At 36.5% G+C, this 57,671-nt stretch carries 53 protein-coding genes and 2 pseudogenes (2 of these 55 only partly in view); 23 read left to right on the top strand and 32 right to left on the bottom strand.

Annotation, left to right across the window (positions count from 1 at the left end; translation table 11 throughout):
- The 6 genes from M2408_RS03785 to M2408_RS03760 all read right to left on the bottom strand — a co-directional run.
- A protein-coding gene (locus tag M2408_RS03785) for a hypothetical protein (protein WP_259179400.1) crosses the window boundary here: on the bottom strand, positions 1-2,014 show its 5' portion. It extends 344 nt beyond the left edge of the window; the window shows 2,014 of its 2,358 coding nt (coding positions 1-2,014); it begins with the start codon at positions 2,012-2,014; the stop codon falls past the left edge of the window.
- 3 nt (positions 2,015-2,017) lie between these two features.
- A complete protein-coding gene (locus M2408_RS03780; RefSeq protein ID WP_259179397.1) occupies positions 2,018-4,780 on the bottom strand; it encodes a hypothetical protein in 2,763 nt (920 codons plus the stop codon).
- Between the two features lie 12 nt (positions 4,781-4,792).
- Positions 4,793-5,449, bottom strand: coding sequence for a hypothetical protein (locus M2408_RS03775; RefSeq protein WP_259179396.1), 657 nt, complete (start codon positions 5,447-5,449; stop codon positions 4,793-4,795).
- Positions 5,450-5,523: 74 nt separating this feature from the next.
- Complete coding sequence (locus M2408_RS03770) at positions 5,524-5,712, bottom strand: YbjQ family protein (RefSeq protein WP_259179394.1); 189 nt, start codon at positions 5,710-5,712, stop codon at positions 5,524-5,526.
- 416 nt (positions 5,713-6,128) lie between these two features.
- The gene (locus M2408_RS03765) at positions 6,129-6,440 is read right to left on the bottom strand and encodes an HD domain-containing protein (protein ID WP_259179392.1); all 312 of its coding nucleotides are present in this window, start codon (positions 6,438-6,440) and stop codon (positions 6,129-6,131) included.
- 40 nt (positions 6,441-6,480) lie between these two features.
- Positions 6,481-6,672 carry an HD domain-containing protein gene (locus tag M2408_RS03760; protein WP_259179389.1) on the bottom strand — a complete coding sequence of 64 codons (192 nt, stop codon included), beginning with the start codon at positions 6,670-6,672 and terminating at the stop codon, positions 6,481-6,483.
- Positions 6,673-7,169: 497 nt separating this feature from the next.
- Here M2408_RS03760 and M2408_RS03755 point away from each other — a divergent pair, with 497 nt between their 5' ends.
- Both M2408_RS03755 and M2408_RS03750 read left to right on the top strand, forming a co-directional pair.
- Complete coding sequence (locus tag M2408_RS03755; protein WP_259179387.1) at positions 7,170-7,538, top strand: response regulator; 369 nt, start codon at positions 7,170-7,172, stop codon at positions 7,536-7,538.
- A 9-nt stretch (positions 7,539-7,547) separates the two neighbouring features.
- A complete protein-coding gene (locus M2408_RS03750) occupies positions 7,548-10,631 on the top strand; it encodes a lantibiotic dehydratase (RefSeq protein ID WP_259179386.1) in 3,084 nt (1,027 codons plus the stop codon).
- On the opposite strand, the gene M2408_RS03745 is transcribed toward M2408_RS03750, so the two are convergent.
- Both M2408_RS03745 and M2408_RS03740 read right to left on the bottom strand, forming a co-directional pair.
- Positions 10,628-11,329: a LytTR family DNA-binding domain-containing protein gene (locus M2408_RS03745; RefSeq protein WP_259179385.1), complete on the bottom strand. Its 702-nt coding sequence runs from the start codon at positions 11,327-11,329 to the stop codon at positions 10,628-10,630. The two genes, M2408_RS03750 and M2408_RS03745, sit on opposite strands and share 4 nt — an antisense overlap.
- 19 nt (positions 11,330-11,348) lie before the next feature.
- Positions 11,349-12,473: a sensor histidine kinase gene (locus M2408_RS03740; protein WP_259179383.1), complete on the bottom strand. Its 1,125-nt coding sequence runs from the start codon at positions 12,471-12,473 to the stop codon at positions 11,349-11,351.
- A 408-nt stretch (positions 12,474-12,881) separates the two neighbouring features.
- Here M2408_RS03740 and M2408_RS03735 point away from each other — a divergent pair, with 408 nt between their 5' ends.
- The 4 genes from M2408_RS03735 to M2408_RS03720 all read left to right on the top strand — a co-directional run bounded on the left by M2408_RS03735 (position 12,882) and on the right by M2408_RS03720 (position 15,283).
- Positions 12,882-13,418, top strand: coding sequence for a hypothetical protein (locus tag M2408_RS03735; protein ID WP_259179382.1), 537 nt, complete (start codon positions 12,882-12,884; stop codon positions 13,416-13,418).
- 5 nt (positions 13,419-13,423) lie between these two features.
- Positions 13,424-13,975, top strand: a complete 552-nt coding sequence (locus M2408_RS03730; protein WP_259179381.1) for a hypothetical protein — start codon at positions 13,424-13,426, stop codon at positions 13,973-13,975.
- A 39-nt stretch (positions 13,976-14,014) separates the two neighbouring features.
- Positions 14,015-14,665, top strand: coding sequence for a DUF3885 domain-containing protein (locus M2408_RS03725; protein WP_259179380.1), 651 nt, complete (start codon positions 14,015-14,017; stop codon positions 14,663-14,665).
- Between the two features lie 225 nt (positions 14,666-14,890).
- The gene (locus M2408_RS03720) at positions 14,891-15,283 is read left to right on the top strand and encodes a hypothetical protein (RefSeq protein WP_259179379.1); all 393 of its coding nucleotides are present in this window, start codon (positions 14,891-14,893) and stop codon (positions 15,281-15,283) included.
- Between the two features lie 399 nt (positions 15,284-15,682).
- Here M2408_RS03720 and M2408_RS03715 read toward each other — a convergent pair whose 3' ends face one another.
- The gene (locus M2408_RS03715) at positions 15,683-17,950 is read right to left on the bottom strand and encodes a S41 family peptidase (RefSeq protein WP_259179377.1); all 2,268 of its coding nucleotides are present in this window, start codon (positions 17,948-17,950) and stop codon (positions 15,683-15,685) included.
- Between the two features lie 506 nt (positions 17,951-18,456).
- Between M2408_RS03715 and M2408_RS03710 the strand changes: the two genes are divergently transcribed.
- The 5 genes from M2408_RS03710 (at position 18,457) to M2408_RS03690 (ending at position 22,845) form a co-directional block, all read left to right on the top strand.
- Positions 18,457-19,422 (top strand): alpha/beta fold hydrolase, encoded by a 966-nt coding sequence (locus M2408_RS03710; RefSeq protein WP_259179375.1) that lies wholly within the window; start codon positions 18,457-18,459, stop codon positions 19,420-19,422.
- Positions 19,415-19,996, top strand: a complete 582-nt coding sequence (locus M2408_RS03705; RefSeq protein WP_259179373.1) for a YdeI family protein — start codon at positions 19,415-19,417, stop codon at positions 19,994-19,996. Before M2408_RS03710 ends, M2408_RS03705 begins: the two co-directional genes overlap by 8 nt.
- A gap of 219 nt (positions 19,997-20,215) precedes the next feature.
- Complete coding sequence (locus M2408_RS03700) at positions 20,216-20,755, top strand: ankyrin repeat domain-containing protein (protein ID WP_259179371.1); 540 nt, start codon at positions 20,216-20,218, stop codon at positions 20,753-20,755.
- Between the two features lie 378 nt (positions 20,756-21,133).
- On the top strand, positions 21,134-22,183 hold the full coding sequence (locus tag M2408_RS03695) for a fatty acid desaturase (protein WP_259179369.1): 1,050 nt from the start codon (positions 21,134-21,136) through the stop codon (positions 22,181-22,183).
- Positions 22,184-22,653: 470 nt separating this feature from the next.
- Entirely contained in the window at positions 22,654-22,845 is a 192-nt protein-coding gene (locus M2408_RS03690; protein WP_121123165.1) for a cold-shock protein, read from the top strand.
- A 186-nt stretch (positions 22,846-23,031) separates the two neighbouring features.
- On the opposite strand, the gene M2408_RS03685 is transcribed toward M2408_RS03690, so the two are convergent.
- Positions 23,032-23,607 (bottom strand): hypothetical protein, encoded by a 576-nt coding sequence (locus M2408_RS03685; RefSeq protein ID WP_259179362.1) that lies wholly within the window; start codon positions 23,605-23,607, stop codon positions 23,032-23,034.
- 673 nt (positions 23,608-24,280) lie between these two features.
- Here M2408_RS03685 and M2408_RS03680 point away from each other — a divergent pair.
- Positions 24,281-24,718, top strand: a complete 438-nt coding sequence (locus M2408_RS03680) for a RidA family protein (protein WP_259179360.1) — start codon at positions 24,281-24,283, stop codon at positions 24,716-24,718.
- 195 nt (positions 24,719-24,913) lie between these two features.
- Here the strand turns inward: M2408_RS03680 and M2408_RS03675 are convergent, their stop codons facing one another.
- Positions 24,914-25,510, bottom strand: coding sequence for an SHOCT domain-containing protein (locus M2408_RS03675; RefSeq protein WP_259179357.1), 597 nt, complete (start codon positions 25,508-25,510; stop codon positions 24,914-24,916).
- 141 nt (positions 25,511-25,651) lie between these two features.
- Between M2408_RS03675 and M2408_RS03670 the strand changes: the two genes are divergently transcribed.
- Together M2408_RS03670 and M2408_RS03665 are read left to right on the top strand one after the other, a co-directional pair.
- Positions 25,652-25,876 carry a hypothetical protein gene (locus M2408_RS03670; RefSeq protein WP_259179356.1) on the top strand — a complete coding sequence of 75 codons (225 nt, stop codon included), beginning with the start codon at positions 25,652-25,654 and terminating at the stop codon, positions 25,874-25,876.
- Positions 25,877-25,979: 103 nt separating this feature from the next.
- Positions 25,980-26,699, top strand: a complete 720-nt coding sequence (locus M2408_RS03665; RefSeq protein ID WP_259179354.1) for a hypothetical protein — start codon at positions 25,980-25,982, stop codon at positions 26,697-26,699.
- Positions 26,700-26,794: 95 nt separating this feature from the next.
- Here M2408_RS03665 and M2408_RS03660 read toward each other — a convergent pair whose 3' ends face one another.
- Positions 26,795-27,640, bottom strand: a complete 846-nt coding sequence (locus M2408_RS03660; RefSeq protein ID WP_259179353.1) for a DUF3037 domain-containing protein — start codon at positions 27,638-27,640, stop codon at positions 26,795-26,797.
- A complete protein-coding gene (locus tag M2408_RS03655) occupies positions 27,637-28,431 on the bottom strand; it encodes a HipA family kinase (RefSeq protein ID WP_259179349.1) in 795 nt (264 codons plus the stop codon). Before M2408_RS03655 ends, M2408_RS03660 begins: the two co-directional genes overlap by 4 nt.
- Positions 28,432-28,702: 271 nt before the next feature.
- Between M2408_RS03655 and M2408_RS03650 the strand changes: the two genes are divergently transcribed.
- Complete coding sequence (locus M2408_RS03650; protein WP_259179348.1) at positions 28,703-31,258, top strand: AAA domain-containing protein; 2,556 nt, start codon at positions 28,703-28,705, stop codon at positions 31,256-31,258.
- 626 nt (positions 31,259-31,884) lie between these two features.
- On the opposite strand, the gene M2408_RS03645 is transcribed toward M2408_RS03650, so the two are convergent.
- Positions 31,885-33,012: a hypothetical protein gene (locus tag M2408_RS03645; RefSeq protein WP_259179346.1), complete on the bottom strand. Its 1,128-nt coding sequence runs from the start codon at positions 33,010-33,012 to the stop codon at positions 31,885-31,887.
- 50 nt (positions 33,013-33,062) lie between these two features.
- Between M2408_RS03645 and M2408_RS03640 the strand changes: the two genes are divergently transcribed.
- Entirely contained in the window at positions 33,063-33,704 is a 642-nt protein-coding gene (locus tag M2408_RS03640) for a hypothetical protein (RefSeq protein ID WP_259179344.1), read from the top strand.
- A gap of 92 nt (positions 33,705-33,796) precedes the next feature.
- Here the strand turns inward: M2408_RS03640 and M2408_RS03635 are convergent, their stop codons facing one another.
- Together M2408_RS03635 and M2408_RS03630 are read right to left on the bottom strand one after the other, a co-directional pair.
- Complete coding sequence (locus M2408_RS03635; protein ID WP_259179343.1) at positions 33,797-34,141, bottom strand: hypothetical protein; 345 nt, start codon at positions 34,139-34,141, stop codon at positions 33,797-33,799.
- A 49-nt stretch (positions 34,142-34,190) separates the two neighbouring features.
- A complete protein-coding gene (locus M2408_RS03630) occupies positions 34,191-34,697 on the bottom strand; it encodes a hypothetical protein (RefSeq protein WP_259179342.1) in 507 nt (168 codons plus the stop codon).
- A 142-nt stretch (positions 34,698-34,839) separates the two neighbouring features.
- Here M2408_RS03630 and M2408_RS03625 point away from each other — a divergent pair, with 142 nt between their 5' ends.
- Genes M2408_RS03625 through M2408_RS03615 form a run of 3 tightly spaced genes read left to right on the top strand, consistent with a single transcriptional unit; the run spans position 34,840 to position 36,960 of the window.
- Positions 34,840-35,628, top strand: coding sequence for a DUF2711 domain-containing protein (locus tag M2408_RS03625; RefSeq protein WP_259179341.1), 789 nt, complete (start codon positions 34,840-34,842; stop codon positions 35,626-35,628).
- A 59-nt stretch (positions 35,629-35,687) separates the two neighbouring features.
- The gene (locus M2408_RS03620; protein WP_259179340.1) at positions 35,688-36,302 is read left to right on the top strand and encodes a DUF4304 domain-containing protein; all 615 of its coding nucleotides are present in this window, start codon (positions 35,688-35,690) and stop codon (positions 36,300-36,302) included.
- A gap of 46 nt (positions 36,303-36,348) precedes the next feature.
- Complete coding sequence (locus M2408_RS03615; RefSeq protein WP_259179339.1) at positions 36,349-36,960, top strand: hypothetical protein; 612 nt, start codon at positions 36,349-36,351, stop codon at positions 36,958-36,960.
- A gap of 10 nt (positions 36,961-36,970) precedes the next feature.
- On the opposite strand, the gene M2408_RS03610 is transcribed toward M2408_RS03615, so the two are convergent.
- The 7 genes from M2408_RS03610 to M2408_RS03580 form a co-directional block, all read right to left on the bottom strand.
- Positions 36,971-37,246, bottom strand: coding sequence for a hypothetical protein (locus tag M2408_RS03610; RefSeq protein WP_259179337.1), 276 nt, complete (start codon positions 37,244-37,246; stop codon positions 36,971-36,973).
- A gap of 210 nt (positions 37,247-37,456) precedes the next feature.
- Positions 37,457-37,975, bottom strand: a complete 519-nt coding sequence (locus M2408_RS03605; RefSeq protein WP_259179335.1) for a hypothetical protein — start codon at positions 37,973-37,975, stop codon at positions 37,457-37,459.
- 126 nt (positions 37,976-38,101) lie between these two features.
- The gene (locus M2408_RS03600; RefSeq protein ID WP_259179333.1) at positions 38,102-38,449 is read right to left on the bottom strand and encodes a hypothetical protein; all 348 of its coding nucleotides are present in this window, start codon (positions 38,447-38,449) and stop codon (positions 38,102-38,104) included.
- Between the two features lie 515 nt (positions 38,450-38,964).
- Positions 38,965-39,432: a GNAT family N-acetyltransferase gene (locus tag M2408_RS03595; protein WP_259179332.1), complete on the bottom strand. Its 468-nt coding sequence runs from the start codon at positions 39,430-39,432 to the stop codon at positions 38,965-38,967.
- Between the two features lie 206 nt (positions 39,433-39,638).
- Entirely contained in the window at positions 39,639-40,673 is a 1,035-nt protein-coding gene (locus tag M2408_RS03590) for a hypothetical protein (protein ID WP_259179330.1), read from the bottom strand.
- A 370-nt stretch (positions 40,674-41,043) separates the two neighbouring features.
- Positions 41,044-41,940, bottom strand: a complete 897-nt coding sequence (locus M2408_RS03585; protein WP_259179328.1) for a GNAT family N-acetyltransferase — start codon at positions 41,938-41,940, stop codon at positions 41,044-41,046.
- Positions 41,941-42,118: 178 nt separating this feature from the next.
- Positions 42,119-42,679 carry a GNAT family N-acetyltransferase gene (locus M2408_RS03580; protein ID WP_259179326.1) on the bottom strand — a complete coding sequence of 187 codons (561 nt, stop codon included), beginning with the start codon at positions 42,677-42,679 and terminating at the stop codon, positions 42,119-42,121.
- A gap of 128 nt (positions 42,680-42,807) precedes the next feature.
- Here M2408_RS03580 and M2408_RS03575 point away from each other — a divergent pair, with 128 nt between their 5' ends.
- Positions 42,808-43,659: a helix-turn-helix domain-containing protein gene (locus M2408_RS03575; protein WP_259179324.1), complete on the top strand. Its 852-nt coding sequence runs from the start codon at positions 42,808-42,810 to the stop codon at positions 43,657-43,659.
- Between the two features lie 18 nt (positions 43,660-43,677).
- Here M2408_RS03575 and M2408_RS03570 read toward each other — a convergent pair whose 3' ends face one another.
- Positions 43,678-44,889 (bottom strand): MFS transporter, encoded by a 1,212-nt coding sequence (locus M2408_RS03570; RefSeq protein ID WP_259179323.1) that lies wholly within the window; start codon positions 44,887-44,889, stop codon positions 43,678-43,680.
- Positions 44,890-45,015: 126 nt separating this feature from the next.
- On the opposite strand from M2408_RS03570, the gene M2408_RS03565 reads away from it, so the two are divergent.
- Positions 45,016-45,885 (top strand): AraC family transcriptional regulator, encoded by an 870-nt coding sequence (locus tag M2408_RS03565; protein WP_259179319.1) that lies wholly within the window; start codon positions 45,016-45,018, stop codon positions 45,883-45,885.
- A gap of 20 nt (positions 45,886-45,905) precedes the next feature.
- Here M2408_RS03565 and M2408_RS03560 read toward each other — a convergent pair whose 3' ends face one another.
- The 3 genes and pseudogenes from M2408_RS03560 to M2408_RS03555 form a co-directional block, all read right to left on the bottom strand.
- The gene (locus tag M2408_RS03560; protein ID WP_259179318.1) at positions 45,906-46,154 is read right to left on the bottom strand and encodes a hypothetical protein; all 249 of its coding nucleotides are present in this window, start codon (positions 46,152-46,154) and stop codon (positions 45,906-45,908) included.
- A 9-nt stretch (positions 46,155-46,163) separates the two neighbouring features.
- Positions 46,164-46,265: pseudogene (locus M2408_RS26330) on the bottom strand (hypothetical protein); the annotation flags it as partial.
- Positions 46,241-46,564, bottom strand: a pseudogene (locus tag M2408_RS03555) (hypothetical protein); the annotation flags it as partial. The pseudogenes M2408_RS03555 and M2408_RS26330, both read right to left, overlap by 25 nt.
- 488 nt (positions 46,565-47,052) lie before the next feature.
- Between M2408_RS03555 and M2408_RS03545 the strand changes: the two are divergent.
- Entirely contained in the window at positions 47,053-49,314 is a 2,262-nt protein-coding gene (locus tag M2408_RS03545) for a WG repeat-containing protein (RefSeq protein ID WP_259179314.1), read from the top strand.
- A 120-nt stretch (positions 49,315-49,434) separates the two neighbouring features.
- Positions 49,435-49,944, top strand: a complete 510-nt coding sequence (locus M2408_RS03540; RefSeq protein WP_259179313.1) for a fatty acid desaturase — start codon at positions 49,435-49,437, stop codon at positions 49,942-49,944.
- A 583-nt stretch (positions 49,945-50,527) separates the two neighbouring features.
- Here M2408_RS03540 and M2408_RS03535 read toward each other — a convergent pair.
- The 5 genes in view from M2408_RS03535 to M2408_RS03515 are tightly spaced (at most 50 nt apart) and all read right to left on the bottom strand, a layout consistent with a single transcriptional unit that may run on beyond the window.
- Positions 50,528-52,000: a TlpA disulfide reductase family protein gene (locus M2408_RS03535; RefSeq protein WP_259179311.1), complete on the bottom strand. Its 1,473-nt coding sequence runs from the start codon at positions 51,998-52,000 to the stop codon at positions 50,528-50,530.
- 50 nt (positions 52,001-52,050) lie between these two features.
- Positions 52,051-53,544 (bottom strand): PKD-like family lipoprotein, encoded by a 1,494-nt coding sequence (locus M2408_RS03530; RefSeq protein ID WP_259179309.1) that lies wholly within the window; start codon positions 53,542-53,544, stop codon positions 52,051-52,053.
- Between the two features lie 7 nt (positions 53,545-53,551).
- Positions 53,552-54,322, bottom strand: a complete 771-nt coding sequence (locus M2408_RS03525; protein ID WP_259179307.1) for a DUF4843 domain-containing protein — start codon at positions 54,320-54,322, stop codon at positions 53,552-53,554.
- A gap of 4 nt (positions 54,323-54,326) precedes the next feature.
- The gene (locus M2408_RS03520) at positions 54,327-55,745 is read right to left on the bottom strand and encodes a RagB/SusD family nutrient uptake outer membrane protein (RefSeq protein WP_259179306.1); all 1,419 of its coding nucleotides are present in this window, start codon (positions 55,743-55,745) and stop codon (positions 54,327-54,329) included.
- A gap of 11 nt (positions 55,746-55,756) precedes the next feature.
- A protein-coding gene (locus M2408_RS03515; RefSeq protein ID WP_259179305.1) for a SusC/RagA family TonB-linked outer membrane protein crosses the window boundary here: on the bottom strand, positions 55,757-57,671 show its 3' portion. The gene runs 1,400 nt beyond the window's last position; 1,915 of the gene's 3,315 nt are visible here — the last part of the coding sequence; its start codon lies beyond the right edge, outside the window; it ends in the stop codon at positions 55,757-55,759.

Raw genomic sequence — 57,671 nt, 5'->3', positions numbered from 1 at the left:
AAAACTCAATTGGATTTACACTTAGTACGACATCACGATTCTTCTTGATATCGTTTGTATGGTACATACTATGTATTTCCTCGGCTTGGATATACTTTCGTTTAAGACTTCCTGAGTAAGAATATTCATCTGAACTAAAATTTCCATGTAGACAATATGTACCTTCTTCCATATGTAAGGGACATGCGGCTCTTAATAACCAAGCTTGCTCTATAATTCCAATAGCATAGAATTTTTTGTATATATCGAGCACCAAACCTTGGATTTTAGTCACTAAATGCGGTAGTTGAGATTTCAGTTCTTCAATGTCTAATAAAACGATAAAATGATAAGCGAAAACTAAATCGTCTAAATAATCTCCTTTCCTTATATAAATTTGGTTACCAACTTCCTTACACCAAAGTTTTGTTGACAGACCAGAAGCTGTCGCATGCCCTATCCGATCTCCATTCTTTAATCCGCAAAATTCTATTGCTTCGTAAATTGCCCGTATACCGCTTAAAATATGATGAAAATCTTCGCCAGCATGAAATGTAAAGTGCTTTACTCCCGCTCTCCTAAGTATTCTGAATATGGGAGCAAATACCTCCGGAGGGGTATCAAACTCACTGGATGCTGCATCAATCCCAACAATAGAAACCCCTTCAGAGTTATTGTTTTTATCCAAATATAATTTCAAAACATGAGCTTGAGCAAGCAAACTTTTTCGGAGTTTCTCAAACCTGAATGTCCATGGAGTTGATGTATCTTCTTTGGTTTTTATAAAATGAACTATTAACTTTAAGATAGAATCTTTTGACAAGCCCTGTTTAAATTTAATAAACTTATCCCATCCTTCAGTAATGCTTTTCAATAGTAAGCGTAATTCTTTCTCATTGTTTTTAGGAGCAATCCTCCCTTCGATAAACTTTATATCATTTTCGTTATTGCCACTTAATTGGTGAAAACGTCTAAAGTATGTAGATTCACTAAATCTACGGATATCATTTAATGTTATCTTTTGAAATTGCTCAAACCCTTTTTGATGCCTTTGCTGCACTAATAATCTATTTGTTAATCCCAGAATTAAATTATAAAAGTGAAACATGGAAGATAATACATCATCCTTGCTTTTCTTTATTTCTTTTAATAAAAGAACGTACATCAAGCATTCTATTGAATGGGGATACCTATACTTTTTATCATGGCTATCGATATAATAAAGAAAAGGGTGAGAAACTTGATAATCATCAAAATAGTTAGTGCTCTCATCCAATATCTGATTTAGCAAATCTTCTTTACTTTCAAAAGTCAAAAGCAATTCAGAACGGTTACAATACATAAAAAAGTATTGTCGTAACCGACCAGCAATCTTTAATAAATGCGTGTATTTTCCTGGAGTCAATAGAAACGATTCTTGCTTCAGTTGCTCTAAAACCTTATCCTTGTTAATAAAAGATCTTTTTAATTCTCTATGAATTTTATTTGGCTGTGATAATAAATCTTGCCAAACTATATCTGTTTCAAGTGTGCCGTTTAAATGAATATGCAAATCATGAAGGCCTCCCCAATTTTTCGATTTGGCGTTTAATTGAATAATATTGGGTCTGAGCAAGCAAGTATTCTGGGTGTTAGATAAAATATATTTTTCAAAGAAAGATCTAACCAATGTCCAGTCATTATATTGGTTTTCCAAATAAGGCTCTAATTTATGAGCAATAAACACTAATGGAGAAATATGGCAAATACACTCTTGCCAATTGAAAAACTCCTCACTTCTAACAACAAGATTATGTCTTTCAATAGAAAGAAATCTATCCGCCATGTTAGGAATAGATACCAAAAAAAAATCTCCAATATGATTTACGCCTTTAAAAAGTTCCTCTTTTTCAAGTCTATAGTAATGGTCAGGCAGGTTACGATTTTCGTCTCTTTTCTTTAAAAAAGAATTCAATCCAATATGCTTTAAATCTGTAAATTCATTCGAGTAATATTTTTCTAAAGACTCGATATCATCAAAAAGATATTTTAACATAAATTATTTCGTAAAGTAACCTTCCTCTTTAAGATATTTCCTAAAATTTCTAATCTGTGTAGATGTTTTAAAGAGAGGTAGTCTCTCTCTAATAAATACATTATTAGAAGTGTTTTGAGACAAGTCAATATTTTTAAACAGTGTCATATCAAATTCATCGTCTTCTAACAGTTTAATAAGTTCCGCATACCTCAACTTACTAGCAAATGATCCATCAGTTTTCCAGTGATCAATATTGTTATCAGCTTTTTTTACTTTGGACTCATTAATTGATAATGAAACTTTAGTTAATAAATCATAAATATTGAATTCACTCATGATTAAGCCACTGCTTTCATAAAATTCGCTCAAACTGTTTATCAATCTCTCGTTAGAGTAATCCAAGTAAGCAAGAAGAATTGGACATTTCAAAATCCAACAAGAAAAAGGCAAACCATCTGTATAAACAAATCCTGCTTTCGCCCTACTCTCAATCACTTTCTTTAGATTTTCAATAAAAGTTCGTTCCGATCCAACTATATTACTATGATTTAAGTCAGAAATACCATAACTATTGGATGATAAATTTTCTCTTACCTCTTCTATTAAAACAGAATTCATGAAACTCAATACACACAAATGGAATAGTCTTCCTAAGTCTTCCTCTTTATGTGAATTCATCAAATTTGAAATACCAACATAAAAACGGGTAAAACTTTTTCCCAGTAAATGGATAGATAGTCGGTTATCTTTAAATTCCTCCATCCACTTAATAGTACTATCAGTTAATGCATCAATAGAAGTATCTTGATTCTCGGATGTGTCTGCAACTTCATCAATATCATCTAACTCATTTTCATTTTTAGGTATATTCCTCTCATTGGGGGCTTTCCCTTGTATAGAATAATACCTTATTTGTGACAATTCGGTGAAGGCAAGCTTTAAATTAATATTTCCATCTTTGGAAAGATCATACCTTTTTAGCAATTCTCCAATCGATGAGAGCAAAGTATATATAGAATAAAACAATTTGCTCTCTTTTGAATAAAGATAATCTCCAGCCAAACAAGGCATATATCCCAAAACTCTTTGAGCATCTGATACTGATATGTCGTTGAAAACTGAATCTAAACGCTGTTCTGTGTTTCGTTGCTTAGCTTTTGCTTTAAGACCTGGCAGATTGATTAAAGAGAAGAGATCACTTTGCTTACTATTCTTAGCGAAATGATAAATTTGAAGAGAGTTCATTATATCCCTTAATACCAAATCATTTAGCACCCCACTTTCTTTTATTAAACCTCTGTCAAGACTAATGTTATCCGAATAGTAATCAATTATATTCCTTAAGTAAGAAATGCGTACAAAATAGTCAAATATTAAAAACCTATATTTAATAATTGCATTCGAAAACAAAATATTAAGAGAAAATACCCCAGCATTTAAGCTGTTATCCGAAGACGTGGGACTTACCTGGTATAATTCTTTAATTTGTTTCTCTCGAACTAAGAGCTTAAGGATTTCTATATTTATAAACTTCGGAGAATTAGCAAGTAATTCAATATTAATATTTTTCTCATACAGATCTGCCAAGAGGACCGATGCTATATTTGCATTGTGATTCAACACAACATCGTCCGTATTAATAGCCTTAATAATTCTTTGTAGGAAATGTACTATAGTACGTAATGGTTGATTTAGTAAAAAATGTTTTTGACTTTCTAATTGGTAATCATTATTTATTCCTATCTGAGCAAATATCTTTTGAAGCGCTTTTTCCAAAGGAAGAAATTCACCCTCTTTATCAACTCCTAAATTAATATTCGGCTTTTTCGCGGAATTAATAGCACTATATACTGTTTCAAGTTGAAATCGATATTGAGGTTGCATTATTTTTAACAGATATTGGGACGTCAAATCTGTTACCATGTCATCATAATAGTAAATCCTACGACTATTTGAATTGGCTTCGTATTCTTTAGAAGCCTCGTAGCGAAGAATCTCCCCTCCAAAATTTTTCCACTTACTTTGTCTTATTAACGAATTGTACAATTTAAAATCACCACTTAAAACTGTAACGATCTTGCCCGTCGTAAAATATTTTCTTATCGTTTCAAGTACTGCATAACCTTTTGACGAATCAACATCGATATCATCGAAAAGAATTAAAAAAGCCTTTTTGTCTAAAATTTTAAGTGATTTAGCTAGAAACTTATTAAAATTCTTTCTTAAGTTTTGAGCTGCTCCTACCGCTCTCAGCTCATTTTCCATTACATACTCAGGATCTTGCCAAGAGAACTCGGAGTCCCGAGCAAGATGATCTATTGAAGGAAGACCAGCTGCTAAAGTGGTAACACTATTTTTCCAATCTTTTTCGGTTTCCCTAACATATTTATCAGGATTGCATCTTGAAGAAGTAAAGTGATTTTCGACTAAATCGCAAACTGCTGCTATTAGATTTAGAAAAACATGCCCTTTTTCCTCGATCAATGTGGGGTCAATTATATCTAAAACCTGTAATGCCTTATGTGTCTCTACTCCATCTTTTTTTTTATTTTCACATCCGAAATAATCTCTCAAACTCAATAGAAAGGAGGTCTTTCCACTTCCTCTGGTACCTAATAAAGTTATTGTGTTATGAGCATATTCAGATTCTAAATCATTAGAGACAAAATTCCCAATAGCTGATATTACGCCATCAAACTGATCCTGATGAATTATATTATTCCTTAGAAATTCCTTCGCATTAGTGCTTTCATTTAATATTATTGTAGATATTAATGCTGTCATTATTTATTGTTTTTAATTTTTAGATAAACATTGTTGAAATATCTCAGTATATAAACTCACTTTATAATCATATACAGGCGTTGTTGAGAGACTATTGAAATATAAACTTTTTTTATAGCCGATACTTTTGGACAGTGCAATATTAGCGGCACCTGAAGGAGACGGTAATATTGACATAGTGACTTCTCTACCAAAGATTTCTTTGGGGAGAATAACGGACTTGTTTTGCCTTATTTCCTTGGTCAGATTAAGTCCTAAAATATCTACATAAAATAAACGGAATGCATTATTTTTTCCAAAACCGCTAGTGCAGTAAATTTGTATTATCTTAGATTCTTTAATTTCGTTGACCAAACCATCATTAAGTTGAATGAATCGAAAGTCTCTATCTAAAGCGCTATTGGTTATCCTTTCACATTGAAGAACAGTATCACTGATGCCAATTTTTCTTTTTGATAGAAGTCTTTTGATATCATCTACCGAATAATCTTGAGGCAGGTCTTTCGGAAATATATCTCTAAAGATTTTCCAAAGGCTATTTCGATTTCCATAAAAAAACGGAAGCTTAAAAGAACTGACATCGTGAGGATGAATTGTTCCTAATATCAACTTTTCATCGGTCTCTATTATCGGATTTGATTTTATAAATTGATGGCTTGTAATTTTCATATCCTCTATCGCTTTAATTATTTATTACAAGTAGATAATTCTCGCAAAAACAATTGTGAACATCGACAAAACCTCTAGAAAATATTTTTAGATATTTCCTGCATCTTCTTTTCATAGCTGCTGGAACGGCCTCCAAAGAAGTCCACATAGCTCGCCCCTATATCCCTAAAGATAGTAGTACCGATAACTACATTGGCAGCTATTGGATCATAATATCGTGAAATCTCCCTCCCTTCAATGGAATTGGTTGTTGTTACTATCATGGCATTATACTTTTCAATCGGGCAAGGTTAATACCCAAGCCGAACACAGTTATTTATTTTGAACTAATATGTTTATCAATATTATCTACCTAGATGATTACATCGTATTTAAGGCTAAGATAGCTAGTCAAAAAAACTATAGCTTACGGGAAACCGTACAAGTATAAATAGCTTACGCTCTCTTCTTTATCTCTTACTTTAACAAATAGGTATTAGCTCAGGACGAAGATAGGTAACATAAAATGCGCTTACAATCCCAAGAGGCTCATTTCATCGGGTCAAATTGCGATTCTGTCGAATTTAAAAGTTATTTCTTTATAGGACTAGGCACTAGTGCTGTAGTACCTGTGGTCTATGGTACACTGGTGAAAATAGGCAGGGATAAGTTAAGATCTGACTCACCCGGAATATCTCCCTTAGCTGAAAGTCGAAATCGCACGGTTGCGAATCTCCGTAACATTCAATCCGGCCGCTTCCAATTTTTGTGATGCTTGCTGCTCTATTAAATCCTTTAATAGGATAAAAGTTTGGTCAAATTGGACATGTTTGCCGATCACAAAAGATAGATCATATTCGACTTCCTCCCAGGTAGCGATATCAGCATGGTTATGTTGTAACTGAACCTCTAATTTATCAATAGCGTTGGCCACCTTTGCTTCAAAAGTTTTCTTCTCTTCAAATTCATAAAAAAGATCATACAGCTCTTGCCCAGTACTTGTCGCAAGCATTTCCCTAATCCTAAGGATGGCCTTTTCTTCATTTTGCTGTTTAATCTTTTTGATCTCCGGATTGCGGCTCTATCAAAATAGCCATCAATGACATCCGCCAGGTATGCTCGGCAACACTTTCCTGACGTCCATTGGACAACCAGCTATGTCTTAGTTCGAACTTTAATTTCTCCGCCAACTTCAGCACGTCCATTATTGCTGATAATTGCTCCAACTTTATTTGATTGCTCATATGATATATAATTCAATTCTATTTCCATAACGATTTGTAAATCGTAGCGCTAACTTAATATTTTCTATGCGTGGATGACCTGGTTTTTCGATGAAAATACAATTCGTTACGATAAAAAAATGGACCTATATACCGATGTGGATTGTACTCGCGTATTTTTTTGTCGGACCGAGATTTATGTTCGTCCAGTCCATTTCCAATTCTATCGATATCTTTTTCTCTTTCTCTACGTAAAAAACACATTTGTATCAGATTCAAAACAAAATTATGGACTATATTGAAAATTTCACAGCTGAAGATTTTGCACTGGATGTACAGACAATAGCTGTTCTAGAACCAGTTTCGTTTACAAGCGCTGATGGAGATCAGGTAAGAGGGACGATCAGAACTGTAACATCATCAAGAATAATTTTATAGTAGGGTGCGTTGTGGAAGTGAACTGGTAGGCACTTTCACAACATTTTTTAATCCAGAATTTCATATTAGCCCCTGTTTATATGCCACACAACCTCAAATGTCTTATTATCGAAGACGAACCATTGGCAATAAAGAAAATAAGCGAATATATTCGGATGTTCCCTAGTTTTTCCATTACCGGTACGATTAGGGATATTGAGGATCCAGCCCGTTTTGCCATCGATCTGCGCGCTACGGATATTCTTTTCTTAGACTTGGTCGTCAGTGGAGGAATCATAGAGACTTTGGAGGAATATATTGCCGGAATACCATTTTTGATCGTTACCTCGGCGATCTCCAAAAGGGATTATCCTTCATTTGTAAAAGAGCGTAGCCACTATGCCCTCCAAAAACCGATATCGCCAGAGATGTTTCGAGAATGCATCGCTGAGCTGTTTAACATGTGTTGATCGTTGCCCATGACTGCGTTCACTAACGACGATTATTTCCTACTCCGCTCTCCCCTGTTGAATCTGGAACAAATTACTAAACTGATGGAGCTGTCGGATAGCGATGCGATCCTATCGCAACTACGTGATATCTATCAAGACCGCCGTCTGCGGGATGCCGTCTATCTGGCTAGTCCGGCTTTTCTGAACGAGGTAGATAAATGGTTGGTTGAGGATAATGAACCACAGCGTAAAGCCCTTAGTACGCTTTTTAAATATACGATCCGAATGGCCACCCGCAGCACGCCATTCGGGCTATTTGCAGGCGTTTCATTAGGAAGTATCGGCAAGGATAATGAGGCGAGGCTTGCGCTGACCAGAGACCTAACGGATCGGGCTATGCTGCGGCTAGATACCAAAAGTTTGATGGAGATAATTGAACTGATCTCACATGATCCCGAAATTATAAAAGCACTAAGTTATCATAGCAATGCGACAATTTATCGGCAGGGCAATTGGTATAAATACTATCAACAGACGGATGGTAAAAATACATTAAAACAGGTACGTACTACTCCGGTACTAGATCGGATATTGACATTAGTTAATCAAAGTCAGGGTAAGGTGAGCTATAACACGTTACTCACTTCGCTACAAGACTGTGGTGCCACAATGGAACAGGCTACTCAATATATTCATAAGCTGTTGCAGCTCGGGCTGATATCCTCTGAACTGCAGCTCGATGTAATTGGCGGGGTTTACCTTGAGCAGCTCATCCGGGTACTAAGCAAGGTGGAAACAAAGAATACGTATTTGCCAACAATGCTGTTGGTCGCAAAGGCTTTGCAGGGGAATACCCAATTACAACAGGCTAATGATCAGTTGGCGGAACAGCTTAAAACGCATTTTTCGACCTTGGATTTTCACAAGTTGATTCAGGGGGACTTGTTGCTCGGAATGGCGGAAAACCAGATACCGCGAGCGGTGGTTAACAGGTTGGAGAAGCAGTTCCAAAACTTATTGGTACTGAATGACCCTCGCCCAATGGCAGATTTTGAACGATTCAGCAGGGCTTTTGAGGAACGATATGGGGACCGTATGATTTCACTTTTGCATGCGCTCGATGTGGATGCCGGCATAGGTTATGGCAACAATGAAAGTACCTATCGCATGATGGATGAGATATTGGCTGATTTAAACGCTATCCATCCAATAGCTGGACCGGACAAACCGCATCGTTATCAGCAATTCGTCATGGAGAAATTCCTGGAGAGCGCAACGAACAATTTCTCGGAGATAAGTATTAATGATAATGACCTACAGGGTATTGGGACAGTGCCGGATCAGCTTATTCCGAAGTCTTTTTATGCTTTTGGGAATCTACTACAGAAGGAAACGGAGGCAGAAATGTTCTTTCATCTGGGAAATCTGGGTGGTTCATCATCTGGCAATCTGCTAGCCCGATTTGCTTATATGGATGCGAACCTATCCGCGGCATTGCATCAATCTGCCGCTAAGGAACAGGAATGCTATGGGACGACACAATTGGCGGAAATCGCTTATTTACCGGACGCTCGCCTTGGCAATATCCTACAGCGACCTGATATCCGTAGACTAACAATCCGCTTGACTGCAGGATCGAGCCCGGTCGAAAAGCAGGTTGCCCTCAATGATCTGTACATATTTGCAAAAGCTGGAAAATTGTACCTGTGGTCTAAAACTTTGAAACAGATTATTGAGCCGCGGTTGACCTCGGCCCATGATTTTTCCGATGGCATGAATTTGTACAAGTTTTTGTCGGATTTTCAATTTCAGCAGCATCGTCTGGATATTGCCTGGAACTGGGGTATATTGAAAGATCAGCCTCGACTACCGCGGGTGAGCTATAAAAATATTATACTCAGTCGTGAGCAATGGCGGCTTCCCAAGATCTTGACGCAGCACAAAACAGCCTCGGAAAAGAGATTGCTCCTAGCTGAAATCAGACAAAAGCATAGCTTGCCTGTCCATGTTGTCCTGACCAACGGCGACAATGAATTACTGCTTAATCTGGAAAATAGTCTCTGCATCGAGATACTATTCGAAGAGCTGGCCAAGAACAGCATTATCTTGACCGAAAACTTGCTTGACCATTATCAGTCGCCAGTCAAAGATCTCGCTGGGCAGTCTTATGCAAATGAACTGATCATCCCCTTCCATTCCACTGCAATAATACAACATGATCCTACCCCTCCGGCAGCGAGTGGGCTCAGACGAAATTTTCCTTTGGGGAGTAGCTGGCTGTACGCAAAAATCTTTTGCGGTCACAGCATGGCCGACAGCCTTTTAAGGGATTATATACCTGCAATAATCGCAACGCTCAAACAGGAAAAGATTGTGAAAAAGTGGTTTTTTATACGTTACGATGATCCCAGCCCACACATCAGATTCCGTGTGGAGCTGTTTGACCATCAGGCTTATCAACAAGTGATATCTTGTTTGAACGCTAATCTGAGCGATCTCTTAGAAAACGAACAGATAGCGACACTCTCCTATGATACCTATATACGTGAAATCGAACGGTATACTCCACTTTGCATGGAAAAAAGCGAAGAGTTATTCTATCTAGAAAGTGAACTAATCATACAAAAAATACAGTTATCCACAGAGATCAATGAACGATGGAAACTGGCCTTTGAATATATCGATTGTATCCTTGAAAATGCGGGATTTACATGGGCAGAAAAGCGGGATTTCTGCGAAAATATGTACGGCTTATACTTCAATGAATTTGGTAACGAGAAACAGATCTGGATACAGCTGAATGAAAAATTTAAGGTGCGAAAACATTGGTTTGACATGCTGGCTTTAAACGGTAAGCCGCTTACTTATCAGACAGATCTGAATCGGGTCCAAAGTGAAATATTCACTTTGATCAAGTCGAATGAACCCAAGTTGGGGCATGTACAAGCTGTTCAACCTCTGTTATCGAGTTATATTCACATGTTTGTGAACAGATTGTTTTTAAGCGATCAGCGTATGTATGAGCTTGCGATTTACCACTTTATGACGAACTTCTATCGGATGCAGATCGGTAGATATGGAGCGCATCAGTCTAAAGGCATTTATGCTTAACTAAGGCCCATTCTGGTAAATAACTGGCTACGATATTGCAATCCAATAGCTATTTCGGTACCGTCTTTGAGTATAACCTTACTCGCCTCTACTCCTTTGATATGGTTCAGATTAACAATATAAGAACGGTGCATACGGGCAAACATATCCCAGGGTAATGTCGTCTCCATCTCTTTCATGGTACAAAGCAGCGTTTGCATTCCTTCGGCTGAATAGATCTGAATGTAGTCGCCCCAGGCCTTTAGGTAATAGATATCATTGGCATCAATAAATATGGTCTTGTTTCGATCTTTCACCTTGATCGCTTTGCGCTCCCCTTGACCTCCCCGTGAAAACATAAGGGCTTTCTGAACTTTTTCGATGGCCTTCATTAAACGCTCCTCAGTAAGTAAGGGCTTTAAGATATAATCAATGACATCGAGTTCAAAACCATCAACAGCATACTCATAATGGGCGGTTATAAAGATCACAAAAGGTGGATGAGAGAGTCCTTTAAGGAATGCTACTCCGTCCATCTCAGGCATATCGATATCAGATAGGATAAGATCGATCTTATGCTGCTTCAATATTTCAATTGCTTGTGTTGGATTTTCATAAACGCCCACAACTTTAATGATACCAATCTTTTTGACTAGTTTTTCGAGGCGCATTCGAGCAATTGGTTCATCCTCTATAAGAATAGTATTTATGCTATACATAACAATTAAATTCTTTGTGTCACTGATCTTTGTTTTCCTTTTCTAACAACTCCACCCGAAGTTCGGTACTGTATATTCCGGCCTCCGAAGAGGTTTCAAGGGTATAGCGATTCGGGTAATAAAGCTCGAGTCGCTTCCGGACATTTTGTATACCAAGTCCACCAACATAGTTTTGAGGCTTAGGTAACTCCCGATATGCATTGGATACATGCATATACAAAATATGATTTTTAACGGATATGTTTATTTTCACCCAGGCATTGGAGACACTAGTCCGTGGGCCGTGTTTGAAGGCATTCTCCACGAATGGAAAAAAAATCAGCGGTACAATTGTACAATGCGCATCATCTGTTTCAAGGTTAACATTGATCTGGAGTGATTCATTATACCGGATTCTTTCCAGCTCGACATAATCTCGGATCAACTGAAATTCTCGGTTTAATTCGATCTCTGGTTGGTTGCTTTCGTGGAGTAGATAGACCATCATACCACTGAGGCGCATCATACTCTGCTCTCCCCGATCATCCTTGTCTGATACCAGGACATAGATACTATAGAGAGTATTTAGCAGAAAATGGGGATTGATCTGATGTTTGAGGAAGGCCAGTTCGAGCTGTACATTATTGAGTTCAAGTTCAGCATTCTTAAGTTCTAGGTTGACTTTTATATTTCTGATGCTCATAAAGGACTGCACAATCTTAACAGTCAAAGGAAAAGCAACCAGAAAGATAAAATCTAACAGATAATCGGTGATGGAAGAAATACGGAATGCCCCAAGGATTCCTTTATCAATCATAAATTGCAAATAATCCGTCAACCGCTCAGCTGGGGACAGAAAGTGTAGCGTTAATACTGCACTGTAATAGGTAAGTACGGACCACCAGGCATAAATAATGACCAGCCATAACAGGCATAGCAAAAACTTTCCTCGGATAAACCAACGGGGTATGATAATATAAGCGGTGACATAGAATATCGATAAAAGCGAAAAGACATCTTTTAAAAAAAGCAGCCAGGAATTATCAGGGTCAATCCGTTGGTAACTAATAAACTGCATACCTAAAACAATAAACCAGAAGCACAAGTGAAAAAAAAAGCGCTTCACTGGATTATAATTCTGAAAGAATTCAGTTACCGATATCATATCCCCCCTTGTTATATCAGGCCTAAATATAAAAATATACTTTAAGTTCCGCTATGAATAAATACATCAATTCGATAAAAAAATGCTTCCTAACGGAGTAATTAAATCAAAATATACTTAATATTTTGATTATAAGAATCTTTCGGAAAAGGCATTGGACTGTTTTTAAAATTATTGTGTTTTAAATTACTGTAAAATTGAAGTTACAATAAATTTCATTTTTTATTCATTTATTTCTCTGGTGCATTTAAGGTGTCATCCGCCTGCTTCTTTACTCTATTCCGATAAGTATTATGCGATCAATTCATAGGTCCCGAATGTTCTGTTGGCAAACTGATCCAGCTATTTGGAGAAGAATTTGTATGAAACCATTAGCACATTGTTCCAATTATTCTTTATTTTTAATTTATGAGTAGCTATACTATTTCACTTGTGCCTAAAGTGTCCAGGTACGCTTTTGATGAAGTTGTTGTAAATGATATATTAAAGTCGTTAGTTTCAAAAGATATCGTCAAAGCTGAATTATCGGATTGCACACTGGGCGACCTTGGATATGCAATTTCTGACGGTGCTCAATACATTGTATCGGAGCCTCAGTTCCTTCCATACCAACTTGATATAAATGGTCTGGAAATAACAAGTGAGCGTACTGTATTTGATACCGGCCAAAATGGCATCGATCGTATGGTATGCCCCAGTTGTACAGAAAATATTGTAGACAATGAATGGGATTTGGATCCTTGGTACCAAGGGTCTACCGATAACTTGTTGTGTCCGATATGTGGCATCGAAAGTGAAATCCAGCAATATGTTTTTGAACCACAGTGGGGATTCAGTAATCTCGGATTTACATTTTGGAACTGGCCTGAATTGAAACCTGAATTTATTGGTGAATTGCAGGAGAAATTAAACTGTGACCTGGCGGTTGTAAGATCCCATATTTAGTCATCATGAAAAAAGATAACAATGAAGGAAGGAGTATCATCAAAGGAAGTGGTTTTCTTCGGGTAGACTGGGGTGATGAAAAAAATGGATCAGTGCTATTTTTTCAAGGGGATACGGTTTTATTAGGAATTAGTAATGTTCCCTTTGCCTTATATACAACAACTAGGTTTGACATAAATACCCTGCCAAATGAACATGTAAAGAACCTTTACCAACTTGAAAAACTATTTTTAACAGGTGATTACAGTAGTATAAGGGTAAAAGAAAATAGGCCCTATGAGATCCCGTTATGGATAAATGACCTTGAAAATTTAAGTTTGTTGTATTTGAATCATTTTGATTTAATTGGTTTGACCAACCTAAGAATACAAAACCTAAAAACACTGGTTCTTAAAAATGCTCATGTTATTGATATTCCCAATCTTTTAATTGAAATATTAACTTTCAAAAACCTAACACATATCGCTTATGATGAATCTTGTATCCCATTAATCGACCAATTCAGAAAGCATCATACTGGAGAGATTACTTGTGAGCTCTTAGGTGGTTCGAGATAAATTTATCCTCCAATCCAAAAAACTAATTAAATCTTTACTGTGCAAACAACCAAACAGGAATATAGACAGTTTTTAAAAGATCACTTCAAGAGGCTAAAGCTTAGAGCTCCTTTATTTTACAGCTGTGATTTTGGGCTTCGATTTGACTTACAAATTGGTGAAACCAATACAGAAAAATACTTTCACAACGTTAACAGACGTGCAACGACAATTTTTCAAAGTGCCTTTGACAGTTCAGACAATGTGTTTCTAATTTTAATGGACTATAAATACAAACGCAGAAAAATTCGATGCTGGAACTTTATCTTTAAACAAATTCAGGATCTCCATGCAGCTGAAATAAGTTTTTCGAAAGAAATAAGGCTTTACGATCCCCGCGATAAATTTGATATTCGAAATCTCGCCATTATTAAACTGAAGTCAGGCAGAGTAAATCATAAAACCTTATTAATGGCAATCGCAAATCAAGACTTTCCTTCAAGATTCCCGAGGTTAACGTATAATCATATAATTTCGAACAAAGAGATTTACTTTATAAACATCAATAAAAAACTTATTTTTAATATGTACGATGACAGAGGTCTTGATCTTGTCGCTAGTGATATTGAAACACTAAGACCAATTTACGAAAACCACAAAGACTGGATTCTTGACCATGACAGGGCGCAAATAGAAAAGCTCTTCACATAAAATCAGATCACAGTTTTGTTCGTGTAAATTGGTGCGAAAGAAAAATGGATCGGTATTCAGGAACTTAAATCTAAAAGTAGAAGTATGCAAATTATCAGAATAGCTATGACATCGCTTTGCTGCATTTTGGCTAGCATCATTTTTTTTGTTTGCATTAAATGGGACTGGTCATTTTTCCTTATCCCCATATTAATCTCATTGGCCGTGTCATTAAGCAATTTTGACATGATCAGTTTTCCAAAAAAACTGACCGGTATATTGCTACATTGTTTTTTGAGTATTGTCATCTTTATCATCACAATTGGCACCACTGTATCTATTCTTTCCCCAATGGGATTGTATGCAATGTATATTGGTTCGGCGCTAGCTGCAATACTATTTACACTAAGTACAAATATCATCCTGACTTTTCCGAAGTTCTGGTTTTCAATAGCGATAATAATTGGGTTATCTTTATTGGTATGGCCAATAGCAGATTATATGCACGCGCATCCCCTATCCAAATTCACATTCCTAAACGGCCGTGAAAATATTGTCATCATATGGTCCGCACTTGTTGGGTTTGGAGTTGCATTGGGTATACATGCACAGAAGGATAAATGTGATGGAATTTCATAAAAAGGACTAAAAAATTCAAAATCAGATGGACTTGCTGTAAAGTGCGGATACACCTTCCCGCTGTTATTTAACGCTGGGAAGCTAAAATCAGAAAAACTAAATAATTAGCGTGTGGAAAAAAACAAATTATTATGGTTAGGAAAAACGTATAAATTTCCGCATAGGGTATATACCGCTATCACGAAAACCAAGATCGAAACACTGGTTAGTTTTGAGGACCTTAGTCTGATGACCCGCCACCACGACGGGTACATTCGTGAGGTAGCTATAGTGAAATTAATGAAGCTATTTCCCTCGGAAAGCATTCCATATCTAGTGCAGCTATTAGGTGAATATGTTATGGAAATTCATTTAGCCATTATCGCACAGATCACTATTAGCAAGTAGTTTTATGATGCTTTAATTTTCATGTTTACGGTAATTCTTAATTATTTGAATTGATTCTTCCAATAACTCATCGCGCCCGCTCATAATCCCTTTTATCGTAGGATAAATCTCAACATCAGGATGAATTCCCACCCTTTGGGTTTCCTTTCCATTAGGATAGTAAACTCCTATGCCGCTAATTGCCGTTGAAATATTACCAGGTAATAGTATAGTTGAAATATTACCATCCGCCCCCGCAGTAATACCCCCCAAAACTGTTGTATTGTTACCAGCCTGGATAGCCATTGTGGTAAACTCGGATGAACTTTGTGTATTATAGTTTACAATGACTATTACTTTACCTTTATAATGTTTACCATCATTTTTTAAATATATAGGTCCTTGAAAATTAAATGTTCCCGGATTAGAAAGATTAGGGATTCTACATTTTACAAATGGTTTCGATCCCTCAACAAAATATGAGCCTAAAGAATTAAAGATGTTAACATAAGGGGGAAATCTCAGATCTATAATTACGCCGTCTGCATTATAGAATGCAGCTTTTATTTTGGAGATTTCTTCGTTCTTCAATGAAGAACAATTTATATATCCAATATTAGGCGCTATAAATTTATAAGAAGGCTCCCTTAACTTCTTTCGATATACGGCATCTCTATTCAACATTGTTTGAGGATAAAGTTTAATTTCCTTTTCTCTGATAATGCCGTCTGAAATATAGGTAATTTTAAGAGTTGTATCTCTGGATCTCAATAAATCTGCTGCCATATTCTGCTTGCGAACGAAATCATTGGACGCAGGGTAATACATTTTTAGTCGACTAATTAGTGTATCAATCGGCTTTCCAGAAATATGGGTAATCTCATCCCCTAATTTTAGGTCAGAATAAAGTTTCAAATTTTCATATAAATTAGTGGTGGCTACCAGCTTATTCTCTATAAATTCCAAACCAATCGGAGCATAATTATCTCCTTTAAAAAAATCAATCTGATCCCCTCCGCCCCATAAATTTGCATGTGAATCACAAACTTCACCTATGAGCAACAATACGGAAGATTCATAATCCCATTCGCTAGAAGCGTTTACAAAATAAGGAATATATTCAGTCAGTACATCATCCCATTTTTTGTCTGTTAAATCTTTATATGGGTAGAAATAATTCACTATATTCCAGTATCTTATTAAAGATAGTAAGCGATAGCCACAATCAGGAAAAGGAAAATTGGAGTATGGATTTTCATTTTTGAAAACTGGATTATTAACTCCCGGACTTAACGAAATATAAAAATGATCTTTTCCCTGGTATCTATTTTCATAAATCATCAGGAATTGATTTATCAACTCCTTAGAAAGGGAATATCTATCAAGCCAGTCGAGCCCTATTCGTTTTAATTCGCCACTTTCAATGTGTTTAACCGGTCTTACACTTACACTATCCCCTCCTATTGTTTTTAACCAATTTAATATAACCAGGTCTCTGTCATCGTTATTTTTTATAGCTAAAAATTTTGGTAGTATTCTAAATAATTCAAAATCCCAGTTATATCTGCCTTCTGCTACATCTGGGTGATGGTACTTCAAAAAGCCCCATATACGGGCCAAAAGTAAAATGTTTTCAATTTTATCCTTATCAAGTTTTTCAACAACAATATTTGATCCTCCTGAAAACTGTGTGTCTTGAATTGCAGGATAAATGCTATCATTAAATGTACTTAAATCCTTTCCATCGATAGAGACTCTCAGGTCATCAATCCAAACTTTACCTTTTCCCAGCAATAGCCCTCCTACTGCGATATTTTTAGTAATTGAAGGCTGTAACGGAAGAGAAATCTCATATCTTTTCCAATCATTTGTTCCAACCGCACCACTATCCTTCATTATTTCTATTGCAACTTTAGGATCCATTCGAATCATTAAACCAGCATAACCATCGCTAACGTTTTCAGTACGTAAATAGCCTGAAAGAGTCAATGTTTTTCCTTTAGCAATTCGAGGAAGAAAGAAAGTCCATGCTTTAAGTCCCGATTTAGTACTCTCTTTAGATTCTAATACGGCCGAATATTTACCTGAATGTACAATACTTGAGTCTATATAATTTATATAATCACTATTTCCTAAGACGATCCAGTTTTTGGGCACACCATGAAATACATTTTCAAATCCCAAATCTAAATTTATCGATGAATTAAATGTCTGGGAAAAGCTGTTTTTGGCTACACCTGTACAGCACAATACAAGAAAAAAAATAATATATACCTTTCGTGTACAGGAAGCCGTATTCATAGTGTCGAAATAATTTAAGTTTATTTAAGTGAAAAATAATAGATATATCTAATGTAAACAATAAGTTTCTAAAATATCATAAACTGTACAGCAAAAATAGCACAGGTCGATTTAGAATCGCATACAAGGACAATACAAAGGTCTTCCTGGATACATGTCGTTTTTACAGTCGGTAGGCAGTTACATCACGAATTGATCAATATTTTATGCTAAGATCTACAATAGCATTTGTGCGAAGTAATTGTGCAGGTTGCTCAGGTGTTTCGGTGGCTAGATTATACATTTCCTTGTTTTATTGGAGGGTTGTCACTGGAAACCGTATTATAAGCTAAGATTAGCTGGAAATCTGTTGAATGAGAATAACCTATACACCCAGGAGTATCCACCGGATGCGCTGCTTTTAAATACTCCAGTTTGTTGGGGATTGCACTTTTGACTACTGACATCCTCTTGTCACAGACCAGATTTAAATTTGCTTCATGACAATTTTATTAAACAATAAAAACATGAGCGACATATCATCCGGTGCAACATCCGGTCAGATCGAATTTCCAGAGCCTACGCTGATTTCAGTTAATAATGTAGTATTAGAGGTATTTGAAACAGGAAGGCAAAATTCGGGGAAACCGATTATTCTCTGTCACGGTTTTCCGGAACACGCATTTTCCTGGCGTTATCAGATTCCGGTTCTGGTCGCTGCAGGTTATCACGTCATTGTCCCGAATCAACGTGGCTATGGTAACTCATCTTGCCCCACCGACATAACGGAGTATGATATAAAGCATTTGACGGCTGACCTTGTCGCGCTACTTGATCATTACGGATACAAGGATGCCACCTTTGTGGGGCATGACTGGGGTGCTAATGTGGTGTGGAATCTGGCACTACTGTATCCTGAACGGGTAAATAAAATAATAAACTTAGCGTTGCCTTATCAGGATCGCGGAGAACAACCATGGATTGAATTGATGGAAACCTTATTTGGAGAAGACTTCTATTTTGTTCATTTCAATAAGCACATCGGAATTGCAGATGCTATCATGAATGAAAACATACACCGGTTCTTACGCAACATATTCCGCAAAGATATCCCTCCCGCCCCACCTGCTCCCGGCATGCTAATGATTAATCTCGCAAGAGCAGTAGAACCAATTGGGAAGCCTCTCATGGAAGACAGCGAACTGTCTGTATTTGTTTCGGCCTTTGAATTATCTGGGTTTACGGGAGCCATAAATTGGTACAGAAACCTTGATCGAAACTGGCACCTTATGGCAAACATAAAGCCGATCATTCATCAGCCGACACTGATGATTTATGGAGAACAGGATACGATTCCAAAGTCTGAAAATCTTAAAAATATCGTTCCCAATCTGGATATTGTCAGTCTGGATTGTGGTCACTGGATTCAACAGGAAAAACCGGAGGAAACAAACCGTTCAATTTTAAAATGGTTAGCCCAACAAAATGCATAATAAGGATATAGATACATATTATCCGCAAAGTCAAACAGATTGGAGACAATGGTTGGATGAAAACCATCTGTCCAGACAATCTGTTTGGCTTGTCTTTTATACAAAAAAGTCGAATGTCCCTTCATTAAGTTGGAGTGAGGCCGTTGACGAAGCGCTTTGCTTCGGTTGGATTGACAGCACAAGAAAGACGATTGACGACATCTCATTTATCCAGTTTTTTACCAAACGTAAACCGAAAAGCAACTGGTCAAAAATCAACAAAGAAAAAGTTCAGCAGCTCAGTGAAAGTGGGCGAATGACAAAGGTGGGTTTAGAATGCGTGGAAGTTGCAAAACAAAATGCATCATGGATACTCTTGGATGAAATTGAAGAACTGATCATTCCGAATGACTTAGAAATTGCTTTCGAAAAACATAATGGCTCGAAAGATTATTTTCTAAGCCTGAGCAAATCAACAAGAAAAATAATATTAGGCTGGATTATCCTCGTCAAAAAACCGGAAACCAGACAAAAGCGCATAGTGGAGGTTGTAGAAAGTGCCGCATTGAATCTTAAACCAAGACATTTGCGATAGAAAAGGATGAAACTGGTAAATAGTGATTTTGGAACTCACGCGCTAAAAACCTTTACAATATCAACTAATGTTTTGAATTTGTTATCGGTCAGTTCAGGTCCGCAGTTTTTTCCTTTGGTAGACTGACCTCTTCCCAAAAAACTGGAGCATTTAAAAGTAGAAAATTCAGTTATGAATTACTAATTTTAAAAGGGAGGCAAACCATTAAAAGACTTAAAGATGGAATTTACAGAATTATTTAAACTGATCTACGAAAATGACATTGATACATTAGAAAAAGCAAGGTCTGAAGGTGTTGATTTCTGCAAAACCGATGTTTATGATCAGAACAATCTACTAATAGCATATGCGGGTTCCGGATATGACAAAAGGTATCAACCGGAAGATCTGATAGATTTTCTTTTACACTGTGGCATTGACATTAATCATAAACGGAATAAACGTGGTGGTGAACTTGCAGCTCTGCACGTAGCCGTTTCTAAAATGAACTATCGAATTGTAAGCCACTTAATTGAAAACGGTGCAGAAATTGATATCCGTGAAATAAATGGGAATACACCTTTATGGATAGCTGTTATGAATTACCGCGGTCAGGAGAATATGATCCAAATAATAAATCTTCTTGTGTCAAAAGGAGCTTCGCTGGATTTAATCAATTATCATGACCGTTCTGTTAAGGATATTATAAATACTATCGGTGGCGGAATCGATGCTGGGCACAACAAAAAGGAATGGGATCTGAGACACCTGCTAAAATAAACATATCACAATATTTCAACTAAAATACTACTCAAAATAGAAGCAAAAATTGAAAAGATTGCTTTCTACGCGTAAATAGTATTTATGGAAGATAATTGGGATAAATATGTTCTTTCAAGTGCTATGGATCAAAATTAAGGAAACTAGTACAAATCCAACTTGCTGATGAACTAAATAGTTTATTGGGCATGAGCATCAAATTTGATTTTGACTAGTCAGAATCCTGTATTGGAGGGTATGACGGGGAATTTCTCGATGGAAGTCTAGAGGATTAGGTATTAAAAAATTATTTTTAATCTTTTATGGATTTATTATAATTGTACTTCGTATTCAAATGCATCGAAAAAGATGCAATTCTAAATTTTAACGATTATAATTATGTCATTCTTGGATCATGTACTCCAGCCACCATCTTATGGGTGGAAAAATACAAATGGAGAACTGGTGAAACCAACACGTGGAGAAATACTGCGTGAATTTTTTAAACGATTAAACGTCTTTAAGGACCGCAAAAATTGGCTTCCCTTTTTCAGCTGGTTAAAGGTACTGTGCCTTATTCCTTTTTTTATTATTTTTCTTACACACTACTTTAGCTGGTGGACGCTACTGGCGACTTTTGTGTACAGTATGATTATTATGGGTACTCATGGCACCATATGGCATCATCGTTACTGTACACACCGTGCATACAAATTCAGAAATCCTTTTTGGCGTTTCTTAACCCAGAATCTTACCATCAATGTTATTCCTGAGGAAATATATGTAATATCGCACCATGTGCATCATGCCAAATCCGATCAGCCTGGTGACCCTTATAATGCAGAGGCTGGATTTCTATATTGTTTTCTAGCCGATGTCAATCATCAACCGATATCAAAAAACCTGACCGAAAGCGACTATAATCGGGTCAGATTACTCATGCAACATACTGGGGTACCTGGTAATTCCTACGAGCAATACAGAATATGGGGATCATATGTAACGCCTCTGTACGCAGTATTGTCATGGTTGCTGAACTGGTCATTCTGGTATCTTGTATTTTACCTTATCGGAGGAAATGCGTTGGCCTGCAGCCTCTTTGGTGCCGCAGGGTTTTGGGCGATAGGTGTGCGGACCTTTAACTATGAAGGGCACGCTAAGGGGAAAGACAAACAACGTGAAGGAATAGATTTCAGTATAAATGATAAATCTATCAATCAGCTCTGGCCCGGAATCGTAGCTGGAGAATGGCACAACAATCACCACCTTTTTCCCAAAAGCGCGCGTAGCGGTTTCCGGCCTCATCAGGTTGACCTTGCATGGTACTATATCAAACTGATGCATAAAGTGGGTGCAGTGACGGCCTATAGAGACGACAAGAAGCGTTTTTATGAACAATATCATAATCCGTACCTCAAATCAAAAAAAGAGGCTAATAATATTTCTTAGCCTTTGATCTAAATTCTTTAATAAAAGAGGCTAGACCTTTCGTTTTATCCCGCCGCTATCTTGAAATGTGTTAAAGTGATATATCCAACACATTCAAGGTAGTGATTGGCAGATTACCTTACTCCAACCAAGCCCTTTTGTAATGAAGAACTATGTTATAAATATTAAACATTTTGTTTTTCAATAATTTATACTTACATTCGTGCAATAATCAGGCTTCTGCCATTGCTTCTTCTGAAACTTTTGAGTTTACTCTTTCTTCTCAGTCTTCGCCTTTTCAGCCGCTATTTTTGTCATCAATATATAAGGTAAAGTTCCTTTTTTCAAATTGATATTTTCAATACGATAAAAATACCAACTTCATTTTTTGTTTACAGATCGATTTAATTGCTTTAATGATATAGGTATCACTATAGCAATGGCACATGCCAAAGAAGTTTTAATAAATACATAATTTTATAATATATACAATGCAACAAGGAACAGTAAAATTCTTTAATGACACCAAAGGTTTTGGTTTTATTACACCATCAAATGGAGGTCAAGATGTTTTCGTACATTCATCAGGTTTAATCAATGATATACGCGAAAACGACACTGTAACATTCGATTTAGAGAACGGTAAAAAGGGCATTAACGCTGTTAATGTGCGCGTAGCATAATTAAGTAGGAAGCCTCAAAACTTTCTTTAAGTTAAGTTCAACAGATAGCATTTATGTTATCTGTTTTTTTTGATGTGACATAGCTTAATAAAGCTTTTTCTTAAGTATAACCAGTTCTAGATCATGGGATTTTTCAGATCACTATTTAGTGAATGAATCAGATGAAAAAAAGCATATTAACTTTTTTTAGTCAATATAATATTTGCTGGAAATAAAGTATAGTTCGAAAATAATGAAAAAGATAACCATGACCGCATACCAAAATGATTTTTTACTTTTTGAAAAAGCAAGCAGGACGCATAGTGAAATATGGCTAACCATTTTCACACCGTAAAGAGGCATCAATTTTTCCAGATAAGTTTGTCCCTTTAGCAGTGTATCCAATATATCTACGCCATAAATCATAATTAGTAATAGAAAAATCCACTTTTTTCTTGAAAAAAAATAATTTCTATAGCTGTCGGAATAATCTTTGACATCCGAAGGATACAGCAGCTGGCAAAGCGTAAAGTAGAGCAGTATATAGGTTATTATTAAAATATATTCGGTAAAGGTCCAAACCCTCATCTCTCTCAGATTGTATTCCCACCACCAAAAATGGATCATCTGAACAAATAAATACAATACCCACAATAAGTGAATCCAATAGGGTTTTGTTCTTCCCGGATGTTGAACAAATTTGACGGTACCGTTAAGTAAGCTCCCAATTCCCAACCCTAGGATGATACTGATGACGGTTTTGATATGGTTAAAAAAATCCATTATAAAGTAGTTCTAATGGTTTTAAATTATCTAGGCGCTTGTAAAAAATTATAAATCAGTACTAAATATAGTTAAAATTATGGTATTAATTTGGTATATCATTAGTGCTCTCTTCCCCTCCCTACTGCAATTTATTTACATTTTAATGGTGGTAATAAATGAGATATCTTTTGGCTAAACGGTATAGCTAAATCAATGCGCTGTCTAATGCAAAGCAAGCTTTGTAAAAAAGAATCTGTTTACTAAAATTGGGTCTTAAGGCCATATCAACTCCTACCAAGTCATAGCCCGGCGTTAACGGTGATTCTCCTTTTCTTACAGATGCGTAAATTCCACGTCGGATGAGCGTGTCCGTAAATGTAACCTTGGCTGCCGATAGGGTTTGGGTTTAGTTTAGGCTGGTTTACAACTGCAATTGACATCGATTACACCTTGGACAGGCTCAAGAAAATTGTTGTCAAACTTACTGGATAGAGATAAAAAATTGACAGAATCATAAAAGAAAGCTTTCTATAATCCGCAACAAATAGCAAATCTCAAAGAATACCCAGAAAAGAAGGGTTTAGTTTAGTAATAAAGGATTATCAAAGCATGTTATTCGAAAGAAAAGGAATTAAAATATTTCGTTCTTTTGTATAAAAATCTTTGGCAATTACTACTTTTAACAAAAATCATGAAATACATTATTATACTCCCACTTTTACTATTTTTTAGTCATGCTTTTTCACAAGCGAAACATATTAAAAAAGAAAAGTGGCATTGGAATGACAACAAACTAAAACAAGATACAATTGCTGGTTATTGTCAAGTTTTAAAAGTAGATAATGTTCTCTATATTTCTGGAGCTGTAACAACCGATATTACTCCTGAAGGTATTACATCAGTTTATAAAGATTTGCAAGCTTCTTTAGCAAGTTTTGGAGCTACGTTTCAAAATGTTGTAAAAGAAAATCTATATACAACTGATATCGAAGAAATGAAAAAGTTCAATTATATCAGAAAAAAATTTTATAATAAGGACTTTCCTGCCGCTACTTGGGTGCAGATACAAAGATTGTACATGGTTGAAGCAAAATTGGAAATTGAATTAATAGCACATTTACCTAAATAATAGGTAGTGTATTCCGATTGATAAAAGCTTAAACTCTCAAGTCAGTTTAAGCTTTTTATACCCCACGAAATACATAATGCTATCCATACCCTTCTTTTGAGCAGGAAAATGTATATATAATATTTTACATTTTAAGTTCCTCTATCGTGCAAACAACAAATCTAATCTACGAAAATCATAAGTTGGAAAGCAGTTTCATGATCGCATATATATATCAAAAATATCATACCGAGTGGTTTCATCCATCACTGTTTTTAGATAGACTTTCTTTTCGCTCGCAAAAAATCCAGTGGGACTGATCACCACTTTAACTTCGCCTGCATGTACATCGAAATCCAAAGCGTTATCCTGTCTCTGTGGCAGATCAATAAAGTTTCCGTTGTCTCCTACCCTAACCATCAATCTTCCTGAAATACCCGACATGGACGAACAATAAAGTGATAACATGGTTTTCTTTTGTGGTAAGCTACTTCTTAAGTTTTCCTTCTCGATTTCAAATTCTTCCCTAGTAATTAGGCCGGAGTCAAGCAAACTCTTAAGTTTAAATAGTTCATCGGTGAAAGACTTCCCTCCTGCATTTAAAATACCTTCAGTCTGTTTCTTTGTATTGGATAGTAGTTCTGTTTCAAACTTGATCTGATCGTCTGACTTTGAAACAAGTGTGAAGATGAGTCCGATAACAGGAGATAGAAATAATGACAGGAAGAATGCTCCTGCAAAACCTATATTCCTATTGGCTCCAATTGCACCTACCGCTAGTGAAAAGATAATCCATCCTAAAAATATATCCATTGTCTATGTGTTTACAATAACCTTGAACAAAAATAAAGCTGGTTTAGAATGAAATTATACGGGAAACCGTAAGGAGAAAGTACAAGAAAGGTAGAGATTTGCTGTTAGATTCGATTTAATCTTAGAACCATCTGCAACAACATGGCGCAAAGGAAATATTACAATCCAAATACGAAATACGGTCGTCGCAAATTAAGGGAAGATCATTACCGTCGGGTAGCAAATATGACAGACGACGAAAGAAGCAAACTGGAAGCCAATACTTTTGGATGTATATTATTGTTTATCATCATAGGTGGTTTAATTGTATTTTTTTTTGGCGGAGACGGACTTATGAGATGGCTTGGTGGAAAACACCCCTATTAAAACAGTGCATTTAAACTTTAAATAGCTTAGAGTACGAGAAACCTTAGCTTGTTTAAAATCGAAAACATGAAATATAACCAAGATACATATTAAAAATACTACGATGAAAAGATTTTTATTCATATCCATGAGTGCAACAATACTGTTGGCTAGCTGTCTAAATTCTGAAAGAACTAAGTTTACTGAGTTGACAGACGCAACTAATCAAGAAACTAGTATAGCGACACCAATTAAACTAAGCGGATACACGGTATCACCGCCAATCATTTCTACAACACCGACAAAAACCTTATATAGAGCCGACATCATATTAAAGGGTGACGATGGATTAAATGATGAAAACAATAAACAGCTCCTACTCCATCTTTATGATTCCATAAATAAGAGTGATGCAAGTCCGAATGCAGTCAGTCTATTTCTATTCCAAACGGAAGAACACAGTAAAAGCGGTATGGGACAATGGTTGGCAAGGCTTTCAAAGGCTAAAAACGATGATGAACCTACCGTAACTGCACAGCATTTTAAAATTCCATCTCCGGAAAATGCACTATCTTATCGCAAGTCACTTACACTTGAAATTCGAAAAGAGATATTTAAGCTGATTATCCAGGCAGAAGACAAATCTATGCAAGAGGCCGAAAGAAAGTATCCATTGACGAGCTTTAGTAACGCAGAGAAGAATGATACTTATCAGCATCAACTGGCAAAGAAGTTCAAAGCTGAGATTCAAAGAAAATATAGCGTAGACCAGAAAACACTTAAAGCGATATCATTGGAAGGATTGGAATATAATTGGCCGATGCCAAAATATTTGAAAGACTGAAATAATAGATAAATTGTATATTATCGGGATGGTAATAGATACTAAGCAAGGTATATGAAAAGCGTAATTCTTTTACGCTTTTCATATTTATGATATCAAGATGGGTGATTGACTATCTCTTCTTTAAGATCATTTACAAAGTTATCAGCCTCATTTAACTTGACTATATCGACACGAACATCTTTTGAAGACTTGTCTGAAAGAAAAGAAGAAATATATTCACTCATCTGATCGTTAGCATCTGGCATATTGGCAAGAATATAAAGGTGTAGTTCCTCGCCTACGGTCTTAAGTTCCTCAATCTGGCCAGCCCAACGACGTACTTTATTCTTAATTGTATCTTCTTTTTGAAGATCAAAATTTACGGATTCGAAGAAGTTAATATGACCATTTTTCCAGGTATGTTCAAATGATATCTCATCATACTTAGTCTTAACAGTGCGAGGACTTAATAATGGAGAAATACCCCGGTCATCAAAATAACGTTTAAACATTTTGGTCCATACCTCTTTATCAGATTTGATGTCCTGATCAATTTCAATCTTACCTACCGTTAACATTCGCTCACCCAAATAATCAACCAAATGATCAATCGATATGTCTAGTGAATGTCGAATATCGGAGAATAACAATGCACTGTCATCTCTGACAAATGCCTTTCTTGTTAGTTCATCAACTGATTTAAAAACATTCATGCCAAGTCTATCGCGCTCAATAGCATTTTTTATTTTATTCAAAGTGGTATGAATGGTATTTAGTTGTTTGATTAGATAACGCGTGTTGGCCTGCTCAAACAATTGCCCAATAGACCCTACTTTATGCAAAATCCGATAGGCTAGATTCTGATTAGTTGGGTCAAAAACAACAATACCAACATTCAGAAATTCCCCCGTGACCTTGTCAGGGCAAAATTGTAATACTTGATATTGGAACTTTTTCATGATAATAATAATTTGATATTTTGGATAAATACAGCTCTATTTTTTACCATCAAGTCAACATGGGTTTTGATAATATTAAAGCTGTCTTCAGAGAACCATTCGTTTGGTATAATAGATTTAGCCCGGTCCCAAAAATCGTCATCAAATCTAGTCATTTTTTCAGAGAATCCATCAAGCTGCCCTATATTCCCTTTGACTCTACTGAATAAACAATGTTTAAACAGTACGCCTTTATCTAACTCATTAAAATTCCACGGTTCAATATTTTTGTCCCATGGCAATGCCCTAACAAATGCAAAAGCAGCTTCGTGATCTAATAGCAATAATTTATTGCCATCAGTAATCATATTTGGCTTCTCTGCATTTCTATCTACATTACCTATAAGCATATCGAATGCCAGAATTTCCTGAGCAACATCTTTTTGTTTGCCTGTCAAAGCAATATGGTTGTCTAAGATCGATAAACCTTTAACAAATTCGGATCCATAATTATATCCCAGGCTTTTACTACAACGCAAAAAGTGATCTTTTCCTTTCTGAAGCTCGATAAAATCTTCACTCACGTCAACTATTACAGGTACTACAACTGACAGGTCTAACTCAATTGCCATAAATGAACCAATGAGCTCAAACATCCTACCATACGGTACCATGCGTTCGGATGCATTTAATTTGACTACATATTCGGCTCGCTCATGTGTAGTCTTATCTATCGCTCCTACCACAAACGGTAAATTGGCACTGTCAGTAAGTTCGTGTATTACCTCTACAGCATAAACTTGAGCAAGCATAAATTGTTTGGATTTAATCGACAAAACAAATGATATTTAAGATTATATAAATGGTTGGGTTTCCCCTCACACAAATTTAATTATTTTTTTATTCATACACATAGTTAAAATAAATAATACATTCATAATGAGATGACAATCCACTGAATATAATAGGTACGGCAAGAAATTAGTAAATTTACACCTCACTTGTTGTAGCGTTTTATATGGAAAGCAATATGGAAGTTTTTATAATTTTATAAAAGAGAGTGTAGTATTAATTAACCTTCAGATGCACAACACAAATAAATTCTCACAGAAAGAAGCCATCTACATTGATGGAAAGGACAAGACTACCGATATCCAGTCCTATTCTTTCGTAGGCGAGAAATGTATTGTATCATTCAAAAGCAGTAATAAAAAATATACGTACAACAAGGATAAAGTTCAGGTCATCAAATCTGCTTTGCAGAGCAAAAAAGCCCAGACAACTTTCAACTATCTAAAAGCGATTGCAGATGCCGTTGGACTTAAATCCGATGAAGGAAAAAACATTCTATCGGATAGCTACGACAGAATATCATTCATCCCTGAATATGCCATCCTATCCAATTATCTGAATGAAACGCAGCCCAAAAATTGTGATCTCCTCGCTCCTGTTGAAATCTTTCCTTTTGGATTCAACCTCAGTCAAAAAGAGGCTGTAAATAATGCCTTTGCCAACCCACTGAGTATTATCGAGGGCCCTCCGGGTACAGGTAAAACACAGACGATCCTCAATATAATCGCCAATGCTGTCATGCATGGTCAAAGTGTAGCTGTGGTGTCAAGCAATAACTCGGCAACGAAAAATGTGTATGAAAAATTTCATAAGAATGGTCTCTCCTTTATCGCTGCTTTGCTGGGAAGCAACCAGAATAAAAGGGAATTTATAGAATCGCAATCTGAAATCCCTGATCTATCCAAGTTTCAGTTAACGGAGAAGCAGCTGACTCGGTTAAAACAACAGAATAGTGAGCTCCTGCTACAACTCACCGAAAAACTAGCACAGAAGAACGAGCTGGCGACGCTGAAACTCCTTATTGAAAACATAAAAACAGAACAGCAGCATTTTCTGAATACTGTGAAATCAATGGCAGAATTTAAACTGAACAGTAACCTCTCATCAGATCGGCTACTGGCACTCTGGAATTCCGTCACCGAACAGGAACATACTGGCAAACAGTTTAACTGGTGGAAGAAACTAATCTATCGTTTCAGGTACCGTGTCAAAGATAAGGGCTTTTATACCTTATCACATTGGGACATGATCAGGATCGCTCAATCAGCTTATTACCGAACCAAAATTGCGGAACTGGCATCTCGTATCGGATCGTTGGAAAAGGCTTTACACAATTTCTCTTTTGATGCAAAGATGCGCGAGTATACGGAAATCGCGATGCGGCTTTTTAAAAATGTACTTTACAACAGGTATCAGCATAAGGATCGTCCAATATATCAGGAGGCTGATCTGCGTGGTAAGTCCACCAGTTTCATCGAAGACTATCCTGTCATCATGAGTACCACCTATTCCCTGCGCAGGTGCCTGGCTGAGCATACGGTCTATGACTATGTGATCATTGATGAATCTTCACAGGTGGATCTGGCAACGGGTGCATTGGCCCTATCATGCGCCAAACGTGCCGTTATTGTCGGTGATCTCAAACAGCTGCCGAATGTAGTGGATGCGACAATGGCCCAAAAGACGGATGCGATCTTTCATGCATTCAAGCTGTCTGAACCTTATCATTATGCGAAAAATAGTTTGCTTGCATCCATCACACAATTATTCCCGGATGTCCATAAAACACTACTGAAAGAACATTACCGTTGCCATCCAAAGATTATTGAATTCTGTAACCGAAAATTCTACAACAATCAGCTCATTATACTCTCGGAGCCTACAACGGAGCGTGAACCTCTTCTAGTGTACAGGACTGTAGCCGGTAATCATGCCCGCGGACGGATGAATCAGCGGCAGATTGATGTTATCCTACAGGAGATCATTCCGCAGCAGCAGCTTGCTTCGGTTGACCTGGGTATTGTGACGCCTTATCGTAATCAGACAAATGCCTTGCAGGGTACATTTGCGGGTACGGAGATTATAGCTGACACGGTTGATAAATTTCAGGGTAGAGAAAATGATGTGATTATTCTTTCGACGGTCGACAATGAAATTTCCGAATTTACAGATAACCCTAACCGACTAAATGTGGCAATCTCACGGGCTAAAGACCAGTTGATCTTATTGGTGCATGGCAATGACTCCGAAAACGAAAGTAATATCACCGACCTGATCCGCTATATCGAATACAATAACTTCACGATCATACAGAGTAAGCTGCACTCTATATTTGATTATTTGTATAAAGGCTATGAGGAAAAGCGGCGTAGGATCTTGTCCCAGAAGCGTATCAAATCGGTATTTGACAGTGAAAACCTGATGTATACGTTGGTGGGTTCTGTATTATCTGATGACAGGTTTTCAAAATATGATGTGCTCCTCCATTTTCCATTGCGGAGCCTGATCGACGACTATGCCTTATTGACACCAGATGAAATGAAATATGCAAGCCATCACATGACGCACCTGGATTTTCTGATCTACAACAAACTTGGAAAGAATCCGGTCCTGGCAATCGAAGTGGATGGTTATGCTTACCATACAAGCGCAGGCCGTCAAACCGAACGTGATTTAATGAAAAATACTATTCTGGAAAAGTATAGTCTTCCCCTACTCCGCTTTTCGACTACTGGAAGCAGTGAACGGGAAAGGTTGGTCCAGAAGTTGGAGGAGATAATGAATTAGAAATGGATTAATTTCAATTATATTTCAAACAAAATATAAAACACTTAATATCAAAAAGTTGAAAAATATAATTTGTACCCTAGTTTGTTAACGTGATAAATATAAAAAGCTATGTAAGAAGCTGTTAGATTGATTTAAAGCAATTTTAAAGGATTATAACCTGAGATGTTTTTTTTGATCTTAGATATTCATCTAGTTTAAAAAAAAGCCCCTTGACGAAGTCGTATAACAAGGAGCAAAATAGACTAAGTGCAATCGCAATAAATGATTCCATATTTTATTTCCTTAACATATCAAATATACACTATTTCAGTTTGTTTCCTGATATTCCAAATAAAAATGATTTTCTACAATCACTATTTTGTGAAATCAAAATAGTGATCAACCTAACAATATTTAAACAGCTGGTAATGTGTGTAATAGAAATATGGCTTGTTTTACAAAAATTGACAGGTAAAAAGATTAAAAGACTGGCAAACTAGTAGTTACATTAAATCTGTATAAATATGATACCCTATATTTTTTTAAAATACTTTTTTCAATCTGGAAGAAAAGCATCCTAAACACATCATACAACAATGAACATATTATGCTTAATGTAATGGTAATAAGAATTTCCATATTTTCTATTTGATCAAATTTACATCTTTTTTCTTCCTCATAAATCGAATAAAACTCTTGATACTAAACCAGGTTTTTTCACGAATTCCTTGTTCAAAGTCTTCCGATTTTATTACTTTCTCGATCTCCTCTATATAGATATATTCAGTGCGTTTACCGACAATAAATTTGGGACCCATTTTGCTTCCCAATAATGAGCTAAATCTCCGATATTTATTTATATCAGTAATACGATAAACTTCATCATTCGCAAGTAGAACCACGTCTCCAACTTCTAAACGATATTTTAGACCCGCATTTGGATTACCTTGAGATTTTTGGTAGCAAAGCGTATAAAGTTTATTCACACCTTCATTAAAATTATAAAAACTATCTGGATTAGATGGGCCTTCATTCTCAATTTTGGATTTCAACATTCTGATATCAAAATGTATCGCCGACTCTATACCAAAGTCAGCAAAGTTCATCGGGATCTCGTAATCAATCAATTTCTTCCTCAAATCAAATAGACTCCCACTATATAGTTGTTCCATTAGTTCTGTATCCGAGACAATAAAGTTGCTTTTTCTAAGTTTTTGTGAAATCTTTATTATTGATGACAGGTTCTCAAACTGATTTATGTCTGCTTCAATCTCCGTATCGAAATAATCTTCATAAGTATTTCGGCTATAACGTATCCTATCAAAATATCGCTTAACAAACCAGAATTTCGATTCTTCTTCCAAACTATCAATTTTGATCATCGAAATGGGGAAATTTCTCGATAAAGTATCTAGCGCAACAGTACACATAACATTATAAATTTGATAAAAGTTATATAATCTATCCCAATACCCCTTTTCGGACGGAGAATATTCATTTCCTTCTAAAAGATAACTACCAAATGACGAACTTTCTTTGCCAATGAATTGAAGTAGATCTGCTGTGACCTTTTGCTTTACTTCAGGAAACTTTAGATCATCCTCACCGTTAAGGAGCATGGTGTCAATCTCTACATAATAGTAGGTTCTACCATAACTCGTATCTTCCCACGCTTTGATCGTTATGGAACCGATATAGTCTTTCAAAAAAACTGCATCAGCTATTCTTCTATTAAAGTATTGGATGAGGGTCAAACCATCTTTATCTATCATAAGTTGATCTAAATTAATTTCACTACTTTAGTATTATACGGAATAATTATATGTTTAACTATCTTTCAAAAATTGGGGATTATAGTATCAATGATATTAGAAAGATACTCAATCTTAAAGACAATAAAAAAATTGACCCTATAACTATTGCCAACAAACTTTCAATCAACAGCAAAGAGGCTTTGAAGTTAATATCCTTTCTAAAAAAGGATAAATATATTATTGAGGTTGGGAATTCAGGATTATGGATCAATTCGATAAAAGGTAATTATTTAGTAAATATTGAAATACCAAAATTATTGAGCCAGCAACAAGGAGGTTTACTTGTGACTGAAGCTATTGACCGAATAAAGACGGTGAATTCAGATGATAAATTTTTGTATAATATTATAGAAGCTCATTTAGCCACAGCTTACTTATCTCATACTGATTTAATTGAAAAACTAGTAATTTATGTCAAATTTGCGCCAAAAACTCTAAAAGCGGAGGATGTAAAAAAGTATGAGAAGATCAATAAAAAGGAATCAAAACGAATTAATTCGACAGTATATACACGAGCAATATTCTCATATGTATTTATTCTGGACTATTTGAAATCGGGGAAGCACCTAATTTATTTTGATCAATACAACTCTAAAGCTGAGCTTTTGAAAGAACGACTTCAGATTATATATAAATTGGATCAATTTTAGCAAGTCTAAGCTATAGGATTTACAGACATCGCTTCATTAACAACCATTATCAAAACAAAAGAGAATAACGTTTCTTGATCGTTTTTATAGTCTCAAAAGTAGAAGTACACACCTGTTTTTCTTGATAAAGCTTCTTCGAATAAATAAATTATTTTTTCTATTACTTTTCTGGCAATTTCGTCCTTTGCACTGATAGCCCTTAAATAGCTTAAACCCATCTCAAGCTGTTTGTCACCGGTGATCAACTCATCTTCAAAATCATCAATGTTACTTCCTAGAATTTCATTCAAATTAGAAAAAACACCGTCGCAATTTAATGCATTAAATTGCTCCTCTGTCAAGGCCAACTCAATTAAGTCAATAGCTGTAGCCTTATCATAATCTAATAATTCTGCCGCTTCTTTATCTTTTGGGCTAACTATATAACGTTTTTTCATTTGTAATATTTGGCTTTATTCAGGCTGACGAAATGGGAAGTTTGTTGGCTTAAAAATGTTCTTCATGTGTTCTTCCTACTACGTACCTGAAATAAATATTTGGATATAGAAAATATTCGCCCGAAAACTGCTTCCCAGAAAAAAGGAATAAATTCAGAAGATCGTATGATGAAATCCTCGATCTGCATTCACCGATTTTCTCAAAATCAATACAGAAGGGGATTAATACAGGTTTAGTGGAATGCCCTATTTTTTTAAGATCAATATAAATGCTCTTGAAATCAAGTTCATTTTTTATTGTTTGCATATGTTCTACAAATTTAGGATGAGCACTATCCGAGAAGCTTAAAGATTGGATCTCTCCAGAGCTATCAAAAATAACTTTAATAAGTGTTAAAGTTGAGGCACAATTATCTTGAAGGATCTGAGGATAACTCAGAGTACTCATTACACTTGCATAAAACTTTTCAAACGAGGGAAAATCGGCATTCTTCTGTCCAAAAGCTTGTAGTGTAGTTAGAAATAGCAATATAGCTGCGAAAATATTCTTTTTCATAATTTAAGGTGTTTGTTGACATTTTTTACTTTATACCCCAGCTCATAATCAGCTAGAATTCGGGATCTATCATTTTCAAGTTTTTACAAAATTACATATATTGGATTTGAAATAAAGGCTATACATATTTGACCAATATTTTATGGGTAACATATTTGACGAGGAAAAGTTATATCCTTATGAAGGAGCAATAAAAAAGCATTTCGAGGATCATTATGACAGCGTTTTCATCGCACTCCTCCCCTTCTTTCAACTTGACAGAAAGGAAACTGATAAAGCTAATCTAAAAAAAGCAAAGTTACTATCGCACGAAGAAGCGCTGAAGGAAATTGATTTAATAAAAAAACTTCCCGAAGCGAATAGGGAAATCTATAGTTACGACAATGACCGATACCCTGCCGATGAAGAAATTTTTAGGAAGGGTAAAGTAACACCTTGGAAAAATATCGTGAACGGTTCTGGTCTTGCAGGTTATCCGGAACTCAATACAGCCTTAAGGACATCTATAGGCGGGCTAAACCGAAATTTTACGAGACCGGACCTCATGGAAAAGCTTAACAACTTTACAGACAGCGAAAGTATCTATCATCCGACTGAAGGTGAGTATAGTATGCTTTCAAAGATCGCTATCTATAAAGCTTTCAAACTCTTGGGAAAGAACCAGATCCTGATAACGGACGAGTTTTATGAAAATACCACAACTGTGGATCTTGATCAATTGACCGAATATGAATTCTGTGATGAGATCGGCGGTAAAGATTATTACCTATACCCAGCTGATAAAGAAGCTCTGTTTACCATTGAGTGGGATAGCTTCTTCTTTCTCATCGCAACAGATCATAAAAAAATGGATAAGCTTATCGCTAGCAATTTGTTTGAGGGTTTTCTGTGTAATGACAAGACCGAACATTATTGGGAATACAGCACTTAGGTATAAAATAAAGTTATAGCCTGAAACAAATTCAGTACAATATAGTCCAACAGTCATATATGAAAACAGAAAACCAAGAAAAATTTGACAGAATCATAAAAGAAAGCTTTATTGAAATTTTAAAACCTCTTGGATTTAAAAAGAAGGCCAACAACTTTTATCTGCCGCTTGAGAAAATCGGTCACATCATAAATATTCAAAAAAGTAGTTATAGCACCAAAGACGATATCCGTTTCACCATAAATGTCGGAATATTTTCACCCGAGTATTGGTTAGCTCACTTTAACTATAATAACAATGATATACCGGCATTCCCCACCGAACCTGAATGTTTAATAAGAAAAAGAATTGGCTTTATGAGAGGGCTATCCGATACTTGGTATACTGTAACAACGACAACAGATGTTGAAGAACTAGTTGCTGAAATGAAATATAATATTTCAGGCTTTATTTTACCATTCTTGGAAAAATTAAACACTGAACAAAAGCTTATCAACGAACTGGAAACTTCCGAGCAAACCTTACTAAACACCGCCGCTAAAATGACATTTTTCGCAGAGCTAAAGCTCCTGGATAAAGCTAGAGCTGAATACAGGAAAATATTAAAAGAAAGATATAATCCGCAACAAATGGCAAGCCTCAAAGAATATGCAGAACAGCAGGGTTTAATTTAATAAAATAGATTTTTTAATTGGCATTTTATACAGCGATCAAGAAAGGATGAAGATATTAGACTTTTTCAGAATATTTAAACGAAAGATTGCATCAAAAACTAAGAGAAATGCATACTTGCCCCTGTCTTGGGACGACGATTATTGTCAAATTGAAATTGTCCCCGCCGAAAATAGGGAGTCTATAGAGAAGAGGATTGCAGAAGTAAAAATTCTCGCGGATCAATCAAGAGAGGGTCTGGGTTTTACTGAAATATTCGAAGTCGGCCAGATGTCTATAACGACTTTTTCAAAAGAAATCCTAACAGAGCCGCTGAGTCAACTATTAACAAATTATAAATTTGAAAAAGCAAAAAGCATTAACTATGTCGGCTATAAAATAGCCAACTGCGAAACAACATCGACTAAAGCTTTTGGTTTCTCAAACTTCACTATATTTTTTGATACAGAAGAAGAATTTGTAAAACATATTTGGCTTTCGATCAACGCAACAGCTTCTCGAACGGAAATTTCACGAGAACAATTCAAATTGATTAAAGACGCACTATATAGCTTAGGAGAAGGATACGAAATGGTTTTAGCGGACTGGAATAGCTTGCAATTAATCGATTTAAGCAACAGAAATCAGATTGACAAATACCTTAACGGTTACTGGAAATAGTATTCGAAGATCAATCATCCCTAGTTCCATTTTCATAATGATAATGTTCTTGACTTGCGAAAGTAAATTGTTGGATAAAATTGGCTTCCATTTGAGCTTGTTTTTTCACATTGAAAAAATCATTAAATAAGGCCCAATCATAGACCCCTTCATCTATTGGATACGCTGTTAAAACTCCTGATAACTTATGTCTACTTATCCATATTTCCGCCTTTTCAATTGAAGTAAAAACTCCACTTGAAAACCGCCCTCCTTCTCCATGAAAAACCCAAACTCTATCTAACATATTACTTTTTTTAATTATCCTGGGAATCTAGTATGCAGGACAGTCCGACCTGAACTCTTTTCGATCTGATCGAAATCTTCTATCTTTTTACAATTATTAAAAATAACCATTTCGATGTGCTCACATTCGTTTACATCCTTTACAGATTGTAAGTTTCTGCCGTAGTCGATACGATTTAAAGGAGGCAGTTTGGCTAGATCTCCTTTTGATCTAAAAATAACCTTTATTAAACTCACAAATTTTAATTGTGCTCAATGTTTCATTTTGTAGGAAATGTTCAATGTTGTTCGCCTTTAAACGATCTTTTTTTGCAGGTTTAAATTTGACTGTACCATAATTTAGTTTAGAAAACTCTATCCTTAATTTCTCAATTTCTAATTTATGCATTTGTTCTCCATCTTCTAAAAAATTATCCAAAAGCAATAATTTCTGACATAAAAAGTATACTTTATCGTCTTCCAAAATAACATCTCTCTTGAAGGAAGATAATAATGAATCTTTAATTTTATCCCACAAAGACTCTTTACCAATAAAAATCAAATTATTCAATTTTTTAACATCTAATCCCAAATTATCAATGAGATAATTTGCAACTTTTTTAGGAGAAATTTGGCTTAGATAAAAATCCCTCAGATTATCAAGATGTTCCCACCTACTTCTATCTAATGAAAGGTCAACTTGATTCAAATAGGCATATAAAAATACTACAAAAGAATAGTTAATTTTCATCTTTCTAATTCTGATATGTTTACCATTTCCGCCAATTCTTATTAAAACCGGCTTAGTTCCTTTCAGATCTAATGGAGCACTTCAATGTATGAAAGCTGGCTCGGCTGATCTATGTTAGATTTTTCATCATAACTGTTTTAAATCCTTTAAAGTAAAATTTTGAAAAGTACAGTCCCATTCATCGGACCCATAAACGAACAGTTCTAAACTATGCAGTTTAAAATCTGCTATATTTCCAACAAATCCAATACCTGGATCAATTCCTTCGGTTATTATGATTTTGTCGACCGACAAAATATCCTCTGAAATTGGGAGGATATCTTCTTCGTCATAATACTTGAAAAATATATACTGCCCTACGCCGGTACATTCCCTTTTTACAACATATAATTTTTCTATATGGCTAGTTAAAGCCTGATATTTCTGTGCGAAAACAGAAAGCAATTCTGATTCTAAAACTGTCAACTTATTCATAGCTATACTAAACTTCATAGATTCTCTAAATAATACGGCTTATTATTCAATTGCCCTAGGAGATTTATAATCTTAATACTAGGCAGAAACATCTGACTCCCTTTCTTGAGATTTGGTCGATATCTACACTAAGCCCTATAATAGCATCAACTCGATCGCCTGTGCACGTTGCTTGAGCAATTCGCTCAGGATCCATTGCACTTCAGATTGTGCATGGATAACTCCGAGCGGTAATGCATATTATTCCTTTTTTTTCATTGTCTTAAAAATGAACAGCAGTCTGTCGAGATCTTTAGTTGATTTTGCATTGCCAAACATGTGAACCAATTCATTCCACCCCTCGCCGCTTTTACTATACATTATGCTTTGAATTGAATAGTCTCCATTACAGTTATAAATGGTCCAGCTTACATCTTGATCAAATATTTCATTTTTAAGATGCTCGGTTTTGCAATTTTTGCTTTTAGCTGGAAATTGGCTAGGATGATTATCTAAAGAGCCCCGAGATTAATCGGTTATTCAATTTTCAATCGCATAGATAAACTGTATGGCTCAAAACCCTCGTGCAGATACAGTGCCGCAGCGTAAGCGTTTTTAGACAAGACACTTAACTCCACATAGTCCGCTTCGTTTTCCTTTGCCCACGTTTTAACGCGATCAATCAATGCTTTACCAATTCCCATTCCACGCATATCCGTATCAACAACAATGTCCATTAAATATATACATTTCAAGGGTACGAAACAATTGTAAGGTGGGCTCTCCTGTAATTGTGTAATTGCAATTCCTTTTACCTCATCATCTGCTCCATATACAAATGCTGTAAACTGATCTTCTCCGGCGATGACTCTTTGCAAAAAACTTTCGTCCTGATCTGCTGTCTGCATATAATCGGGTTCATGATGTGCCATCTCTTCAAAGAGTTGGAAATAAAGGTTTTTTATCTTTGGCAGATCTGTCTGGACTGCTTTTCTAATTTTCATACTTTTATAACTATATGTTTTGTTTTTTCAGATTCTTTAATGGCCAAATTCTGCACCGAATTTTACTCCTATGAAGCTGCATTAAAATAGCTTCGGGAGCAAAAAAATCTCATCTTTCGGTTTGTAGTCAATAATTCTCTTTGATTGATGTTGGCTCTATAACAATAGGTTCTACAGACGAATAGTTTGCAGAACCTATGATATAATTACCTTAAGATTATCTCAAATTTATCAGAAAGAACTGTTCTGATCTTTTCCTGTATGAGATTGATTTCTTCATTGGAGAGCGTACGCTGACCTGATCGATAGGCAATTCTATAGCTGAGTGAGGTCCTTCCCTCCTTTTGGAATTTATCCTGAAGAGTAACGTCCTCAACCAGATCAAGGCCTTCTTCACGGATGATCTCGCAGAAATTATTATATTCAGACCAAATTTCATCTTTATTTTCGGTATACCCATTGACCCAGAACGATATATCCTTAAAAACAGGAGGATATTTAGAGTATTCCTGGAATTGGGCAAGGCCATTGTTAAATTGTTTTATAAAACGTTCGTCTGTAGTCCATAAATAGCGAATGTCTGGGATATCGCAATATGAGAGTACAAGACGGTCCAGGCCTAATCCAAAAGCCCAACCTGTGGCTTCAATATTGCAATTTTCCAGAATCTTAGGGTGGATCACACCCGCTCCTAGGACTTCCATCCAGTCTTCATTTTGATAAACCTCGATCTGTACCGAAGGCTCTGTGAACGGAAAACTATCATCCAGGAATCTATAATCTTTGCCTGGGTACAAATATGCAATTAGCCCCGATAACGTACTTTTGAGGTCAGAAAGAGCATCTGAACCTTTGGGTAATACCTTCACCACCTCCATTTGATGGAAAACGGGATAATGTGTGCGATCAATCGTATCTTTTCGATAGACGTCACCTGTAACGATAAAACGCTTATAGCCTCCTCTTAATAATTCGTTCTGATGTGCAGAAGTTTGTGTTCTTAATACATGAGCCGAATCTACATAATATGTATCATTAGTAGATCGTGCGGGATGATCCTGCGGCACGAGCAACTCATCAAAATTGCCTTTGATACTAACAACTTCATTTAAATCGTCGAAAGGTGTAAAATCGTGAAAATAACACTGGATTTTCTCTTTCAACTGACAGACAGGATGTAATTTATTCTGATGTAATTTTAGACTACGCTTTTCATTTATAGTCTTTGGGATATTATTCATATCTACTAGTGTATAGGCTGCGACAGTCTGTCGCAATACATAATATTAAAAATTCGTGAAGTAAAATCTGATGTTGATATCCGTGCGTAACGGACATATCTGTTTATCTCGGCCCTAGCGGGCCAAAAAAGAAAAAGGAAAATACTAGATGGATGCTACAATTCATTCAATATAAAATGTACTACAAATATATCCCTTTTCAATATACTAAAAATTGTCCATTAAAAGGAATAAATGTGCAAATTAACGGTAATTAATTTAACGGTCCTAACTAAACTTTGTGATCAGGCAATACTTACTTGTTGTCAACCTTAGCTGTGATCATCGATAATGGTCGCCTTCATAATGATTAATGCTCAGAATGTTATATTTAATAATGAGAAGTTATTGGAAAGACAAAGTTCTCCATAAATAGATCCTTTTTGTGTTCAGGATATATGTAAAGAGCATCATCATCGAAAGGATATTTTTCGACCTCAAGTTTTCCGCCAAAATCTGTATCCGGAACAAAAAAGAAACTGACCTCTTCCGTATGTGTTTTAACTAAAGTAGGAATTAACTCTTCTAATTTATATGGCCTACTTGAAAAAATATCATAGATATTGAGGTCTTCTTCTTCAAATTCCATCAACACTAAGCAGTCTCTTTTTTCTGAATAATACAAAGAATCTTCGAACTGCAATACAAAATGATAGGTCGCTAAACAAGGATTCGGCTCAAACGAAAGGGTATTTGACAGAAATCTATGGTCTTTAGCAAATCGCTCCAAGAGATTTTTATCTTCGCTGATTTGAATAGAAAGTTTTCTCCAATCGGAACTTACGGGTTCAAAATCTGTTAAATCTTTAAGTTTGAAACTACTTTCATCTAACCTAACAAAACCAAACTTTGGGTAAAAATCTAACACCTCTACATTAGCAAATAGGTATATGAATTCATATTGCCCACGGAATTGACTCATTACATGATTCATTAGATAACGCGACAGTCCCTGACCTCTAAAAGCTGGATGTGTCATCACTGCACTAATCTGTAGAACTTTATGGGACCGCCCTTGTAAAATCATTACCATAGGAGATAAAGATACATTTGCAATTACCGTATTATCCTGAACTATAAAAAATGGTATAAAAGTATTGTCCCAGTACCCCATTTCATACCATAGCATATAATCTCCATCAAGACAGATATCATATAGCTTGTTGAAACTAAGGAAATATGGCACCATCTCCTCCAATCCGGAATAAACTTTTCTATTTGTATCCATTGTAGTTAGCACCTTTTTATTTTTTGTATCTATTCAGCTTTCTTTCCCAACGCTCTATTCTATTTAACTTCATAAAGATTTGATGTTTTGTGGCTATTTGAGCTTTGACCTCCAAGCAATTATTTATCCCTATATATACATAAATATATTACAAGCATCCCTATAGAGATGCTTGCGATTAGAATGAGACCTTGCCATGGACAGCCATTGTCCATTCATCACGTGTCATCCTGCTGATATGTTCTGTACGTATGTCATTCATTAACTCATTTAAGCTAGCTTCTTCCACATGATGATGATGGAAACCACATTTTCCTTGTGCGATCTTTGACTTGGCGTTTCCTTCATAATAGCCGGACCAGATATTTACTAATCTCAAATCTTCGAAGCCATAGCGTACCACTTTGCCGATTGCTTCGGGCATTATGCCTTTACCCCAAAATGGAACACCTAGCCAATATGAAATTTCGCCTTCCGACTCGGTGATTGGAAAGTTACTTTTCTCCCCTAAAATCAAACTAATCATCCCAATAGCAATGTCGTCCTCTTTAAGTGTGATTGCAAATACTCCGTCTTGCGAAAATATGTTTTTGATTACCTCACTACTTTCTTCAACACTCTTGTGGGGAGGCCAGCCAGCAATTGGCCCTACTCTCTCGTCCTTAGCATACTTGAATAAGTCTGCTGCATCAGCATCTCTGAATGGACGCAAAATCAATCTTTCTGTCTCTAAAATCATATCATTCTATTTTTAAATGTACGTGGCAAAATTACAGTCTTTATTGAATAGGGATATAGCCAAAATTTTCGCAAAATGGGTACTTTTGAAAACAAATCATACTTACTTGCCATAAATAGTCTAAATTTATGGTAAAAATAAAAAGTACCATAATGAGCTACACACCGGATATTTCCTTGGGAAAAGAGGAACTAGCACTAGGAGAAAGTAATCTTTGCCAAAGTCTGGGATATCCCCTACGGCTCGGCTATACTTCCTTAATTGTATGTTTGGAAGGCACTTCCATAGTTAGCGTTAATTTTAAGAATTATCTGCTAAAGACTAATGATGTATTGGTCCTGGCTGAGGATTATATTACAGTGGTGCAACGGGTGTCCGCTGATTTCAAAGCATTCTACTGTCTTGTAGATCGAAGTTTGGCTGCAGAAGTAGCCTTTGATTTACCTAATCAACTATTCTTGTTTCTACATCAATCCCCACTTTGCAGACCCCATGGTCAGGAAGTCACCCTATTACATGGATGGATAACGCAAATAAAACACATCAAAAATACATGCACAACACATCAGCATATTATGTTGCGGAATAGTCTACAAAATTTCTTTCTCAAAATAGCCGAAAGCGTTTCACTGACAGAAATTAATGTTGAACATCAATACAGTCGAAAGGAATTGCTATGTTGGAAGTTTTGGGAGCTTATCAGTCAGCATAGTACCGAGCAGAGAAATGTCACATTCTATGCAAATAAACTGAGCATTACTCCCTATTATCTTTCTCAGATCACTAAAGACTTTTTAAATGATTCACCAAAGGATTTGATTGACAGGCAAGTTATACTAGAAATTAAAGTACTCTTAAGGACGACCGAACTGTCAATCAAACAAATTGCTGATCGACTTTATTTCGAGGACACATCATATTTGGCTCGCTACTTCAAAAGGCAAACAGGGATAACTTTGACAGCATTTAGAAGCAACTAAGCGATTGCGGTTTACTTATCATTCTATGGGTGCTTTCTCCTTATCCAATATGTCCATTCTACCAGCCATAAAAATCATAACAATACCGAAAACCGACAAACACAGATATGAATACCTGAGGTCAAATAAATCGGAGATAAAGCCTATCATGGGTGGTCCCATTAAAAATCCAAGAAATGCTATTGTTGAAATCAGCGTCAATGAATTCCCAGCACTGATGGCCTTATGCTTGCCTGCTACACCATACACAGTAGGCACACTGCAGGAACTCCCTAAACCAATGACCATAAAGGCGATTGTGCAGAGTACTACTGTAGGATAGAAAACTGAAATAATTAGTCCTGTACTCATCAATATCCCGCATAGCTGAATCAAACGTTTCCTACCCATTTTGGTGATCAGCCAATCACCAAGAAAACGCCCTGTGGCCATCATGAGTACAAAAGAAGTATAGCCCAGAATGATCAGTTGCTCAGGGGCCTTGACGATATCCTGAAAATAAACTCCGCTCCAATCGAACATGGCTCCCTCAATTGCCATACTCAAGAATCCTATCAAACCTAATCGAATCAAGGTTTTGTCAAGATATCTGAAAATAGATCTTCTGTCTTTACGAACGCTTTTTACAGGTATTACATGTAGCAGGAAGTTGATATTGAATATCCATATTGATACAACGAGGAGGAAAATCACACTGAAATGAATCAATGGTGTTTGATTCAAATTCAATAACAGCAACCCTATCAATGCGCCAATAAAACCAGATATGCTCCAAGTACCATGAAAAGAAGATATCATAGGTTTTTTCAAAATATTCTCTAACTCGACTCCTTGGGTATTCACGGCGATATTAGACAGATTGCCTACTACCCCAAAGAAATATAGCGCGATGGCAAGCTGTATATAGCTTGTCGCCGTACCAATGATAACGAGTATAAGTGGGTATAGCAAGAAGCTGTATTTGATAGCATTTTTGCTTCCAAAATGGTTAATTAATCTGGCCGATAAAGGCATTGTGCTAACCTGTCCGACGGGCATAAGCAATAAAAGCGTACCTAGTTCAGCGTCTGAAATACCTAAATTAGTTTTAATAACAGGTATCCGACTAGCCCAGGAAGAAAGTATCAGTCCATGGGAGAAAAAAAACAGCGAAATAGCTATACGTATCCTATTTTGCCCCTGGAAAGCTTGTTTTTGGTCATTCATTGTGAAAGTTACTACTGCATGCATTGATTTGCTAGCAAATGTAGACGATGATGGCAAGGAAAACATATTCGGTTTTAAGGTGTTTATGTTCAATTTTAGATATTCACATAACTTTAATAGTGCCGTTTTGTACTTTTACAAGAAAAAATAGTGGATTTATTAAAGATATCCGATCTTCACACCGCATATGATGTAAACTATCCAAATAAAATGGATGGACTGATTATTATAGACACTTTACCACTGCAAATACAGCCCTATTTAAGATCAGCACAGAAATTTGAAGGACTAATCCTGTTATTTTGTAAAGAAGGTACGGCAGTGTTGAAAGTCAATAACGAACTCTGTACTGTCGATCAGAACAAAATACTCATCATATTGCCTGAGATGCCCATTGAACCAATGGACTGGAGTACGGATTTTGGGGCTGTCCTTTTTGTGATGACCTATGATTTTATCGATAAATTTACTATTCTACCAGAATTCATAAACAATACTGAAGTGTTGAATATGCCTGTCATTCACCCCAGTGAAAAAGATCTCTTATTGATTGAAGATATAGTTCAACTGCTTCAGAAACATTACGTGCTTCCAAAAACAATTCTGTTAGAGCAAATGATACAGTACCTGGTTTTTTCTTTAATTACCGCCGTAGCACAGGCGTACCCCACACTATCAGATAAGAATAACCTGCAAAAAAACAGAATCAATGATATAACGGATACATTCTATAGCTTGCTAAATAAACATGGTCATATACAACGTAATGTTTCCTTTTATGCTGACCACCTGCATATAACACCGCAACATCTAAGTACATTGATCAAGAAAAAGACAGGTAAATCTGTTAAATCATGGATTGAATTTGCTATTATTAATAAAGCAAAGGAATATTTAAATAACACATCGCTATCCATTAAGCAAATCAGCGATGAACTTGAGTTTGCTGACGCATCACTATTCTGCAGATATTTTAAACGCTGCACAGGACAGACTCCAAATACTTATAAAAACAGGTAGTTGTTTTGTCAAAAAAAGTATCAAATCGATATTTCACAATTAATGAACACTGAAAGTTCGTTGTCTTCCATTAAGGTATCGCCAAGTGGTTTTTCTGCTCTTGCAAGATTAATAATTTGCATTCCTGGCTCAGGCGGTGCTATAGGTACGTTTTTACAAAATATGTTACGCAGGAATTGGGATGCGTTTTCATTCATTATAGCATCTGCTACTCCTGGTTGTCTATTGAAGTGAACGAAATAGAAGTCGCCTCCAAATATTGTTTCCATAAACTCAATCTATGGTTTTTCTCCGCGCTCTTGATAAGGTAAAGCCAAGTCTATTATTTTATTAATCCGTTCAGGATGCAATAGTGCTAAACTCCAAACAATATTTGCACCCCAGTCGCGGCCGACAAAGGTGGCATCCTTGTAACCAAAGTGATCAAGTAGTCAATAAGATCACCGGTCAAATGTTCAAGGTCATAATCCGTTATTTCAGTCGGACAGGATGACTTATCATAACCGCGTTGATTTGGGACAATGACATGGTAGCAAGCATCAACAAGAGCCTGTATCTTTTTGATATAGGAAGGCGTCTCGCTCAACATTTCAAGTGGATGACATACCTTACATGCCCGATATCCGCTGGTCGACCTAAAGAATACGTTATTGTCAGATTTCGGTTTTCTTGCGTGACAAGATGGCCGACAAGTCTATACTTTTAAAAGTCCTGCTTTTTGGAGACAGGTCACAATTGTTATTTTTCATTTCAAATTTAAAGTATTTCTCGTGTACCACTCCAAAAGCATTTATAAATCGCTAGGTTTGTTTTTCGATTCGCTAAATGTATAATTGATAGATGGTTTTTCTGCAATCTGTAAAATTAAAAATGAGGCCGGAGGGAAATATTTAAAAATTTCGCTGTATTCAGGGATGTTTTTGTAAACAGGATAAGCGTAGTTTTGGCAGACGACGTTCTTTATGGCATACAAAAAATTGCTGGGCCTTTTACACTGTTAATTTGTCGCTAATCTGAGTAAACGTGCACGATCGAGATTTTATGCTTTGGGCGTGAAAGATGAAGTTACAGTTTTTATGGACAGCAAATCTCATCTAAATCCATTGGTATCGAACATGCAGGAGCTGAAATTTCCTTTAAAAATAATTTAATAGACGAATAAAAACGATGATCAACAAACTTATATTATTATTCCTCATACTTTCCACTGCCGGTTCAGCAAGAGCCCAGACCCCTGTTATCTTTGATGCTATCGGCTTTGGTGATTATCGTACTCCTTTTGTAAAAGTGCAAAAAGAAGGTAAAATTTATTTCTGTCATCCAGTTACTGGATTGTTGGTTGATGATGTCAAAGATCATTCAGGTGATTTGCTTTCTGTAGTGAAAGACGGAGCATACGCAGTGATCCACAAAAATGGAAAATTACTAAGCAACTTTGATTACGATGAGGTGACTTTACCCAGCCATTATGATGGGCAATGGTATCCGGGAATCCCTTACAATTACCAGTTTGCACAAACGAAAAAAAAGGGAATGTATGGGCTTATCGATCTAGAAGGAAAAGTAATTTCCAAACCACGTTTCCAGGCCCTGGAGATCATCAATAAAGATATCATCGGTTTTAAAGAAAACAATAAATGGGGATGGCTGCGTGCAGCGGATGGTGAAATTATCCAGCCCCCCATCTATGATGAAGTGGGCAAGAATTATCTGTTTGAGGATATGCTTCAAATTCATCTTAATGGAAAACAAGGAATAGCAAATATAAGCGGTAAAGTAGTTGTTCCTCCAACATATGAAGACTTGAGCTACATCTTACTTAAAACCAAAAAGTATACAGCATTTTTTCAAAATAAGGCCTATGGCCTGATTGATTCGCAGGGGACTGTAGTACTTCCTGCAGTTTACAAATCATTAATTCCGGTGAGAGGTAGTGACTTTCTTAAGATTGAAGAACATGGGTTGCAGGGGCTGATTGATGCTGCCGGAAAAGAAGTCACCCCTCCATTGTATGATAGAATAAATGATTTTGTAAGAGGTCATGCTATTGTAGAAAAGGCGGGAAGAATGGGGCTAATTGATGAAAGCGGCAAATTGTTATTGTCTCCCCAGTATGACGAGATCCAGTTCAAAAACTCAGCCGGACAGACAGTTTTTTATGGTGACCGTGTATCACTCATGCCTGCTGTTGCAAATGCTTCAAAAGAATACCTTGAAAGGATAGCCGCCGAAGCCAAACTGGATGCGATGCCCTATTATCTGCATGTAAAAGACAAGGGTAAAGTAGGAATTTTCGATTGGGAAAACGCAAAACCTATTTTTCCCACAAATTTTACGGAAATTGCCATCGTAAACCAGCATGGAGAAACTTATTTTTATGCTGTAAATGGGAATCTCTATGGAATTTACGATAAACTGGGTAAAGAAATATTACCGCCAGAATATCGCCTACAGTCCGATATCTATATCAATCGAAGCTATACCTATGGCGATCTTAACGACAGTCCTTTTATCTTCCCTGTTTATGATGATAAACGACTGGGGATCTACAACAGTCTAAAGAAACAGTTTATTGTTCCAGTAGGCGATGTAGAAATCACGTGGTTAAATGCACGAATTTTTGAGATTAGGAGGAAAGTGGAGGAAAAGAGCTATACCAAAGAATCGGCAGTATACAATAGTGATGGACAAGTCTTGATACCCTATACTCAAGATATTTATCTCCTAAAGATGCTCAGCGATAAGCTCCTACTGGCAGAACAAGGATCCAAATATGTCATTTTTAATATGAAAGGTGAAAAAGTGTTTGAACGTCCAGAATGGAACAGAAATGGCTACTACAGCAGTTTTAATATACCGGAAAATAGAAAAGAAGATGCCAAACCTTTTCAAAGCGAACTTTTCAAGATCAATATTAAGGGAGAAAATCTATTTATTGATGAGAATGGAAAGCAGGTTCGCTTTAACGACTTTGCCTATGTTGGTGAATTTTATGACAACCTAGCGTGGGTAGCGAGTAAAAAAGGAGATGAAATGCTTTATGGATTGATTGATACGAAAGGAAATGTGGTTGTTAATCCTCGATTTGACCGTCTGGAAGTGATTAATGACCATCCGGATCTCATGCTGATAAAAGAGAAAGGAAAGTATGGTGTGCTGAACCGTCAAGGCAAAATTATACTTGAGCCTATATATGATATGATCGATAACTTTTCGCCTGAGCTAATGGAGATCAGGTTAAAAGACAAATCTGGCCTTGCAGATAATGATGGAAAGATAATTTTAGAGCCTAGGTATGATAATTTAAGAAGAAATTATGAAGGTGAAAACCGTACATGGCCAATTCTGGCTAAAAAAGGCAATGTGTTTTCATTTATTAATAAAGGAGCAGACAGACCGATGGTAGTGGGAAAATCGAAAATTAACTAAAAAAATGCAAAATGTCTACTAATACTTTCCGTTATTTTTCTATATTGTTTTCTAGCCGATGTCAATCAACCGATATCAAAAAACCTGACCGAAAGCGACTATAATCGGGTCAGATTACTCATGCAACATACTGGTGTACCTGGTAATTCCTACGAGCAATACAGAATATGGGGATCATATGTAACGCCTCTGTACGCAGTATTGTCATGGTTGCTGAACTGGTCATTCTGGTATCTTGCATTTTACCTTATCGGAGGAAATGCGTTGGCCTGTAGTCTCTTTGGTGCCGCAGGGTTTTGGGCGATAGGTGTGCGGACCTTTAACTATGAAGGGCACGCTAAGGGGAAAGACAAACAACGTGAAGGAATAGATTTCAGTATAAATGATAAATCTATCAATCAGCTCTGGCCCGGAATTGTAGCTGGAGAATGGCATAATAATCACCACCTTTTTCCAAAAAGCGCACGTAGCGGTTTCAGGCCTCATCAGGTTGACCTTGCATGGTACTATATCAAACTGATGCATAAGATGGGTGCAGTGACAGCCTATAGGGACGACAAGAAACGTTTTTATGAACAATATCATAATCCTTACCTCATATCAAAAAGAGAGGGAGATAATATTTCTTAGCCTTTGATCTAAATTCTTTAATAAAAGAAACTAGATCTTTCGTTTTATCCCGCCGCTATCTTGAAATGTGTTAAAGTGATATATCCAACACATTTCAAGGTAGTGATTGGCAGATTACCTTACTCCAACCAAACCCTTTTGTAATGAAGAACTACGCTATAAATATTAAACAAACTTGGCGCTAAAGGGCGTGCAGCAACAATCGCCCGGACGCTGGTAAATTCAATCAGGCAGGCATGTCCGGCCAACCTATTTTTCAACCCTACTATTGGAGCATGTGATCAGCGAAATAATATTTATGATGATTGGGCCTCTCAATATTATTTTGTTTACATATATGATGATGGCACAACTGAACGTGATTTAATGAAAAATACTATTCTGGAAAAGTATAATCTTCCACTACTCTGCTTTTCGACTACTGGAAGCAGTGAACGGGACAGATTGGTGAGGGAGTTGGATGAGATTAAGAGATAAAAAAGAGTTGTCTCACAAAGTGTGTAATAAAAAACACAAGATCACTTCGAACTTCATATTTCTATAAGTTACACACTTTATGAGACGCTATCCCCACTTCCTATACCTACCCTTTCTTTGCCAATTCTATCTTAGCTGAAATTTCATTCACGATTTTTTCAACATCAGCTCCACCACCTGAGCTTTGAAAACGGATAAATCCTTCTTTATCAATAACTACTTTAGTAGGTATTCCTTTTACACCGTATGCTGATACCGCAGACTTTTGGGTGTCTTTCATCTCGTCGAATAAAACATGAAAACTATACTTATTTGATTCAATAAAGTTGTTCACCAACTCTTTGTAGTTTGCCTCTTTCTGCCAAGTATCGATAAATAAAAATACAACATCCTTGTCGTTAGCATATTTGTTTACCGCAGCCTGCATTCCTGGGAAAGACATTTTACATGGCCCACACCAAGTTGCCCAAAAATCAAGAACAACAACCTTCCCTTTCAAACTTTTTAATGAAACTTCTTTTCCCTCCCGATCAGTCAGCGAAAATTGAGGTGCTTCATTTTTTACCATTTCGGATTTCAACTTCGTCAATAACTCTTCATTAATACGCAAATCCAATTCTTGTAGATAGCTTGTGGTATCGGAAAGATTATTGTTTAATTTCGTATATAGCGGCATTATCTCCTTCATAAGTGCTGAGCTTTTGCCATTGGAAATTGCCTGTCCCTCCAATAATTTAAATGCATCAAGGTTTTGTCCCTCAGACTTCAACACTTTTGTATAAGCCAATACAGAGGCCTCAGAAGGTGAATCTCGGTGCACAAAAGATAATACGTCCAGTGCTTTTTTCCCTTCATTATTACCTGATAAAGCCTCGGCATATTCCAAACCGATCGAACCAAAATACGGTAAGTCTTCGTTGTTTTTTGTCCCTTCAGTTTTCTGTCTTTTAAGTTCAGAATAAATGGATTCCAAAATAGTGACCACAAAACCATATTGTTTCTGGTTATTTAGCTCATGCACGACCAGTAACAAATTACTGATATAGTTATCCCTCGATTTTAACAGATCAAGATAATGACTAACTTTATCCATATTTTTTTCCTTAGCATATTCCTGTGCTACCATCCCCATACCATAAGCATAAATTCCTCGCTTCTTCTCGTCGAAATTTGTCTCCGGAAACTTCTTTACCAATGCTTGAAACAACTTTTCTTTTTGGTCCGCAGACTGCGCTGGCTCGTCGAATAATTTTTTAAAAGCCTCGTTCCGAACGGTCAATCCTTTTGGAAATTTTTTAGTGATCCCTGCCTTAATGGCATCTCCTTTGTCTGCCATATCCAAATTTGAATAGAGTCTGGCAGCGAGCAACTGATCAGCCTCTTTTTTAGACTTTTCCAGATAGCCTGCCTCTTTTATAATTTCGGCTTTAGATTCCGAAGTGTTCTTCGCGAATAATTTATTGAGATATTCATACAGTTGTTTTTGCGTAATATCTTTTTTGGCAGCTAACTGCCCAAAGGCAACTTGATTTCCCAGTAATAACATGGGAACAATTAATTTCATTGATTTTAAGTTCATTTTTATCTTATTTTATTTGAATCAACAATGATGTCTAAACGCGTAATTGGCTAATAAAGACGTAATATATCTACAATCTTCCCTACCCCACTAAAATGGTAGGTCTGTTGAAGGGGACCCTGTATAGGCTGAGGAGTAAACACGTCGATTTCCCCCGAATCAGTCGCCGATCCGTATGTTCCCACAAATAATTGCCCTTCAAATTCATTTTGATAAGAATAGGCATATTGCGGTTTTTCCATCCGCAAAAAAGTTATATTCCTATTGGAATAGGTCTTCATCAATTTGACGGTTTTATTTCCGGCATCGTAGCAATACAATTTGCTACCTACCGCGTAAAACAAATAACCATAAGATCTGCTGACAGCAAATGCACTCGCGTTGCTTAGTTCTGGCAAATTAAGTTCTTCATATGATATTTGCTCTCCAATAGTCGTTCTATATCCTGCAGAGAAGATCCCCAAAAAATATTTTGAGTCATCATTGTTCTTAAGTAATGCATAAATTTCACCTGAGTTATTGGTCGTATAGGCCATGTATATCAATTTCTTCTTAATATGGTAATCAAACAATTTGCCTGTTGGAAGCTCCGAACAGCCTAAGTTACCTGACCGGTAGTTGTAGAACTTTTGTTTTGCATCATCAAATACAACGAAATTTCCATCATAGGAACTGGTCATATAGGGGGCGATCCACTTAGATGCTTTAAATATTTCATTAGCAGATCCATAATTATTGATAGGAACATTAAATGGGCCTTCGACAAATGAAGCGCTATAAATATTGTTATTTGCAAAGAGTGCAGTTGAAGATTGGAAGCCTTCAACCATGTATGTTGGTTTAAAATTATCGGGTGTATGATTTCCTATTTTAAACTCATAAACAATATTCATGGTAGGACTATAGTTGAATGACTCTAATGAAAACCTATTGGTACCTCCAGCTGTTCCAACATAAACATTATCTCCAAAGAAAGGATTGGTAATCCGACTAAGAAAATAGGGCGTACCGATAAGCTTCAAAGCAGAATTTGTTTTACCTAAAATATCTTTCACAGCACTGAACTGGCCGTTGATATTAACGATCATATCCAAACGCGGTGTCGTATTGTCGCCTGTCAACACCAAAAATCCGTTCTTAAACTGAGATGAAATGGTTACCTTAAATAGTTTCGAATAATAGATTCCGGTTGATTTTTCAGTTATTTTATACATAAACTCATAGCTACCTGATGGGTATCCCATTTTTGCGTTACTCAGGTTTCTGGTTCTGGCTATCGTATCTGCATTATGGGGTTGCTTAGTAACCGTTGCGTCACCTAGGTTGACCCATATAAACTCATATTTTGACTCGTCAATGGATTGTCCATCATGCTCTATTTCGGGACTGATAGACAATAGATCAGTATTGAGTACACTATACTCATTTTCTATTTTTCCAATAGAAACTTCAGCAATGGCTGTATATGTAGCATCGTCTTTTTTACAAGCCCACAGACCTAAGATAAGAAAGAAGATAATTGGGGTGAATTTTAAACTTTTCATATTCTGCTTAATTTACATTGGAGCCCATGTTGATAGGCCGGTTATTTTCATCCTTCAGCTCCTGCCCAATGCTACGCATATAATTGATCTGAATCTGAGTTTCTCTTGATATCGCTTTCAATAGATCCCAATCATAGGTCGTAGCCGCCTTTTCGATAGCATCCAGATTCATTTTAGTCACATCAAAGATTAGCTCCACTTTTTTACGTGAAAAAGTTCCCAGATAGGTCTCGATCCAACCATCCCACCAACTCGGTTTGAGTAACATATTGGATATCAATATGCGATAGCTGGACAGATCCATCGTATGGAGGTCTGAGTTTATAAACTGAAAATTTGTATCAAAGCTTTCGTTCTTTTCTAACTTCAATACAACCTGTACCGTTTTGTTGTCAAGGTCCGAAGTAGATATAATTTTAATTGGTAAAACAGCTTTATTTGCTCCTTTCATAACTTTATACTTTTCAGGAAGTAACGCGAAATGTTTACCTTCTACTGCTGTAGTTTTTTCCTTGTTGACGACTACACGAAACGGACGATCCGAAGTACTTACAGTACCAATAAATTCAAGCGGTACACTAACAGTCGTTTCCTTGATATCATTGCCCAAACGTGCAAATGAAATCATAACAGAATCACGGACTTTACCCGTATTGGTTTCGGCATCATAGAAATAGATCTGTGGCGCTGCGCTAAAACTTGTAGGTTCTGACTTTTTACATGCGCCTAGAAAAAGTATTATACAAGTGGCCAGATAGATAATATTCAAAATTTTCATCTTATTAGCGATTATTGGTTTCACTCAATGGCAGTGGTACTAGGTAGTTCTCCAAGGCAATAGGCTTCGTTGAACTATTGGTGGGGTTTGGAACTGATGTTTTTGCCAGTCTTTTATTATAAAAGAACAGTTGTCCCTCACCGTAAAATTCTTTTCTAAACTCGATATCAACTGCTGTAATACGGTTTCCTATAACCACAAGATCAGCTAAGCCCCTGTTGTTGCGGAGCGCATTGAGATAACCCAGGGCTTCACTATCATTGGGAGCAGTCTCCGTCAAGATCAGATAGATTTCACTTTTGCGGATCAGGGGTTGAAAGTAGCGAAAATCCGCACTCTTGTTCTGTACATCCTGAAATTTCACAAAAACCTTTTCGTAGTTTCCTATCGTGGGGGTAAGCCATGAAAAGTATCTGTAATCACTAGTATTTTTTTCAAAGACATTATCCAACGCTGCTTTGGCTGGTACCAAAATGGCATTGGTTGTTAGCGCTGGATTGAAACTCCGATCATAAATCGCGTACATCTGATCATTTTGGACACCAAAAATAATCTCCGGAGAAAAAAGCCGATCAGGATTATCGGGATTGGAAATTATTGTTGTCGGTACAGTCCATTTAAAATACTTATCCAGATCTGAAAGTATACCTTTTGCGGTAAGATAGGCTTCTGATTTCTTTCCAGAATAAAGTTCTGCCCTTGCTTTCAGCGCAAGAACAGCGTAATAGTTCATTCTGCGATTGCGCATCCTGAAAAAATTATCGGTCAATGATTCGTTGGTTTTCTGTACACCTTCCTTGCGCACTGGATCATTTTCCAGTAAAAGCGTTGCTTGTTTGATATCTGCTAATATATTGGTTATAACTTCATTTAAAGGAAGCAACTTCTCGGTTTTAGATGAAGCACTACGCACGTAGGGAATTGATTCTTTATTCGGATCAAGGCTGGGTATAGGACCAAATACACGCAACATATCCAAGTGTACAAAAGCTCGCATCCCAATGGCTTCGCCCAACATGATATCTTTACTGGTTTTATCCATAGCAAATGTCGCTTGTTGTAACTTCTCAATAAAATTATTGACATTTAAAATATTTGCATAGGCCGCTGACCAGATGGTTTCGAATTCTTGTTGGACAGTAGGGTCGGCATATTTATAAGTGAATAATTGCGTGTAGGTATGGGCCGATCCGATATTGTAATATTGCCCCAGGATATCGAGCGTTTGCATTGTCATTTTTCCACCGTACAGTTCAGGTTTTGCCATACGCATATAGATACCATTCAAGGCTACCTGTACAGATTTTTCGTCTTTATAAACTTCTGTCTCCAGGATTTTGTCAACGGGTTTAATATCAAGGAACTTGTTACAAGCAGTAAAACTACAGCATGCTATGAGTCCTAAATAGATGATTTTTTTCATTTTGGTTTTGATTAGAATGTGGCATTAACAGTAAATGAGATATTCCGTGCAAAGGGATAGTCTAGCCCACGCTCCGTATTTACAGTGGATACCCTGAAAATGTCGTTTGCATACGCTGTAAAACGCAGGGTCTGTAGGCCACAATGACTCATCCAGAGATATTTCTGCCTTCTAAATTCATAGCCTAGGCTAAAAGATTCTCCAGAAAGCACATTTTCTTTTTGGATAAAACGTGAAGACATCGGCGTATAATTTTGGATGGCAATACTCTTAAACAATGCCAAATCACCGGGTTGTTGCCAACGGTCATTCAGCGCACGACGGTCTTGATTTAGATCCAGTTGTTGCTGCGAGATATTTTCAACCTTGTTGTAAAGTGCCGTATTGAAGATGGATCCACCAATCTTGTAACGCAAATACATACCCATGGAAAGTCCACCGAGTCGGAATTGGGAACTTAATACGCCCTCACTGATCGGACGTGTGGACCCCGATTTGACGACATCTTTAAAGTCGTAATCGTAGGTTGCATTCCCGTCTTTCTTTTGGAAGACTTCCTGACCATTTGCTGGATTAATTCCTAAAGATTTAACTGCCCAGATGTCATACGGACTATTTCCATCCATATATCGCTGTAATGAATTCTGCTGGTTTAGATAGTTATTGATATTTGTTGTTGCTGCACCAAATTGATCATATCGGGCTTGGTATATATTACTCTGCAGCCCAAAGGTCCAGTTCATATCACGCTCTTTATTTTGCAGAACGGCATAATTTGCGATAAATTCCAAACCTTTTGTCTTCAGTATACCTAAATTTTCGGGATATTTCTGTGTACCTGTCGAAGTCGGTAGGTTCAACGAAATAATCAATGGATCTGTATTTTTAATATAGCCATTCAAAGTCAGCGAAAGACGCTTGTCAAATGCGCCAAAATCAATTCCTAAACTCGTTTGCATCGTCTTTTGCCAAGCCAAGGCCGGATTGCCTAGCTGAACAATATAATCGCCTTGCCCAAAGATATTGCTGGAACCGTCGTATGCATAAACAGTGGTTGATTGGAATGAACCGAAGTTTTGATTCCCTGTATAGCCGATATTGGCGCGAAGACGCAGGAGATTCAACCAGTTTGCTCCTTTTAGAAACGCTTCATTATGTAGATTAATTCCTGCTCCGACAGACCAGAAAGGTGAGTATTTTTTGTCGGATCCAAAAGCAGTAGAACCGTCAATACGATATGTTGCATCAAATAGGTAGCGATTGTCATACACATAATTTGCACTCAAAAGCATATTTGCGCGACGTACCGTTGCCTCATCGTATCCAGCCTTGGTATTTGGCCTTTGCTGATAGGCAAATGAGGGTAAGCCTTTTACACCAGTTGGAAATCCAACCAATTCAGTCCCATAATAGGTCTGAAAACTATGGAATACTTCAGCTCGCGCGTTCGCGGTCAATACATGTTTTTCATTGAATACTTTATTGTACGTAAACATACCGTTCACCTGGTAGTTTTGGGATTCTTGCCGGCTGTCTACATAAGAGCCTTTTTCATATAAGGTGGTATTGTCAAATTGGGTATTGAGCGGAGAAACGAACTTTGTCCCATTGATGACACTCTTACCTAACTGAAAGGAGGTAGTAAATCGTAATTCAGGTAGGATATCATAGTTAAGCGCAAGGTTGTTAATGATGTTCAAATCTTTTGATTTGTCGTAGGAATTCAATGAGGCATTGAAAAAAGGATTGCTGATACGATTGTAATCTCTATTATTATAATCCAAAGCACTCACCTCGATGTATTTGGGTATGTTATCCCCTGTCCAGTCATATTTCCAATAGGGATTAAGCTGTGCATATTGCGTAAATGAACCGTAGGGCGATTCTTGGCCTACACTACCTGAAATAAAAAGCTGATTGCTGATA

Origin of the sequence: Sphingobacterium sp. BIGb0165 (assembly GCF_024810095.1) — a bacterium.
In the GTDB taxonomy this organism is placed as follows: domain Bacteria; phylum Bacteroidota; class Bacteroidia; order Sphingobacteriales; family Sphingobacteriaceae; genus Sphingobacterium; species Sphingobacterium detergens.
This window is presented reverse-complemented; position numbering and strand designations above follow the sequence as displayed.

Bases quoted from the DNA above. Each gene is read 5' to 3' on its own strand.
- M2408_RS03780 (WP_259179397.1), bottom strand. From the start codon at position 4,780: ATGACAGCATTAATATCTACAATAATATTAAATGAAAGCACTAATGCG.
- M2408_RS03775 (WP_259179396.1), bottom strand. From the start codon at position 5,449: ATGAAAATTACAAGCCATCAATTTATAAAATCAAATCCGATAATAGAG.
- M2408_RS03770 (WP_259179394.1), bottom strand. From the start codon at position 5,712: ATGATAGTAACAACAACCAATTCCATTGAAGGGAGGGAGATTTCACGA.
- M2408_RS03765 (WP_259179392.1), bottom strand. From the start codon at position 6,440: ATGCTTGCGACAAGTACTGGGCAAGAGCTGTATGATCTTTTTTATGAA.
- M2408_RS03760 (WP_259179389.1), bottom strand. From the start codon at position 6,672: ATGAGCAATCAAATAAAGTTGGAGCAATTATCAGCAATAATGGACGTG.
- M2408_RS03755 (WP_259179387.1), top strand. From the start codon at position 7,170: ATGCCACACAACCTCAAATGTCTTATTATCGAAGACGAACCATTGGCA.
- M2408_RS03750 (WP_259179386.1), top strand. From the start codon at position 7,548: ATGACTGCGTTCACTAACGACGATTATTTCCTACTCCGCTCTCCCCTG.
- M2408_RS03745 (WP_259179385.1), bottom strand. From the start codon at position 11,329: ATGTATAGCATAAATACTATTCTTATAGAGGATGAACCAATTGCTCGA.
- M2408_RS03740 (WP_259179383.1), bottom strand. From the start codon at position 12,473: ATGATATCGGTAACTGAATTCTTTCAGAATTATAATCCAGTGAAGCGC.
- M2408_RS03735 (WP_259179382.1), top strand. From the start codon at position 12,882: ATGAGTAGCTATACTATTTCACTTGTGCCTAAAGTGTCCAGGTACGCT.
- M2408_RS03730 (WP_259179381.1), top strand. From the start codon at position 13,424: ATGAAAAAAGATAACAATGAAGGAAGGAGTATCATCAAAGGAAGTGGT.
- M2408_RS03720 (WP_259179379.1), top strand. From the start codon at position 14,891: ATGATCAGTTTTCCAAAAAAACTGACCGGTATATTGCTACATTGTTTT.
- M2408_RS03715 (WP_259179377.1), bottom strand. From the start codon at position 17,950: ATGAATACGGCTTCCTGTACACGAAAGGTATATATTATTTTTTTTCTT.
- M2408_RS03710 (WP_259179375.1), top strand. From the start codon at position 18,457: ATGAGCGACATATCATCCGGTGCAACATCCGGTCAGATCGAATTTCCA.
- M2408_RS03705 (WP_259179373.1), top strand. From the start codon at position 19,415: ATGCATAATAAGGATATAGATACATATTATCCGCAAAGTCAAACAGAT.
- M2408_RS03700 (WP_259179371.1), top strand. From the start codon at position 20,216: ATGGAATTTACAGAATTATTTAAACTGATCTACGAAAATGACATTGAT.
- M2408_RS03695 (WP_259179369.1), top strand. From the start codon at position 21,134: ATGTCATTCTTGGATCATGTACTCCAGCCACCATCTTATGGGTGGAAA.
- M2408_RS03690 (WP_121123165.1), top strand. From the start codon at position 22,654: ATGCAACAAGGAACAGTAAAATTCTTTAATGACACCAAAGGTTTTGGT.
- M2408_RS03685 (WP_259179362.1), bottom strand. From the start codon at position 23,607: ATGGATTTTTTTAACCATATCAAAACCGTCATCAGTATCATCCTAGGG.
- M2408_RS03680 (WP_259179360.1), top strand. From the start codon at position 24,281: ATGAAATACATTATTATACTCCCACTTTTACTATTTTTTAGTCATGCT.
- M2408_RS03675 (WP_259179357.1), bottom strand. From the start codon at position 25,510: ATGGATATATTTTTAGGATGGATTATCTTTTCACTAGCGGTAGGTGCA.
- M2408_RS03670 (WP_259179356.1), top strand. From the start codon at position 25,652: ATGGCGCAAAGGAAATATTACAATCCAAATACGAAATACGGTCGTCGC.
- M2408_RS03665 (WP_259179354.1), top strand. From the start codon at position 25,980: ATGAAAAGATTTTTATTCATATCCATGAGTGCAACAATACTGTTGGCT.
- M2408_RS03660 (WP_259179353.1), bottom strand. From the start codon at position 27,640: ATGAAAAAGTTCCAATATCAAGTATTACAATTTTGCCCTGACAAGGTC.
- M2408_RS03655 (WP_259179349.1), bottom strand. From the start codon at position 28,431: ATGCTTGCTCAAGTTTATGCTGTAGAGGTAATACACGAACTTACTGAC.
- M2408_RS03650 (WP_259179348.1), top strand. From the start codon at position 28,703: ATGCACAACACAAATAAATTCTCACAGAAAGAAGCCATCTACATTGAT.
- M2408_RS03645 (WP_259179346.1), bottom strand. From the start codon at position 33,012: ATGATAGATAAAGATGGTTTGACCCTCATCCAATACTTTAATAGAAGA.
- M2408_RS03640 (WP_259179344.1), top strand. From the start codon at position 33,063: ATGTTTAACTATCTTTCAAAAATTGGGGATTATAGTATCAATGATATT.
- M2408_RS03635 (WP_259179343.1), bottom strand. From the start codon at position 34,141: ATGAAAAAACGTTATATAGTTAGCCCAAAAGATAAAGAAGCGGCAGAA.
- M2408_RS03630 (WP_259179342.1), bottom strand. From the start codon at position 34,697: ATGAAAAAGAATATTTTCGCAGCTATATTGCTATTTCTAACTACACTA.
- M2408_RS03625 (WP_259179341.1), top strand. From the start codon at position 34,840: ATGGGTAACATATTTGACGAGGAAAAGTTATATCCTTATGAAGGAGCA.
- M2408_RS03620 (WP_259179340.1), top strand. From the start codon at position 35,688: ATGAAAACAGAAAACCAAGAAAAATTTGACAGAATCATAAAAGAAAGC.
- M2408_RS03615 (WP_259179339.1), top strand. From the start codon at position 36,349: ATGAAGATATTAGACTTTTTCAGAATATTTAAACGAAAGATTGCATCA.
- M2408_RS03610 (WP_259179337.1), bottom strand. From the start codon at position 37,246: ATGTTAGATAGAGTTTGGGTTTTTCATGGAGAAGGAGGGCGGTTTTCA.
- M2408_RS03605 (WP_259179335.1), bottom strand. From the start codon at position 37,975: ATGAAAATTAACTATTCTTTTGTAGTATTTTTATATGCCTATTTGAAT.
- M2408_RS03600 (WP_259179333.1), bottom strand. From the start codon at position 38,449: ATGAATAAGTTGACAGTTTTAGAATCAGAATTGCTTTCTGTTTTCGCA.
- M2408_RS03595 (WP_259179332.1), bottom strand. From the start codon at position 39,432: ATGAAAATTAGAAAAGCAGTCCAGACAGATCTGCCAAAGATAAAAAAC.
- M2408_RS03590 (WP_259179330.1), bottom strand. From the start codon at position 40,673: ATGAATAATATCCCAAAGACTATAAATGAAAAGCGTAGTCTAAAATTA.
- M2408_RS03585 (WP_259179328.1), bottom strand. From the start codon at position 41,940: ATGGATACAAATAGAAAAGTTTATTCCGGATTGGAGGAGATGGTGCCA.
- M2408_RS03580 (WP_259179326.1), bottom strand. From the start codon at position 42,679: ATGATTTTAGAGACAGAAAGATTGATTTTGCGTCCATTCAGAGATGCT.
- M2408_RS03575 (WP_259179324.1), top strand. From the start codon at position 42,808: ATGGTAAAAATAAAAAGTACCATAATGAGCTACACACCGGATATTTCC.
- M2408_RS03570 (WP_259179323.1), bottom strand. From the start codon at position 44,889: ATGCATGCAGTAGTAACTTTCACAATGAATGACCAAAAACAAGCTTTC.
- M2408_RS03560 (WP_259179318.1), bottom strand. From the start codon at position 46,154: ATGGAAACAATATTTGGAGGCGACTTCTATTTCGTTCACTTCAATAGA.
- M2408_RS03545 (WP_259179314.1), top strand. From the start codon at position 47,053: ATGATCAACAAACTTATATTATTATTCCTCATACTTTCCACTGCCGGT.
- M2408_RS03540 (WP_259179313.1), top strand. From the start codon at position 49,435: ATGCAACATACTGGTGTACCTGGTAATTCCTACGAGCAATACAGAATA.
- M2408_RS03535 (WP_259179311.1), bottom strand. From the start codon at position 52,000: ATGAACTTAAAATCAATGAAATTAATTGTTCCCATGTTATTACTGGGA.
- M2408_RS03530 (WP_259179309.1), bottom strand. From the start codon at position 53,544: ATGAAAAGTTTAAAATTCACCCCAATTATCTTCTTTCTTATCTTAGGT.
- M2408_RS03525 (WP_259179307.1), bottom strand. From the start codon at position 54,322: ATGAAAATTTTGAATATTATCTATCTGGCCACTTGTATAATACTTTTT.
- M2408_RS03520 (WP_259179306.1), bottom strand. From the start codon at position 55,745: ATGAAAAAAATCATCTATTTAGGACTCATAGCATGCTGTAGTTTTACT.